Raw genomic sequence first — 49,676 nt, 5'->3', positions numbered from 1 at the left:
CTTAGGCGGAGCGGTAGCGGAAGTATTGGCCTCAGAAACCGATCGTTGTCCACAATATATGATGGGTGTACAGGATACGTTTGGACAAAGCGGTACCCCAGCTGAATTGTTGGATCATTATGGCTTGAATGCCAAACATATTGCTCAATTCGTCAAAGATTTATGCAAGTAGAGCTGAAAGAAGCACAAACCAATTTGGAATCTTTGATTCAAAGATCCCATCAAGAAGAGATCGAGATCACCAAAAATGGAAAGGTGATTGGTCGGTTGTGTCCGCCCAAGGTTAAATCGAGTGTAGCATCCATTCTATCGGGTGATGCTGAAGGCATGGATTGGTTAGCTTTAGCGGATCAAAATTTAGATGATTTTTTATAGGAAGCATGGTCAAACATGCTTCTTTTTTTTATAAAGCTCCGATATACTAGAACTAGAAAGAAGCATCGATCCTAGGAAAGGAGAAATTCATGCAAAAAGAATATCGAAGTGTTGTCTTTGATTCAGACAATAAGCAATTTGAAATCAAAGATGGAACCGTTGGAAACTATCCTTTTGCGGATGTGAAGAAATGTTCGATATTAAATGAAGAGGCAAAATATCGAGGAAAGACGGCACCTTTCTTTCATCAGATTTTAGGTGGAACGGCATTCTTTACAATGATGGGAGAACCAAATTTCTATGTGGGTTTACGTATCATCACAAAATCGGATGAGACGTTAGCTATCTATGTATCTATAAAACCCGTCTACTTTAATACCGATGCCTATTTTGCGGATCGTACGGAAGCAGAAAAGATCCAAAAAGTCTTTCAAGCAATTATCAAAAAATATAATGAATGATCGATGCGGTTGAAAAAGAGCTTGTTTCATTGGGAAACAGGCTTTTTGTTTCTGTGGATTGTAAATAAAAGGTTGATAAAGTCAACTTTTTCAATGATACTAAAAACAACCAAAGTGGCATTCAATGATATACATGTTATAATGCAACTATGAAAACAATGTTCTATATTGTCCGACATGGACAGACGTTATTTAATGTCAAAGAGTTGATACAAGGATGGTCGGATTCGCCTTTGACCCCTTTGGGCGTACATCAAGCGCAATTGATGGCGGAAAAGATCAGTCCAATTGAGTTTATTTTAGGTGTTTCTAGTACAAGTGAAAGAGCACGTGATACATTATTGACCATTACGCAAGAGCGTTTTCCTGTACTTTTCTACAAAGATCTAAAAGAAATAAGTTTTGGTAGTTTAGAAGGGGGAGATCGTCGGCCTCTATTAGAAAGTCCACGACGGGATTATACTGCATGGGGTGGCGAAAACTTTGATGAAGCAGGTCTGCGTGTGGAACGTCGTTTGATCACTATTGCCAAACATGTAGGCAATCGAAATGTATTGGTGGTCAGTCATGGTACGGTCTTACGAGAGGTGATCCATGATCTGGATCCAAACTATAACGATATCATGCCGAATTGTTCGATGATGAAAATTGCGTGTGAAGATGGACAGTTGTCCTTGGTCAGCTATCCGGAGGTTTTGATATGACAAGATTTTATGTCGTTCGTCATGGCAAGACGTTATTTAATAAGAAATGCTTATATCAAGGGTGGTGTGATAGCCCCTTGCAGCCAGAAGGTATCCAACAAGCCAAGGAAATTGGTGCCAAGTTGATGGACAAGTCTTTTTCGTTGGCACTCTCGTCGACTTCTGAGCGCGCCATGGATACAATGCACTATATCATTGCCAATCGTCCAATTCCATACAAGTATGAAAAGGGCTTACGAGAAGTCTTTTTTGGTAAAAAAGAAGGTGATCCATTTGGCGTATCACGACCGGATCCGGAACAAGATTGGATTGGTTTTGCGTTTTGCGGAGGAGAAAATCGTGACGATGCAAGAGACCGATTCATGCATACATTGGAAAAATATGCGGATCAAGACAATGTATTGGTTGTGAGTCATGGGGCTGTCATTGCTCGTACGATCGAGTATTTACGACCGGATATTGCCAAGGCTCGTCCTCATATTTCTCAGTTGGTTCCCAATTGTTCATTAACGATCTTTGATTATCAAGATAACCAATGGCAATTGGTTCAATTACCACAAAAGGAGGTTTAAATATGCATAAAAAAGACATGGACACGTTGGATCTTTTCAATGAATTGATGTTTCAAAAATTTGCGGTAGATCGTACATCTTTGATTCATCGTATGATGGGACTATCGGTCCCGGCTTATGTGGCGCTATTCTATATTGAAGAAGAAACGCGCCTAGACGATCAAGATAAGGTCTTTGTACGTGATTTATCCAATCATCTGACGATTTCGATGATGGAAACTGCAAAAATCGTGGATGAACTGCAAGAACAAGACTTAGTAGAACGGGCTTATAAAGGCGATGGGTCCGAAGGGACCTATGTGTATTTGACGGAACATGGAAAAGAGGCATGTGACAAACAACGAGCTGCAGTGGTTAAAAAATATAGACATGTCGTGGAACAGTTTGGTAAGGATCGCTTGGTTGAATTGTTACGAATGTTAGAAGATCTCGATAAGATCTTACATGCGGAAGAAGAGGATGAATGATCTTCTTCTTTTTTTGTGTTGACTTTTCTATACGTTGTGTTATTGTATTAGTGTACTAAGTGATTAATACAATAACACAGGAGGTGAAGGCATGAAATGGAAGTTGGACACAGAACGTCCGATTTATCTACAAATTGTTGAACATATAGAAAAGGATATCATGAAAGGAAAATATCCGCCGCATTCGCAATTGCCTTCGGTTCGGGCTTTGGCATTGGAAATTGGTGTCAATCCCAATACGGTGCAACGAGCCATGGCTGAATTGGAACGAAAGGGATTGGTTGTTTCACAACGTACGAATGGTCGATTTATTACGGACGACCAGGAAAGGATCCAACAAATGAAAAGGGAATTTGCGCAAGCAGAAATTCAAATGTTTTTATCACATATGCATGATTTGGGTTTAGATACCAAAGCGGTAATAGAAGCAATCCAGAAAGTTGAGGGAGAGAAAGATGAGTAAAATTGTATGTAATGATCTGACAAAAATATATCCGGGTCATAAGGTGGCTTTGGATCATATCCGTTTCACGTGTGAAAATGGTCGAATCATTGGTTTATTGGGGCCCAATGGTTCAGGGAAGACCACATTGATGAAATTGATGCAAACTTTATTGATGCCAACCAGTGGTTCCATTGAAATTGATGGGTTGGCACCAGGCGTAGAAACCAAGGCTTTTGTTTCCTATTTACCGGATGTAGAATGTTACGATCCAAAGATGAAAGTGAGAGATCTTGTGAATTTCTATGATGACTTTTATATGGATTTTGATCTGGATCGTGCCTTGGAAATGATGAGTGAATTGCATATTGATCAAGATATGCGTATGCAAGCTTTATCGAAGGGAAATAAAGAAAAGGTGGCTTTGATTTTGTGCATGGCTAGAAATGCCAAACTCTATATTTTGGATGAGCCCATTGGCGGTGTCGATCCAGCTACCCGTGATTATATCTTGCATACCATTCTTTCCAATTTTGATACGGAAAACTCATCGCTGTTGATTTCGACGCATTTGATCACTGATGTCGAAAGCATCTTGGATGATGTGATCATGATCAATGAAGGAAAGATCGTAACGGCAAAGAGCGTTGACGCGATTCGCGAAGAACATGGTCAATCGGTCAATGAATATTTCAAGGAGGTCTTCAAATGTTACTAAAAATATTTAAATATGACATGAAAAGTGTCAGTTGGAATTTGGGACTGTTACATCTCTCGTTGTTTGTATTGATCTTGGTGGCCCATTTGTTTGAAAATATCATCCCTTTCTTATCGAATCTCTTATATTTTATTTTTTCGGTGGTATTGATCGTTTCTGCATTCATGGTCCATATCAGTTTTATCAAACGATTCAAAACGAGAACTTTTGAAAAAGAAAGCTATATCTATCATTCCTTGCCTGTAAGTATTGATGGTTTGATGTTGTCGCATACCTTGGGTTATGTGATTTGGGGCTTGATCAATCAAATTGTATTGTTTGTCGTTATCTTATTTACCGGTATGGTCTTTGACCCAAGTTCGATCGATTGGTCCGATTTCCAAATCCTCTTTAACCAGGTACCTGGTCAAGCATGGGTATTGTTGATCATTGGTTTGATCTTAGAGTTTGTTTGGTTTTCTACTTGGGCCCAATTGTCAACGACCATTGCCAATCATTTTCCAAACCATGATCGTTTGGTGTTAGTAATTGAATATATTGTTGGTTTCTTTGTGATGTTGTTTGCATCGATGCGTTTGACCTTATGGTATACCGATCGCATCGATTCGATCGTCAATGCGACCAATGCACAAGTATGGTCCTATGTCTTGCATTTTGGCTGGATCGTATGTGCCGTAGTAGCTATTTTGACTTTGATCAATTACTTTAGCGCTCGTTATTTATTGACCAAACATACGGATATTGTCTAGTAAAGACAGTAAAATTCGCATGGTTTATGCGACAACTCGATCTCAGATCTATGCATTTGCAGTCTGAGTTTATCGAGTTTCCAAGGTTTTCAATTATTTGATGTCTTGTTCATCTAAATCACCACCTATCGACAAGACAATTGTGTCGGCCATGTTTTTCATGGCCTTTTTATGTTAAGGTTGTTTTATGAATAAACAAGAATATATGAGAAGAGCTTATAGCTTGTTACGTTCTTTTTTACAATGTTCCTATGTTGAATTTTGTGAAAAGACAAGTGTCCATATAGAACAAATTGATGAATGGATCTATGTCTTTCTTTTCTATCCCATCGTAAATGGCTTGGAACGAGGAATCTTGTTGGTGTATGATCAAGACCAAGTTATTGCGGATCTTTCTTTTATGCATGGTTCGCTGGATGATGTCCTGAAAAAAGAAAGTGTGTATGATGCCATTACGCTGGATTCCGATTGGTCCAATTTGGAATATTATACATTGTGCCAATATTACTTCCCCGATCTGGACTATCCCTATTGTCAAAGTAAAAAAGAAGAAACCTTTTTTGGTGAAGTCATCTTTTTTACCAATGCCTATGTAACCAAAAGCTATCGACAAAAAGGTATTTTTTTCTCCATGTTGGATATATCGAAAGAAATGGTTTGTCGGCAAATCAAAACCTCTTGTATTTTATATGCCGTTTTTGCCTTGGATCCGGACATTCCTTGTTACGGTCCTGATACCACTCCTGAACCCTATTATTATTCCATGAAAGATGAACCTGCGCGATTGCGCAACAAAAGCATCCTGGAAAAACGTGGGTATATCGGTGTGCGTTTGGAAGATGAAGAAGAAAACGATGGGTCGAAATTGTGGTATGCCCTCTTAAAAGAGCAGGAACAGATTGTAGAAGTGGATGTAGTATAATAACTATATAGGAAGGAAATTGTATGTTAACAGCACTATTGATTTTCATTATCGCATGTATTTTGGCGGGGTTAGCCATCTTTTTGGTAAGCTTGCCCTTTTTGATTATTTTCTCTATTGTCTTTGCTTTGTTTGGCCTCTTTTTTCATTATTGGTGGGTCTGGATCATCCTCATCGTTGTATGGATCCTATTTAGAAAAGAGCAAGATTGATATGGCAACAATTGGTTTATTGGGATTATCCGATCCAGTCAAAGAAGGATCGCTTGATTCTACCATGGCTGCGTTAAAGGCATGGAACCATACGGTCCAGATATCTCCTTTGCTTTTTCAAACAGCCAGTCCGAAACAAAGAGCTTCCGTTTTTAATGAATGGATGACTCAATCTTTTGATTTTATCTTTGATGTATCGGGTGGTGATCTAGCCAATGAGACCCTTCGCTATTTAGATTTGGATACCTATTCAAAAAGTCATGCGATTTTTCATGGCTATAGTGATCTGAGTTGTGTATTGAACGTGTTAGCGATGTATCGACCTTGTGTCTTGTTTCAAATCAAAAACAATCAAAACAAGACCGATCTTAAGAAGTATCTAGCTTTTCAGCCCAATGATCTATGCATCGGTGCAGGGTTAGGGGGCAACATTCGTTGTTTTCTGAAATTGGCAGGAACCAAGTATTTCCCCGATTTGAGTGGTGTTCCATTGTATCTGGAAAGTCGGTCAGGCAATACCTATCGGATTCGTTCTTTCTTTGCGCAATTGGAAGATATGGGCGTGATCGATCAAATAGCTTCTTTGACATTGGGGGAATTTACCCAATTGGAAGCGGAAAATGAGTATGATATCTTACATACGATCACAAAATCCTATGCGATACCAGTGTCTTTTCATGCCCCATTTGGGCATGGATCCCATTCCAAAGCAATTCGATTGGAGGTATAAATTTGGTAAAAATAAAATATTTTTTGTATTATTTTGGACTCAGTGTCCTCTATGATCTGGCCTATTTTTTCATTGCCGCTCATGCGACAAACTATATTCCTTTGGTCTTACTGATTGGTGTTTTGTGGAGTGTAGGCCTTTATAAACTATGTATGGAATTGTGGGATGTTCATCGAAAAATCGAATGGAAAGAAGGCTTGATCGTCATCTTGGTACAATTTATGTTTCAATGTGTGCTTTTGACTTTTCATGTACAAACCAATACGGATGCCGTTGCGATTCTTGTACAAGTTATCTATGGCTTGCTTGTATTATTGTGGATGCCTGTACAAATTGGCGTAAATTATCGATTGGCCAAACAGAAAAACCCCCAAATGCTTGCGTTATGGAAAGGTTGTACGGCTTATTTGATCCTGTTGGTTGGTTTGGATACCCTAACGAAAAATGTCTATGCCTTGACATCCTTGGAAAGTGTGGCTCGATCGATGGCCTTAGCCAATAATACCTGGTTTGGCTGGACCATGGTCACCTGGATGCAAGTGCATTTTTCATCGGCTTTGGGCATGGCCTTGATCGTGATTGGCATCTATTTTGTATTGAGTCTTGTTGAGAGTGGCATTTGGTTATATGTCGTTAACCGAATAGGGAATGATCATGGATCTAAACGTATTAAAACTCACAAGTAGACGCCAAGGATTATTGGCCAAGATGGGAATTGCTTCGGTTGAAGATTTGTTGGAGACATATCCCTTTCGTTATGAAACTATCGAAATCATTCCCTATGATCAATGGCAAGAAAACGATCATGTTTGTTTTGAAGGCTTGATTTGTCAAACGGCTCGTGTGATTCGTTTTGGGAAGAATCGTTCCATGACGAAATTTACAGTTATTTCGTATGATCAAGAAATAGAAGTGACTTTATTCAATCGGCCATGGACGCAACAATTTACCTTTGGCAAAACCATTACGCTCTTTGGTCAATACAAAGGCAAGAACAAATTTACGGCAACCAATTATAATTTTGAACCCTTATCCAAACAAACAGGCATGCACCCTGTCTATACTTTGCCCAAAGAGATGCATCAAAAAGAGTTTCAAAAGATCATGGATGCGGCATTGGCCTATCGTGAGGAAGTCGAAGATGTCATTCCTCATCGTTATCGTGACCAATATCGTTTGTTGGAACATGGCCAAGCTTTGTTGTGGGTACATCATCCTCAAGATCAAAAACATTTGTCGTATGCTTTGCGTACTTTAAAATATGAAGAATTTTTATGTTTCCAATGTGTCATGCAAGCCACACAGAATCAAGTCACAAGTGCTTCAAAAGAGCCAAAGATCTTTGATGCATCTTTGATCGATGCCTGGATCGACAAATTGCCGTTTCCATTGACCAAAGACCAAGAACGTGCCATACGGGATGTATGTGAAGATCTGCATAGTAGTAAAACGATGTTTCGTTTGGTACAAGGAGATGTGGGTTGTGGCAAGACCATCGTGGCCATGGCTGCGATTTATGCCTCCTATCTAGCCGGCTATCAATCGGCTTTCTTAGCTCCTACGGAAATCTTGGCTCGTCAACATTATGAAAAGATGAAAGCTTTGGGCTTTGATGTGCAATTGTATGTATCGGCTCTTTCAGCCAAAGAAAAACAAGTCATTTTAGATGGCATGGCTTCAGGCGAAATGTTGATTTTTGTAGGGACCCATGCTTTGTTCCAAGAACAAGTGCAGTTTGCCAAGTTAGGCCTGGTCATTGCCGATGAGCAACAACGATTTGGTGTACGACAACGCCGATCGATGTTAGAAAAAGGCCAAAATGTAGACTTTTTGATGATGTCAGCGACACCGATTCCACGTACCTATGCTCATTTTATCTATGGCAATATGGATATTTCCAATATCAAGACGATGCCACCCCATCGAAAACCAGTGATCACGACCTATGTCAAAGGCACATCGATGAAACCCATTCTTCCAGATATTTTAGAAGGGTTGGATCAGGGGCGTCAGGGTTATGTGGTCTGTGCCGCCATTGAAGATTCCACGGAAGTATCGATGCGCTCTGCCATCAAGGTCTATGAAGGCATGAAAAAGACCTTAAAAAAGCGACGCATTGGTTTGTTGCATGGGCAAATGAGCAGTGAAGAAAAAGAAGCCATCATGAATCAATTTGTCCAAAAAGAATTGGATGTATTGGTTTCAACCACGGTCATAGAAGTAGGCATCGATGTGCCCGATGCCACGATGATGGTCATCTATGATGCGCATCGCTTTGGGTTGAGTACGCTGCATCAATTGCGTGGGCGTGTAGCTCGTGGAAACAAACAAGGCTATTGTTGGTTGTTGTCGGATTCCAAAGATCCCCAAGCTATTGAACGTTTAAAGAAGTTGGAAACGATCACGGATGGATTTGCGATTACAGAATATGATCTGCGATTACGCGGTCCCGGTGATTTTTTAGGCGTTCGTCAAAGCGGATTACCGAACTTTGTCTTGGGGGATCTGGAAAAAGATAAAGCTATGATGGATGAATGTGTGAAGAATGCCGAGGAGATCCTACGGCTAAAAACGGATCGTCCGATGTTGGATTTTATCGCTAAAGCTATAGCCAATGCCCAATATTTTGATTAAAATAGAGTCATGAATGAAAAAATTCGTAAGAAATTGCTCTATTTTGTGAGTCTGGGGACCATGATTGCCATCTTGACATTGATCGGATATGCTTTTTTCATGCGCCAAGTCGATGTGGATGTGACCCAAAATATGCATTTGGAATATACAGGGGAAAATGGCAAGGCGACGTTGGTCGTGACCAATCCGGCTTCCAATATCAATGAGAGAACACGAACTTTTATGGAGTCTGTAAAATATGAAGCGGATCCGAATACGGATCTGTCCAATGGCGATCAAGTCAAGATCACGGCTACGTATGATAAGGGTTTAGCGCGGCAATACAATTTTCATCCAACCCATACCACAACGACCATCACGGTTTCGGGGTTACCGGATCAATATGCGACAGTATCCAAAATTTCTAAGTCTTATTTAAAGAAGATCTATTCAGCGGCTGATAAATATATTGAAGAGCATGAACAAGATATATTCCGAATCGAATTAAATCAGGATAATGCGAATGTCACTTTGCGTTCCAATCAAACGGTCTACCGGGCGTTCTTAAAATCAAAGAAAAAGGGAAATAGTGATCGTATCTTAGAGATGCATAATTTACGATATCGCGTTGCCAATACGGACTATACCATTTATTATATTGTAATCGTACCGAGCGTGAATGACTCGAAAGAAGTTGTCACCGAAGATATTTATGGAGAAGAGGCAACGATGTCGGAAGAAGAAATCAAAAATAAACAATTCAGTGAATATGTTTCACGCGTATATGGTTCTGGTTATACCATAGAGGAGATCAAATAATGCCACAGCGAATCATTTATTTAGTCGATACCGAAAATGTCGGATCATCTTGGAAGATCTTATTAGAAAAGAAAACGAAAAATGATAAGATTTATTTATTTTATACGGAGAATTCTCCACATATTTCTTATGCGGATATGTTGGAAATCGTAAAGTATCCGAATGCGTTTGAAGCGATTCCTTGTTGTACGGGTAAGAATGCTTTAGATTTTCAATTGGCTTCGTATTTGGGTTTCTTGGTCAAGAGTGCACCGAAAACGCAATATTGTATTTTTTCTAAAGATACGGGATATGATGCCTTGGTTTCTTTTTGGAGCGAAAAAGGCTATAGTGTTCAGCGATTGGATGCCGTTTCTTTTGAGCAACAAAAGAAAGCGGAAACCAAAAAGAAGACACAAACTTCGCTTACGTCCATGGATGATCAAGATGCCAAAATTGTCCGGGACATTTTAGCCCGGAATCATGAGGAGTTATTGGATATCCACAATGAATTGGTACAGACCTTTGGCATGAAAAAGGGAAGTGTCATGTACAAGCAGTTAAAGCCAGAAATTAAACTGGCTGCCCAACAAGACAAACAAAATGAAGTCTGCCACTAAATAGTGGCTTTTTTTACAGTGAGGAATGATAAAAATGCGAATTCTACAAATTCAAGCACATGTATATAAAGAAAAAGAAAAAAATTTGGATGCATTGGAAGCAAAAATCAATGAATATAAGGATCAGAAGATGGATTTGGTAACGATTGGGGAAATGTTTGATTGTCCGTATCAAACAGATCGTTTTCCTCTCTATGCTGAAACAGAGCAAGAGGCGACATGGTCGCGATTGTCTTCGATTGCCGCCAAGTTTGGCGTGTATTTATCAGCAGGTTCGGTTCCGGAAAAAGATGATAAGGGACATATATACAATACGGCCTATGTATTTGATCGACAGGGGCGACAAATTGCGAAACATCGAAAGGTCCACTTTTTCGATGTGGATATCGATGGGGGTCAACACTTTCATGAATCCGACACCTTGACAGCCGGGAATGAATGTACGACCTTTGATACCGAATTTGGCAAGATGGGTCTTTGTATTTGTTTTGATTGTCGCTTTCCAGAATTTGTGCGACTCATGGCTTTGGAAGGAGCCAAAGTCATTTTGGTTCCAGCTGCCTTTAATATGAGTACTGGCCCAGCTCATTGGGAATTGATGCTGCGTTCTCGTGGCATGGACAATCAATGTTTTGTGGTGGCTACATCCGATGCCAGAGATGAAAAGGCAAGCTATGTATCTTGGGGCCATTCGATGGTCGTATCGCCTTGGGGAAGCATCGTCAGTGAAATGGATGAGAAAGTATGTGCCAAAGTGATTGATATCGATTTGCGTGAAGTAGAAAATATTCGTCGACAATTGCCTTTGATGACGGCTCGAAGAGAAGATGTCTACGAATTGAAAAAGCGGGTGAAACAATGAAAAAGATATTGACTTATCGCAACAGTTTGATTGCTTGCGTCGTGAGTGGTTTACTCGGTCTTGTGACTTGTTTTGTCGGGGTCTATTTCTTATCAACATTAAGTGCCGCACCAACCGTGAGTGCCATGGGCACGGTATCCAATTATTTGTGGCTGGTCAAAGGCAATATCCTCTGTCTTTTGGTTCTATCCATTTTTTGGATCATTCATTTGGTTTTCAATCATAAAAAGCCAATCAAGGAATGGATACCGATTCTTTTCACATGGATTTGTTTTGTTGCATCCATATTAGCTTGGCCAACCTTGAATCAAGTTCATCAGGTATTGCTTCATCCAACCATGTTGAATTTATTAAGCATCATGGATCTGAAACAAGCCAAGATGAATCACATGATCATTTTATTGGTCATTGGTATCTTTGGCATGTTGGTCAATGGCATGCTTTCAATGATCTATTTAATGCAGATTCATAATAAGACCCAATCATAGATCATAAATACCAGAGGAATGGTGACTACAGATAGGATCGTTGTGAGGATAATGCCTTCGGAACAAAGTTGGGTGGGCCATCCTTTTTCAGCCAATACGATGAGGGGAAGATTGGCTATGGGCATACCAAACATCAATAAGGATACAACTTGAAGATCTTGCGGAACATGGGCCATCATCATGAATATACCGGCGATGAGCGGAAGAATGACCATCTTGACAAAGGTAAAGCCATACATTTTTCCATCCAAAAACATTTTTTTGAGATCCTTTTCTTGAGCCAGAGTCATGCCTGTGATCATTAAAGGCAAGGCAATGGAGACTTCCCCTAAATAATTGAGGGTTTGTGCACATACGTAAGGTAGACGAATGTTGCCTAGAAAAAGGACCAAGGCACAAATGGAAGAAAGCGTGCCAATATTAAAGATTTGTTTGTAGGAATGGGAACTGTCTTTGATCAAGGATAAGCCATAGGTATAAAACAACACATTGAAAACCAAGCCAAAGCAGGCAACGTAAATCACGTATTCGGGGCCTAGAAGGCCGCGTACAACAGGAATGCCAATAAAACCGACATTGGGAAAGTCGATCATGAATTGCCAGATGACGCTTTCATGGGAATCTTTGATCCTACATGTAAAGAGTTTTCCGAGCAGAATAAAACTGCCATACATCAGGATCGCAATCCCAAAGGTATAGGCAATATAGGTCAGATTTCCGGATGCATCACTGGATAAGACACTGGAAATGCTCAAGGCGGGATTAAAGACATTGACGACAAGCCACGATAGCAACTGTTGTTGGGGTTGATCGATCTGTTTGATCTTTTGGGTAATGGCACCCACCAACATTAGAAGCAAGATGACCATCATTTGTTCAAAAACTAAGATCGTAGACATAGGTATTCTCTCTTTATAAGTATAAACATTCTCAAGCTATAAAAAAAGAACTATGTAGACACATAGTTCAGGCATGTCGTTCCAAGGGAAAGGTCATACAATGAAGGCCACCGCCACCTTTTAAGATTTCAGTAATATCCAATTCAATGGTTTCTAAACCAAGGGCGCACATTTTTTGGTTGACTTCCACATTTTGTTTCAACGTCAATACTTTGCCATTGCCTAAGGCTTGTAGGTTACCAAAGTGTTTAAATACACCTTCTTGCGGAATGGGTATCAGGGTAAAGTTGCGTTTTTTTAACATGTTGATGAAAAATTCAGGGAGTGCTTCTTCACAGACCACAGCTACTTTTTCGGCAACAATATTAAAGCACATATCCAGATGCAGATTGCGACGCGCACAAGGAACGCCGACCATGGTATAACCAAGCTCTTCGACTTGTCGTTTCACATTTTCAAAGCCATCTCGATCGGTTCGGGCAATGATGCCATGGGCAATGGTATAGTCATCCAACATCCAGAAATCACCACCTTCAAAAGCACCACTTGTACAACGTGCAATAACCGGAATGCCTAATTCTTTCATTTTCTTTTCATATTCGGCTGTTTCTGCTTGTCGACAAGGTTCGCGAAACGATCCCATGATATAGCCTTCTTTGACACAACCGCCAAAATCACGGGCAAAGACTTCATAATGAAGACCGGGTTTAGGATCCATCAATTCGACTTTCACACCGTTTTTTTCATAGGCATCTATCAACAATTGGTGTTCGGCCATACATTTTTCTTTATTGACCGTTTCTTTTTCATCGAGCCATTTTTCTGTGATCACATTAATGGGTTCAAATTCATGATACGTTGGTGGACACAATAGCACTCGTTTGAGTGGATCCGTGCCGTTACATACAAATTCTTTCATATCGTACCTCCTTGATAGCTTTATCATAGGGCGATAGTTTTTGAAATACATTAGTAGCGAGAACAATATCTTTTGTGCATGAAATACAAAATGTGCTATAGTACGTCCATGAATAGAAGGTGATTGTATGATTTGTGGTGATATTTTAGAAATAGAAGATCTCAAAGAACTCGAATTGGTAGCTGGCCAAAAGGGGTTATATCGGCATGTGCGATGGTTATATTTTGCGGATTCCATGCGTGTGGTCAATGATACCTTTTATGAAGATCCGGAAAAATATAGCCATTGGATCCAAGGTGGTGAGTTGATGGTCATCACGAATGAAGATATCATTCAGAACGATGAATTTGTGAGTAAGTTGGTCTACAATTCAGAGGAAAAGTGTGCATCGGGCATCATTATTCAAAAAGATAAAACAACGCCTTTTTTGATGAATCTAGCCAATGAAAAAAACATTCCGTTGTTTGAATTGCCATGGACCATTCGTTTGATTGATTTGTCACAAATTATCAGTACGCGAATCGTCAATGAAAAAAATATTTATACGTCATTGGAATCTCTTCTGTCCAGTATTTTATATGGCAACTATTCCAGTGAAGAAGATGTGATCAAGATGGGTTTGATTTATCATTTTGATTTTGGTCGAGAATGTGTATTGGCACGGATCGAAATTCGGGATCGCGAAAATGAGGAATATATCAAGAATTTGATTCGGAATGCGTTTGATAATCAAGGCATTCGTTATGTCATTGTCTTACCAGAACCCGATGGATTATTGGTCTTATTTCCTTCGGATACACTCGATCAAAAACAAATTCAATCCATTTTTGTTTCGATTGGAATGTCATATTGGAACAAAGAAAAGGTTCGTATCCAAGTAGGAATCAGTTTACGAAAGAATGGAATCTTGCAATACAAAGAAGCACGCAATGAAGCCCTTTTAGCGGTGAAATTTGCGGATGATCAACATCAATATGTACAATGGTATCGCAATCTTGGTATCTATAAAGTGCTAGGGTGTATTTCCCAAACGGAACCGCTGTACGCCTTTTATCAAGAAATCCTAGGGAAACTGGAGGTGTCGGATTCAGTTTCCCATGGCAATTTGTGTGAAACATTGAAAGTATATATGGATTGTAACTGTAATGCGTTGGATGCCAGTAAACGACTGTATATTCATCGAAATACGATGCGCTATCGACTGAATAAAATTGAAGAAATCTTAGATATTTCTTTGAATGATATACATACTTTATTTCTATTGAATACGGCTTTTGAAATCAAACATTTTTTAACAGCGATAAAATCTTGATTGTGCATGGTGCATAAAAACAGTTATGCATGTAAACATTGAGAGATGGTGAGGAACATACTAATATCTAGACATAGCAACGGAGCTAACCGAACGAGTTAGTTCCGTTTTTTGTTTGGAGGGATTGTATGTTAGCGATGACGGGTGGTCTTGGAAAACGGATGGAATTAAAACATGTCACTAAACGATATGGTAAAAACGAAGTAGTCAAAGATGTAAATCTAACGATAGAGAAGGGCGATTTTGTGACGATTCTTGGTCCTTCTGGAGCAGGTAAGAGTACGGTCTTAAAAATGATTTCTGGTTTTGAAGATATCAGTGAAGGCCAGATCTTAGTGGATGGAAAAGATATAGTTGATCGAGAAGCCAACCAACGGAATTTTGGCATGTTGTTTCAAAATTATGCATTGTTCCCACATATGACGGTGGAAGAAAATATTGCCTATCCATTAAAGATTCGCAAGATCGAAGCCAATCAACGAAAAGAAATGGTGGAAAACATCTTGGAAGTTGTTAATTTGAAAGGTTACAACAAGCGATATCCAAAAGAACTTTCAGGAGGTCAGCAACAACGAGTAGCCATGGCTCGAACAATCGTGTTCAATCCTTTGGTGTTGTTGTTGGATGAGCCAATGGCTGCTCTGGATAAACAATTGCGAAAACAAATGCAACGGGAAATTCGTAAGATCCATCAAGACTTGGGTTTGACAACGATTTCGGTTACCCACGATCAAGAAGAAGCCTTGACCATGGCCAATAAGATCTGTGTCATGCGTGATGGTCAGATCTGTCAGATATCGACACCAGAAGATTTGTATGAATATCCGAATAGTCGCTTTATTGCGAATTTTATCGGTGAATCAACCATTTTGGATGGACATATTCTTTCCATCGATGATGACCAGGCACGGGTGAAATTAAACGATGGCAAGATCGTACCGGTTCAATTGGGTGAGCGTACTTCTTGGTTCCATGAAGGACAGGACATGTATTTGGTTTTACGTCCAGAGCGATTCCGTATGGTACAAGCGGATTTTAAAGGTATTGTTCTACCAGGTTTCATCAACCAATCGACCTATGTAGGAGATGCCTACTATTTGGAAATTGAATCAGAAGAAGGCTTGATGTTACGGGTACAAACGTATGCACGGGGTAAATATGATTTGCGACGTGGAGCTCCCATCAAGGTGGGATTCTATCCAAAAGATCTGATTCCGGTTGCAGAGTAGGTGGTGGTGATCATGAAAACAATCAAAGAAAATCCTATGCGTTTATTTCTGATTCCACCATTCGTATTCATTCTGTTTTTTATGGTCATTCCCTTGATGGAGGTATTGATTCGGTCAGTATTTGATGAGAGTGGTTTTACCCTTGCTTATTTCCAACGCTTTTTTGCCACTTCTTTATATATGAATGTATTAAAAAATACCTTCACCTTAAGCTTGATCGTATCCGTTCTTAGTTTGGTATTGGGCTATCCCATTGCCTATTCCATCACGAAGGCTTCTCGAAAAGGGAAGATCGTGATCAATACGGTCGTGCAGATCTTATATTGGACCAGTCTTTTAGTGAAGACCTATATTTGGATCATCATGCTTCAACAACATGGTGTTATCAATACCATTCTTATGGGGCTTGGTCTGATTGATCAACCTATTCAATTGTTACATACCTATTTTGGTGTCGTTTGTGGGATGACCTATATTTTTCTTCCTTACATGATTTTTTCACTAACTCCCATCATGCAACAAATCGATACCAATTTGTTGACGGCCTCCGAAAATCTAGGTGCTAGTCGATTTTATACTTTTCGTAAGATTTTCTTGCCATTGAGTGTACCTGGCATCGTAAGTGGTTTTTCCATCGTATTCTTGAATGCTTTGGGCTACTATATCGTACCCGCTTTACTAGGTGGTCAATCCAATACGATGATGTCGCAATTGATCCAGCAAGCCATCAATGTGGAATTGAATTGGAACTTTGCAGCTGCCATTTCGGTGGTATTGATCATCGTGACCATCCTTATCATGCTCATCACTCAAAGGTTGGGTAGAGTGAAAGGAGAATCCAAATGAGAAAGCGAAAATTCAGCATTTCCAATGTATTGACGACCATCACTTTGGTTGTGATCTTGTTGTCAATTTTATTGGTTATTCCGGTATCTTTATCGGCTTCTACCTATATCACATTTCCCATTACCCAATTTTCTTCCCAATGGTATCAGGATTTGTTTTCCGATCCGGAATGGGCATTTGCCTTTCAAAATTCTATCATTATTGCCATTTGTACGACCATTCTTTCTTTGCTTTTCGGTATCATGATTTCACTAGGATTGCGTGAATTATCTAACAAGATCCAAACGATCTTTTATGAATGTTTTCGTTTACCGCAATCGGTACCCATTATTGTTACAGCGATTTCCATGTACGCTCTATTATCTCGCCTGCATTTGAATGGTACGTACTTGGGATTGATCATTTGTCATACGATGGTAGCTATTCCATTTGTCGTTAGTGCTTTAATGGCCGGACTATCAAAGATTGGTGATCAATATGAAATGGCAGCCCGTAATTTAGGGGCAGGACGACTACAAGCTTTTAAAGATATTGTTTTACCAATGTTGATGCCATCGATTGGTTCGGCTGCGCTCTTTGCGTTTATGACCTCGTTTGATGAGATAGCGATCACTCTATTTGTGGTTGATCCATCGGTCATGACCATTCCAATGAAAATGTACAATGGCATCAACCAACAGATCAAGCCGACACTAGCGGCATTATCGGCTTTGATCATCGTTGTGGTTGCACTTGGATTCATCCTATATGGATGTATTCAATTGTATATAGATAAAAAGTCGGAGAGGAGGATCTAATTATGGCGACTTTTGTAAACAATGCATATGGAAAATTAAAGAAGGTGTTGCTTTGTCCAGCTGATTATTATCGTATTGAACCTATTAATGGGATTTCAAGAAAATGGATGGAACAAGGCTATGAAATGGATTATGAATTGTGTAAAAAACAACATAAAGCATTGATTCAATCGTATGAAGACAATGGCGTAGAAGTTGAATTGATCGATCCGAAAGAAGGATTGACCTATCAAATCTTTGCCCGTGACTTTGGCATTTGTTTAAAAGAAGGCTATGTATTAGGTCATTTTAAAGAACCGGTACGACAACCGGAAACAGCTCTCTATGAAAAGAAATTAAAAGAACTGGGTGTTCCTTGTATTGCCCGTTGTACTGCAGGTTGTTTTGAAGGGGGCGACTTTTGTTTCTTAGATGAAAATACCTTATTAATGGGGGTAATCGATCGTACCGATCCGGCTGGCTTTGATAGTGTCAAAGCCCAATTATCCGATTTAGGCTATGAAATGACACCTATCTATGTGGATCGTAAATATCTTCATATTGATATCATCATCAATATCATTGCGAAAGATACAGTTATTATTTGTCCTGATTTGTTGCCCGATGGTATTGTTCAACGATTTAAACGACGGAATTTCAAGATGATTGAAATTACGAAAGAAGAAGTACTGGCTTATGCGGCCAATATTCAAGGATTGGGGGATGGCAAAGTCATTTCCGCCAATACCAATACCAAGACCAATCAGCGGATGCGTGAATTCGGTTTGGAAGTCATTGAAGTGGATATCAGTGAGATCGTAAAAGGTGGTGGGGGCATTCACTGCATGACTTTCCCCTTGATTCGTGAAGCAGAATAGGAGAGATGTGAGATGAATAAATTATGGAAAAGAGGATTGACTGTTTTAGCAGCTGGTGCTATGAGTGTTTCGGTAGCAGCTTGTGGCAATACTTCAGCAAATTCGGGAAAAGAAAACTTAGTGATCTGTACGTGGGGTGGTGCTTTGGAAGATGGAATTAAAGCCGCTGCCAAAGGGTTTGAAAAGAAATATAACTGCAAGATCACGTGGGATAGTTATACCGATTATTCTAAGATCCAAACCATGGTCAATAACGACAATGTCACATGGGATGTAGCAACTTTAGATTCCTATTGGACCTATGCAGGGGCTAAATATTTAGAGGATATTGATTATGATATTGTCGATAAAACAGGCATTGAAGATTACACTTCGAAGAAAGGGGTAGGGGCATATACGTTTGCGACAGTCATTGCGTATAATACATCAAAATACAATAGTCAAACAAGTCCGCAAACTTGGGCAGATTTCTTCAATACGGATAAATATCCAGGTAAGCGAACCTTCTATAAGAATCCCATCCATTTATTTGAAGAAGCATTGTTGGCTGATGGGGTAGCTCCAGAAGATCTGTATCCAATTGATATTGATCGTGCTTTGAATAAACTAGATACAGTCAAAGATAGTGTCAGTGTATGGTGGGAATCGGGTTCTGAACCCGCCCAATTGTTATCGTCCAATGAAGTAGATCTCGCTTCAGCATGGTCCGGTCGTATTCAAGATGCAAAAGATGAAGGGGAAGCAGTTGACTACAACTACAATCAAGCCTTATGTATTACGGATAACTGGGGCATTATCAAAGGTACGAAACATAAAAAATTAGCGAATGAATTTATCAACTATGTTACGCGTCCAAAAGCACAGGCTCGTTTTGCGAAGACCGTATCGTATGGTCCTGTCAATCAAGGGGCTTATCAATATTTGGATGATGCAACCATTCGTAAGATTCCTTCGAGTGATTACTACAAAGATCAAGTGGTATGGTTTAATCCTGAATGGTGGGCCAAAAACTATGATAAAGCCAATGAAAAATTCCAGAACTGGTTACTGGAGGATTGATCATGATCACGTGTAGTTTAGAACGAATGACAAATTTGATCGATACATTTTCAAAGTTTGGGGCTACCGGACATGGAGGCATTACGCGATTCTCCTTGTCCAAAGAAGCTATCCAAGCCAGAGATGAATTTGTCAAACGAATGAAAGCGATTGGCGCGCAAATCGAAACGGATGATATTGCCAATGTCTATGCAACCTTACCAGGTAGTGATCCCAATGCTAAACGGATCGTGATGGGATCGCATGTGGATTCGGTCATGAACGGAGGCAATTACGATGGAATTTTAGGTGTCATGAGTGCGATGGAAGTGTTGACAACCATCCAGAAAGAGCAGATTCCGCATATCCATCCGATCACAGCGATGATCTGGACCAATGAAGAAGGTTCTCTCTATCCGCCTTGTATGATGTCGAGTGGCATTGTCTGTTATGATTATTTACCCGAGAATGTGCGTTCCAAATATAAAGAAGAAAATATGATGGCTTCCAAAGGCGATACGATGACCTTCCAACAAGCCATTGAACAGTCGGGTTATAAAGGGGATAAGAAAAATCGAATCACTCCAAATACATACCAATATATGTTTGAAACACATATTGAGCAGGGCCCCATCTTAGAAGACCATCATAAAGATATTGGAGTCGTGGATTGTGTATTGGGCATGTTCAACTATCGTTTGAAGTTTTATGGTCAAACGACCCATGCAGGAACCTTTCCCATGCCTAAGCGTAAAGATTCGTTTTTAGCAGCAAGTCATGCACTGATTGAATTACATAAACGCATTGATTCATTAGGTTATAAAGATCTTGTCTATACCACGGGTGAAGTATCTTGTCATCCCAATTTACATACATGCGTACCGGATTATTTTGATTTCTGTATCGATGTCCGTCATGAAAAGAAAGAAGTCCGAGATGCTGTATTGAAGATCGTCAAACGTTTTGAAGATGAGATGTGGGATGGTTGTATCTGCAAGGTTGAAAAAGCATGGGAACGAGAAACGGTATATTTTGATAAGCAATTGATTGATTATGTGGAAGAATCCGCAAAAGAATTGCATACAAACTATCAAAGAATCCATTCGGGTGCGGGACATGATGCCCAGTTTGCCGCATATATGCTTCCCACCACAATGATATTTGTACAATCCAAAGATGGCTTATCCCATTGTGAACAAGAATATTCTTCTCCAGAACAATGTACCCAAGGTGCTTCTGTCATGTTGCATGCTGTATTAAAAGCTGATCAGACATAAATATATCTTACGCTTTTCTACATTCCCTCCTTCTAAAAGCGTAGAGCCCTCATGAATCATAAATGAGGGCTTTTTTACAAGTTAATCATCATTTTGGTTTACAATAAATAAAAGGGAGATCAGCATATGGCAAAAAATACCAAAAAACAAACAGATAAGCTTCTTGAGGCAGCGAAGGAAGCCAAACAAATTTCTCGTGATCCAAATGTTCCAGGCTATACAAACATGGATGATCTGAAGAAAGCACTTGAGGAATAAATGAAAATTCATTAAACGATATGAACTCAGTATAGCTAAGGATTTTTTGATGCGTGTGCATGTAAAGTATGTTTTAGAACATACCGATATCATTTCATTGTGATTTGACCAATGAAAATGCACATTTGATTGGTCAAGAAGAATTGGGATGGAAGAAGTAGCCATCGAAAACAATAAGTTGTTTGGCTGTGGAGTGGATGCATGTATTCGTGAACCCATCGAATGAAATGTACATAATTGAAAGCGTTCAAGTAAAATCGTAAATATGCCCCCATCACGATACATGGGGGCTTTTTTGATGGCTTTGTACCACTTGTGCAATGGTTTGATAATCCAATTCTGAAAACGGATAGGCTTGTAGATATTCGGATTCAAGAAAGAGATGCTTGATGGTTTCAACCATTTTTTTATCCATTGAGATGTCTTGGTTTTCTCGAAGCAATATGTTGTTTTTGGTTTCAAACAAAATACAGTTACAATGAAAAATAAAATCCAAGACAAAGCGATTGCTCAATGGGATTGCTTGTTTTTTGGCTACTTTTTTACATAACTTATAAAAAATTTCGTTAGTTTCAAAGATGTTGATGCCCGGAATAACTTTGTTTTGAATCAACAAACCAGGATTGTCGGTTCTTTCGGCATATTGATTGAGATCACATTGAGATAAATATTTTTTGGCGTCATTTTGTTCCATCAATAAATTGGGAGTGATGTTGAGCACATTGGTGTTGTTTTTCAGTACTTGATCAACGGTCTTAAACAACATGAAAAAACTATCGATTTCGGTGCAATGGGTCAACGTATTGGAATAGATAAAGAAGCGATTCCCGATTTTGGAGCGATAGTCTTTATCTGTGAATAAAATAATACCTTCGCCTTTATCGTATTCGATCACTTGATCAAAGATGGTTTCAATCTGATCATCGATACTGATTTGCGAATGGTCAGGAAATAGCGTAAAGGCCTGGATGATATTTTTTTGAAAATACAAATTTAAAATATTTTTGTATTGTTGGATCAAATAGCCATATCTTGAAATGAAGATGATGGGCAAGTTTACATTGGTGGATAATTGATCGGCACATTGCAAAATGGATAACAAGCGAGTGGATTGTTTGTCCGATAATGAAAATCCCTGATTTTTTAAGGCATTGGAAATACGCGTGAATAGGCTTTTTTTATAATCCATTTTTATTGGTGTTGGCTCTTTTTCTTTGGTACGTAAAATTTCGATGATCTGATAAGCTGTATAGTTCATCAATGGGATTTGTTTTGCCAGTAGATGTTTACTTAAAATTTTGCGTACGGCATACAAAGCCGAATTGTACTTCACATCGTTGTATTCGATCGCTCCTTGATAGGTCATAAAATCATAGTAATACTTTTGGACAATGGTTGGTTTCCACCGATCCGATTGGATATCAATGGAAGGCGTGGATGACAGTTGGATTTGGTCATAGGGTACATTGGGTGTGATCACAAACATATCCGGTAAGGAAAGGGTATCCAATATGTGGGAACGAGTTGTATATTGGAAAAAATCATTCAAAATTTGGGCGTCTAAAAGAATATTATTCGAATTGGCATTTTTATTGGCTTGCAGAAGAGCATAGGAAACCAATTGAATGATGGTTGTTTTTAATTGACCAATGTCCATGATGTTTTCATAAAGAACTTCTAAAAAAGGCTTTGTCATTTGGATAGTTCGTGATATACGCTGGGCCTCGTTTTGAATAAAGAGGGTGACCAAATCGAGAAATTCAATGACAGGACGATCTTTGATCGAAGAGAACTTTAAATAAAACGGCGTATAGCGAAGGAAGGGGATGGTTTCCATATCGTTGGTGCATAAAAAAGCGAGGATGGGTTTTTGTTGGGCATGAATATATTCAATTTCAAAGCGTTGAATGGTTTTCTTTAAGACCAATTCAGTGAGTTCTTTATCGCTGGATACGATCGCAAATGTAGTTTCTTGATTGGTTTTAAATTCGTGAATATAGGCATCCATATGCAGATAGAAATCAGCAATATCAAAATAGTGAATGTCTTTTGGATGAGGGATCATGGAAAGTTTGGCGTATCGCTGATGGACTTCTTCTAAAAAATATTTTTTTCCTGTTCCAGGATTGCCTTGAAGAATGATGATTTTTAGGATGTCGCCGGGAAGATAAAAAATACTCATGATGCGATTGATGTTTTCGTATAAGGAGCCATTTTTATTGGCACCAACCATATGAAAGGATTTCGCAAAGCTTTCATTGGTGGATTGGTTTTGAAATCGTAAATAGTCCGCCAGGGTCTTATCTTTTTCAATGGTAGTTGGAATGTTAGAAAACGGAAAATGCGTTTGGATCGAATCTTTGGAAATAAATTTAACAGGACGTCCACTGAGTTTGATAAGCTTGCCTTCACGAAATAATTCATTGAGGATTCGGGATACATTGGTACGATCTTGGAACAAGGACTTGGATAGAATGACAGCAGTGCAGCGTTCAAAATCATAGCGATTTTCAGCAATATTTTTTTCGGTTTCTTCGTGGATCAATTGAAAAATGGTATCTTTGTTGGTCATATTTTTTTCCTTTTCGCGTGATATTTTTTGAAAATATGTTACACATAATCAATTATTTATAAAATTTAGAATCACACTCTTTTGATTTTATTATACACGAAAATAAATAAATGGTGAAAATAAAGCGTTTAATAAGACTATAAATAGTGTATCACACTAAAAATACACAAAAATGAAGTGTTTTTTTCTTTCTTCGCTTTTTTTGTTATAGTGAACGTGGTTAAAGTGTACACCGACCACAGAATAAAAGCGGAAGGATGATTTGAACGTGACAGATATTATATTAGCTACACATGGCTCATTGGCCAATGGATTAAAAGAAGCAGCTGAAACCATCATGGGTCCAATTGATCATATGGCTTGCTTTCATTTAACCATGGATAAGAGCATCGATGCATTTACTGAAGAGATCCTGCAGGCCCTCGATAAGTCGGAAGAAAATGTCATCGTATTTACGGATTTATTGGGCGCGAGTCCTTTTAATGCAACAGCCCGAGGAATCAGTGAATTCTCAAATAAAAATATCGTTTGTATCACAGGTGTCAATTTGCCCATGGTATTGGAATGTGTGATGAAAAGAGACGAATGGGATGCGTATCCATTGAGCGAATATTTGCTTACGTTAGGGAAAGATGGCATTACGGATCTTTCTTACAAAAAAGTGAATGAGGTGAATCATGAGTAATATTGTTTTAGCAAGAATTGATGATCGATTAATCCATGGCCAAGTCATGACGGCATGGGTGTCGTATGTTGGTGGTAAAGAAATAGTAATCGTAGATGATAAAGTGGCTAAGGATCCTTTCTTAAGTACGGTCATTGCGGGTGCAGCCCCAAAAAATTTAACGGTACAGACATTGACTGTGGATCAAGCAGCGGAATATTTATTGAAAAATCGAAGTGCAGAAAATGTGATCTTACTAGCGAAAAGTCCAGAAACGTATTTGGATCTGATCAATAAAGGCGTCGATATTTCTGAAATCAATCTGGGTGGCATGGGTTCCAAACAAGAACGAAAAAAATTATATAAAAATATTGCCGTGAGTGATTCGGAGCGCGATACATTCAAGGAATTATTAGTAAAAGGAGTTCATGTTTATATCCAGGTGGTTCCAAATATGGAATCTGTAGAATTAAAAAAACTTATTTAAATTAGGAGGAAAGAGAGATGAATATTACTATTGTTCAAGCTATTTTGATTGGTTTGATTTACTACTTAGGTGCGAATGGTACGCCTTGGTTTACCGTAAACTTAGGTTGGGCTTTCCGTCGACCTATGATGCAAGGTCTAGCAGTTGGTTTGGTTCTTGGTGATCCTGTGAAAGGATTGATTGTTGGTGCGGCTATTAACGTCACGTATTTGGCTCAAATTACTGCAGGTGGTGCACAAACGATGGATGAAGGTTTGGCTGGTACTGTAGGTACAGCCATTGCGATCTTATCGAATACATCGGCAGCGGTGGCCGTTAGTTTGGCTGTTCCTATTTCACTATTAGGCAACTTGATCTGGATGATCTATATGACTGGCGATATTTTTATTGTCCATCGTGTGGATAAGATTGCCGAAACTGGCGATGTCAAAAAAATTATTTTCTGGAATATTGTGCCAAGTCAGATTTTTAAGGTGATCTTATATACGGTACCCGTTGCGGTTGCCGTTTATAGTGGTACGGGTGCGATCACGAGTATTTTGAATAGTTTACAAGGAACACCGGTGATCGATTGTTTGACCACAGTGGGTACGATTTTGCCGGCATTAGGTATTGCGATGAACTTTAAGGCCATCATTTCAACGATGGGAAATAAAGCGTATTTGTATTTCTTATTGGGATTCCTCATGTTGTCTTACTTCAAATTGCCATTGTTGGTCATTGGTATGTTGGCTGTGATTTTAGCGATGTTGACCAAAACCGCTTCGGAACAAGCAGAATAAGGAGATCCGAATATGAGTGAAAATAATGTAGTGAAAAATGAAAAGAAATTAACAAAAAAAGATATTTTTAAATCCTATCTGATTTGGACATTCTTCAGTCATAGTACCTATAACTATGAACGTATGCAAGCAACAGGTGTATTACATGCTCTCGCTCCTTGTTTGGAAAAGCTATATGGCAAAGATACGCCAGAAATGAAAGAGGCTTGCAAACGTCATATGGAATTCTTCAATACCGAGCCAAACCTAGGCGGTTGTATTTTGGGTATGACCTTGGCTATGGAAGAACAAAAAGCCAATGGACAAGATATTGATCCAGAAATGATCTCTAGTGTAAAAACTGGTTTGATGGGTCCATTAGCGGGTGTTGGTGATACGATTTGGCAAGGTACATTATCACCAATTGCGCTGGGTATTTTATTAGGCATGGCCCAAACCGGAAATTTCGTGGCTCCTATTCTTTATGTGGTCATCATTGCTGTTGTCTTATTTGGTGAAGGATATTGGTCATACATGAAGGGCTACTACAGTGGTCGTGAAGGAATCACCAAGATCATTAGTAGTGGTTTGATCAAAACGGTCACCGAAAAAGCAACCATTGTTGGTTCAACGGTATTGGGTGGTTTGGCCGCTTCGTATGTAACAGTTAAATCTGGCTTGGTCTTGAAATTGAGCAGTGGAACATTCAATCTACAAACGGATGTATTTGATACCATCTTCTTAAATCTATTACCACTTTGTGTCACATTATTGACTGTTTGGATGTTGCGTAAAAAGATCAATGTCAATTGGATCTTGGTCATCTTGATTTGTATTGGTGTTGTAGGCACATTAATTGGATTCTTCTAAGTCGTATGCGAATTATTTTGAATGCCGATGATTTTGGGAAAACGCATGAATCCAATTTGGGTGTGGTCTATGCGATGCAAAATGGATTTTGTTCACAAACATCGGTCATGATCAATTCCAATTATTTGGATGAAGCTATTGATCTAGCGCAAAAATATGATTTTATGGACAAAGTTGGTTTGCATATCAATCTGTTTGAGGGAACGCCTCTAAGTAAGCGAATTCGTTCCTTAAAACACTATGCTCGTTATGATATGTTTGATTATCGGCCTGATTTTACGCGTAAATATTTTGCACGTGAAGTCGATATCATTCAGGAAGAATTGGAAGCACAGATCCAAAAGTATTTGGCGTCGGGATTTACTTCTATGAATATCGATTCCCATCATTGTGCCTTTTATGATATGTCCGTGTTAGAAGCGTTATTACCTTTATTAAAAAAGTATCAATTTCAATCGATGCGTTTTATTGGGAATAGCTATTTTAATGGATCCGCTTTTCGTGATCATTATGGACATCGATGGCTTCAGAAATTTGGGGATCTACAAATTAAACATCCTGATTATTCGAGTAGTGTGGCCACATATACCAAAAATTTAAAGAATAAGGAATCCATATTGTTGGAATCCAATGCAGCGGAAGTGTATGTCCATCCTGTATTGATTGGTCATCGTTTGATTGATGATTATACCGGTGGACGACATATTCCGGAAAGTTTCCAAGCATGTGGATTGGATCAAGAAATTTTTATTACTTCAAAGGAGATATGAATATGAAAAAAGCAGAAACAACATTGCGAATGGCAAAAACAGGCGTAATGGCTGTAGTTCGAGTCAATACCGTAGAGAGAGGACTCGAAATTGCCCAAGGATGCATTGATGGTGGAGTAGACGTAATGGAAATTAGCTACACCAATGCCAATGCAGGGGATGTGATCCAAAGTATCAAAGCCAAATATGGTAGTCGCGTTTGTGTGGGGGCAGGAACGGTCTTAGATGCAACAACCGCTCGTTTGGCCATTATGAATGGAGCCGAATTTATGGTGGCACCCAATTATGAACCAGAAGTCATGGAAATTGCGAATTTATATCAGGTTCCCTATGGGCCGGGTTGTACCACATATTCAGAAAGCTTGAATGCGTTAAAGGCTGGTGCTGCCTTTATCAAAGCTTTCCCAATTTCTAATTATTATGGGCCGAACCTAGCGAAGGCATTTAAAGTACCTTGTCCACAATTGCCTGTATTAGCGAGTGGTGGTGTAAATTTGAAGAATGCGAAAGATTGGATCAAAAATGGCGCTGAAGTACTTGGCGTTGGTGGCTTGTTGACCAAAGGTGAAGCTTCCCAGATCAAAGAAAATGCACAAGCACTGATTCGTTTGGTCAATGAAGCACGAGACGAGATGGTTCAGGCATGAAAGTACTGATTACGCCTCGTGGCTATGCTCGATATGGAGCCAAAGCCCAAAAACATTTGGAATCGTTAGGCTTGGAATTGGATATCAATGATACGGGATCTCCTCTATCATCGGATGTATTCAAAGCAAAAGCAAAAGAGGCCGACGCGATCATTGTTGGTGTAGACCAGATTGATGCGGATTTGATTGATGCATGTCCCCATTTAAAGATCATCGTAAAATTTGGTGTGGGAACAGACAATATTGATGTGGCGTATTGTCAACAAAAAGGCATTCAGGTAGAGCGTTGTATTGGGACAAATGCGAATGCGGTTGCCGAATATACCATAGGCATGTTGTTTAATTGTGCCCGAATGCTTTCAACAAATGTTTCGGATGTCAAAAAAGGGGAATGGAAAAAACCGACAGGTGTAGAACTATCTAATAAAATGATTGGAATCATTGGCTTTGGTCATATTGGCAAATTGGTAGCGAATATGGCAAATGGCATTGGCATGCATGTACAAGTGTATGATGCATTTCCTATTCCTTCAGAAGCATTGGAACTATGCAAGGCCAAACAATGTACATTATCAGAACTCCTCCAAACTTCCGATTTTATTACTATTCATGTCCCTTTAACGAAAGAGACGACCGGTTTAATAGGTATGCAAGAATTGAAAACAATGAAAGAAACCGCAATCCTTGTCAATGCATCTCGTGGCGGAATCGTTAAGGATAAGGATGCATTGGAAGCCCTCAAACATAAGGAAATAAAGGCCTATGCAGCGGATGTATTTGAAGATGAACCACCTACAAAGGAAGGTTGGCAACAAGAATTACTCGCATTGGATTCGTTCTATTTAACGGCGCATATTGGTTCTCGATCTCAAGAATCTGAAATCAATACTGTGAATCGGGCAACCGATATTTTATATAACTTTTTCTCTTCTCTACAATAATAGATAAAGATGCAGATGATTCTATCATTTCATCTGCATTTTTTAGTTCATAGTGGTCTTCCATATACGTTTCAATAGGAAGATTATTGTTGATTCTTAGGAATATTTTCATAAATAGAGTTATACAATATATTAATTTCAGTATCGGTAAATTCCAATCCTGAAAGCTTTGGCTGTATGGATAAGGATTGTTTGATGATGTGAGAAACATCTTCATCGGTTGTTTCAACTTTCGTGTATTGCCGATTGGAATTTATCGTTTTATCGATCATACAGTTTGCGTGGAAAAGGAAATCCACGATGATACGGTTATTCAATTCAAATTGAACATTTTGGGCAATAAATAATAAACATTTGTAGAAAATTTCATTGGTTTTCGTAACATCGATAGATGGAAATAAACTGCTAAAAAAGGTCAAATCGGTATCTCTATCTTTTTTTTGATTTAACGTGCTTTTGAGTAAATAAGAATTGATCTTATTTTGATTCATCAAGTAGCCACTGCTGCTAAAAAATGTATCATAGTTGGTAATTTGCGAAGCCGTATATAAGGCAAATGCCGATACCGCAGAAAAGGAAAACAATTGTATTTTCAACTTTAATACAAGCTGACTGTCCAACAAAGTAAGCGGGTAGGAATCTACAAATAAAGTCATCCCTTTTCCTCGGTTGATCATTTCAATTAGGTGAGCGATATGATTTCGGAAATCTTTTAAAGATCGTGTTTCCCATTGTTCCGTATAATCAATGGAATAAAAGCGATGAGAATGGGAATATTCATTAAATTTATCGGCATAGTTCTCACTTGTGTTGTTGTGGTGGCAAATGATCAATGATGGCACTTTAGTATCATTGACAATTTCCAATGCTTGTTCAATGATGCTTTGAATCAAAAATTTTTCAGTTTCCATGATCTTAAAGTGATTTTTCATCTGCACGTAATATTGCACGACATTGGACATATTTTGAGTAGATCGGGAGATCTTCAGCTTATTATTTACTTTATACTTTAAGATCGATATCCGATTATCGACAAATTCCTGAAGGATCTGGCAAGTGAGCTTTAGGATATTTGGATCTTTGGCTAAAGGACTATCTTTTAATTTTTCTTCAAAAATATTGTCAAAAGAATCAAATTGGAAATCATTCAAAGAGGATGTACATTTGATGAACATTTCAAACACATCAAAATCTTGATCGATGGATTCACTGAGATACAATTGATCTGATTTACTGAAATATGTATCTTGGAAAGATTGAATAGAAGTATTCGGAGAAATATCGATTATTTCTGGTAAATTGGACATCAATTGTTTGGTTGGCTCGGAATAATTATTGATAGGGCGAAAATGATGGCTTAAATGTTGTGAGTTTAAATCGATGGTCTCTTCATTATTCTCAGAATAATATAAGTTTTTAGCTAAGAACTTATATGTTTCTTGATAGAGCTCCTGACAATTTAGGTTGTAATCATAGTCGATAAATTTAGCGACTTGATCCGTGTGTAAGATTAATGCATGATTGGTTTCTTTGGCAAATTGAATGATCAAAGAAAGAAAGAGCAAAAAGATTTCTTTTTTTGGTCGTTCTTTTAAGTTGGGAATTTTTACCTTGGTAGGTATGATCAAGTTAGAGGTATTAAGAATCACACTTGGGTATACAGCTAAGAAAACCAATGGTTGATTCAATTTATGATTTTTATATTTCAATGATATATCATGGACAAATGTCGTGATGTAGTCAATCGTATTTTCGTTGATGTCATCAATATAAATGATTGGGAAAGCTTCTACATGCATTTGATTGATGATTGAATTTTTATCGTTTTTTAAATAATGAGCACTACAAAAATAGATGGATTGTGCTTGTTTGAAAATATTTTGTTGGTGGGCAATGGCAAATAAAGACTGCACAATAAATTTCTTTCCCGTTCCTTTTTCACCGACAATTTCAAGAATCGTTACATTTTTTGATGGCGGTAGGAAAAAGTAAGGAGCCAGACGTTGAATCGCAAAATAGAGCGAACCATCATTTTCCATGCCTACGATTTGAGATAATTGATTGCTGTTTACCACATTGGAAGTGTGGATGTAATTGGTGATGGAATCCGTTTTTAAGATGATTTTTGGTAATTTTATAGATGGATAGTATTTTAGGACAACTTCTCGGGATATATAAAGAGTTGGTCTGCCTTCGATCTTGATCAATTGATTTAATGTAAATAATTTGTTTAAAATTCTTGATACATTCGAACGATCAATAGACAGATCCAGTGCAATGGAATAGGCGCTGCAGTCATCAAAAGTAAATGTATTGTCTTCAATATGAGTAGTCGTGTATTTTTCGACTACTTTTTTTATTTGTTCTTGGCGAGTTGATTTATCCATGAGGTCCTCCTTATTGATATAAGCGCTTACAATTTGTTGAAAAAAATCGGTATTTTTTCGTGTGATTTTTTATGAATTCTTTCTTTGTAGCTTGATCAAATGTGTAACTTCATTGTAGCACAAAGTGTATATATTTGTGATTTAATGTGTATAAAATAAAAAATATGCTTTATATAAAGTGAAATAAAATGTTACACATTAAAAAATCCATGAATTTGACCATGTAAAATATCCATGTTAAAAGTAAATTGCGCAAAGCAAATGGCTTGAGCCCAAATCGATACGAAGTGAGGTGAATAATTTGCTAAAAGAAAAAATTGCGATCGTCAATGTGAACAGTTATGGTCGAGATTTTCCCGAGTATATTCAATATCTGGAATCCGAAATTGGTCCTGTTCAGAAGTTTAGTTTTGATCAGGATGTATCTTCCAAAGAATTAGCGAACCAATTACGTGGATATCAATACATCATATTAGGAACGCATCCAACTTTGAAAGCTAAGTTTTTTGATTTGGATCCAGATGTCAAATTGGTGGCCCGACATGGTCTTGGCTACAACAATATTGATCTGGAAGCAGCCAGAAAACATGGTGTATATGTCACCAAGGAAGCCAAGATCACTGAGCAGGATGCAGTCGCAGAAATTACGATTGCATTGTTGCATGCCGTAGCACGGAACATCTGTGTGGCCAATCGCATGGTCCATGAACAGGAGTGGGGCGTACATCGTGAACGATTGATGGGTGTACAACTTCGAAACAAAGTCACAGGAATCATTGGCTATGGCAACATCGGTCAAAGAGTGGGGGACATCATGAAACAGGGGTATAACAATCAAATTCTTGTCTTTGATCCATTCTTGCCAAAAAAAGTGGCCCAAGAGAAAAATGTGACTCTATGTGATTTAAAGTATGTTTTAGAACATGCCGATATCATTTCATTGCATTGTAATTTAACCAATGAAAATGAACATTTGATTGGCAAAGAAGAATTGGGATGGATGAAACCATCTGCAATCTTGCTCAATTGTGCCCGAGGAGCATTGGTGGATGAAGCAGCTGTGGCCCAAGCCATCGAAAATAAAGAATTGTATGGGTATGGTGCGGATGCATGCATCCGAGAACCCATCGAACCGACGAATCCTCTCTTGAAATTGGATCGCGTGGTATTGTCTCCGCATGTCGGTGTGTATAACTTAGAGTGCACTAAGGGAATGAATCAAAAAGTGTATGAAGATATTTTAAATGTACACAATGGAAAGCGTCCGAGCGAGATCGTAAATGGATTGTAGGTGATAAAGAATGATACGAGATGAAGTAATTCAAGCTATTGAAGAAAATAAAATTATTGCGATTACTCGAGGAATTTATGATGAAGAATTGAGAAAATTAGCAAAAGCACTGGTTGATGGAGGCATTCGTTGTTTCGAAATCACATTTGATCAAACAGATCCTCATACAGCAGAAACCATCACACGTAATATCAAAATGTTAAAGGAACAGTTTGGCGATGTTTTGAAATTAGGTGTTGGAACGGTTCTGACAACCGAGCAGGTACACATTGCCAAAGAAGCAGGAGCTGAATTTATTGTTTCGCCTAATTTCAATGAAGCTGTTGTGAAAGAAACATTGGATGTGGGCTTGGTATCTATGCCAGGGGCTATGACGCCTTCGGAAATTTGTGCGGCGGATGAAGCAGGAGCCGACTTTATCAAGTTATTTCCAGCAGGAACATTAGGCATCAAGTATTGCAAAGATATTTATGCACCTCTTCATCATGTGAAATACATTGCAACAGTCAGTGTTACAGAAGAAACATTTAAACAATATTTGGATTTAGGATTTGCAGGAGCTGGTATCTCTTCGCGTTTGGTCGACAAAAAATTACGCGAAGAAGGCAATTATGCTGAATTGACAAGAAGAGCGCAAAGATTTGTAGAAATAGCAAGTAAATATTAATAGGAGAACATATGGACAATTTAAAACTAACTAGAATTGATTTTCGTTTAATTCATGGACAGGTAATGACACGTTGGGTCAAGAAATATGATATTGAATCCATTGTTGTCATCGATGATCGTTCGGCAAAAAGCCCGATCATGAAGAAAATTTTATTAAATGCGGCACCACATGGTGTAAAAGTTGAAGTTTTAACTGCGGATGATGCAGGAAAACGTTGGAAGGAAGAAAGTTTTCCAACAAATAATTTATTGATTTTGTTTAAAACACCTGCAGGAGCTGCCAAAGCTTATGCTGCCGGTGTGAAATACCCATCATTACAAGTTGGTGGAATTGAAGGAGCGGGAAACAAGGTGAACATTTGCCGAAATATTGTGATGTCACAAGAAGATGTAGATGCCTTGAAACCGATGTATGAAGATGGTGTAGATATTTTCTGTCAGCCAATTCCGGAAGATAACAAAGTACCATTTAAAACAGCTCTTGAAAAATTCCAGTAACTATGAATTTGGGGAAGGATTCAAAAATTGAATCGAAATTGCTTACCAGTATTAAAGGAGGAGAGAACAAATGGTACAAGCATTATTAATGGCCTTATTGGCATTGCTTAACGGTACACAAGGACCTACGTTTTGGTACTTCTTCCGTGAACCAGTAATGGCCGGTTTCTGGGTAGGATTAATTTATGGTGATCCTGTACAAGGAACAATGATTGGTGCAACAATCAACATTTCCTATCTAGGTTGGATTTCTGCAGGTGGTGCAAATGCCTCAGACTTATATTGGGCCGGATTACTTGGAACGTTCGTTGCTATCAAAGGTGGTATGGATATTAACCAGTCGGTAGCGTTTGCGGTTCCTATTGGATTATTAGGTAACTACATGCATGTTGCTTATATGACACTTGCTTCGATTTGGCCAGTTCGTATGGACAAATTAGCAGAAAAAGGCGATTGGAAAGGCATTCGTCGTTTACAGGTATTAGGTGGACCTTGCATCGTATTGTTGGTTCGTGTATTGCCAGTATTCTTGATTGCATGGTTTGGTAGTGACTTCATTAAAACGATGATTGCAAGCTTACCAGTATGGTCGATGAATGGTTTGGCAGCCGTTGGTAAGATTTTGCCTGCATTAGGTATGTCCATGTTGTTGAAGTTTATGTGGAAAAAAGAATTGGCAATTTTCTTCATTTTAGGTTTATCCATTGCTGCATATACGCAAATGACTGATTTGTTGTTGTATGCAATCATTGGAGTATGTTTCGCTGTCTTATTGATCAAGTTAGGATTTGGTGAAACAAAGGAGGCTGAATAGGTATGGCTAAATTAACACAAAAAGATGTCAAAAGTGCAATGCATTGGTGGTGGGTCACTTCCCACATGACCTATAACTATCAGCGTCTACAAGCTGGATCTCTAGCCGGTATGATGGGACCAATCCTTGATAAATTATATGATGGAAATAAAGAAAAAGTTTCTGAAGGTTTGGTTCGTCATATGCAATATTTTAATACAGAACCTCGTTGGGGAGCTGTATTGCCAGGAATGGTCGTTGCATTGGAAGAAGGTATTGCCAATGAGGCTGGAGATGATGTGGATGCATCCATGGTCACAGAATTAAAGACCGCATTGATGGGGCCATTAGCTGGTATTGGTGATACGATCTGGGCCGGATTGATCAAACCAGTCATTCTTAGTATCGTCTTAGCATGGGCTGCACAAGGATATATTTGGGGTGCATGGGTATATGGTATCGGTGTAACATTGTTAGACTTCGCCGTTACATATGCCATGTTCAATCAAGGATATAAGTTGGGTGTCAACTCGATCGATAAGTTCTTAGAAGGTGGATTCATTGCGAAAGTAACGACCTTCTTGGGTATTGTTGGTTTGTTCTGCTTGGGTGCAATGATCGTAAAATACGTGACAATTGGTGCTGTATTAACGGTAACGTTGAGTACCGGTAAATTGCAAATTGGCGATATTTTAAATAAGATCTTCCCTTGTATCATACCTTTAGCGTTTACCTTATTAGCTTATCGATTACAAGTAAAAGGTAAGAGCATCACTACTGTATTATTGGTTTTATTTGTCATCGGATTCATTGGTGGAGCCGTTGGATTCTTAGGATAATTCATGTAAACGGGGAAGCCATTCACTTCCCCATTTCGTTATAAGGAAGGAATATATGGTAAATATTTTAATCGTTACACATGGGCCGTTAGCGCAGGCTTTTAAAGAAAGTTCCCGGATGTTTTTTGGCGATGCAGCCGATGCATTGGAAACAATTGGTTTAGCTGTAGGTGAAAGTCCTGAGCAATTAAAAGATGAAATCATTGAAAAGATCGATGCGATGGATACGGGTGATGGAGTTTTGATTTTTGTCGATATTTTTGCAGGTTCACCATTCAATATGGTTGCTTTGGCTATCGATGAAAAAAAAGAAAGCCATCAATTGGAGTGCTTTACAGGGGTAAATATGCCTATCGTGATGGAAGCCTTATCAAGTGCATCGACCATGAAAATGAGTGACTTGAAACAACATTTGAAATCAATATCTAAAGATACGATCGTTGATCTTCGTGCATCCTTAGATATTTAAATATGAAAGGGGCATCCTATGGTATTTGGCATTCAAACAGATATTTTTGAGGATACAAAGTCAAGAAAAATATTTCATATTAAATCCACAAATAAAAATTACTTATTGCAAGATGGCTTGGATTTCAAAGTTCGATTATTACGCATGAACATTGTGGATTCCATATCCTTTGTGTTCTTGTTTAATCTTCTATTTCATCTTCCGATGATATTGAATATTGTCTTTGTGGCTGTGATCTACTTTGCTTATTTATTCTATTTTAATTATAAGATCATGCCTAATTTACAAGAAGCAAAAAAGGTAGAGCGAAAACAACAAATCGTTTCAATCAAAAAAGAAACACCATTTCCTATCGTGGCTATTGGATATTTGTTGATTGGCATGGGATTGATTTATTGTCTTCTCACCCATCAAGTCACTTCCGAAATGATGATCTTAGTTTGTGGCGCAACGATCGTCTCGCTTTCCATGGGGATGTACTATTTGCTCCGTTATGCAAGGTGATGGGCAATGAAGTCAAAAGCATTATTGATCGAAGACAAAAAGAAGCTTTGCTATCGCTCCATTGATATACCTGAAGTTGGTGATTATGAAGTTTTATTTCATACACAAGCTGTTTCTTTGTGTACAGTCGATCGAAGAACATATCTAGGAACTCGAAAACATCCATTTCCTTTTCTAGGAGGGCATGAATGTAGTGGAATCATCGAAAAAGTGGGACGTGGCGTTGTCGAGGTCCAACCAGGTGATCATGCCATCTTTACCTCGGCTTATTGTATGCAATGTCAGTTAGACCGTGAAGGAAAAGGAACACAATGCAAAAATAAGCAAAAAATGCCCCAACGAGCCAATTTACATGGGGGGAATGATCATGGGTGGTGGCCTCAGTGAATACATTGTCATTCCTGCTTGGCAAATCATCAAGATTCCCTTTGATCTGGATTTCAATGCAGGGGCATTGACCGAGCCTTTGGCCTGTACTGTACACAGTATCAAAAAGGCCAATATTCAGTTTGGTGAAACTGTCGTGATCATTGGCTTGGGCATCATGGGCTATTTTCATTTGAAATTGGCCTTGATGAGAGGAGCAAGAGTCATTGTTTCCGAGACAGATCAAAAAAGACAAGAACGAGCACGTGAACAAGGCGCATGGATGGTGATCGATCCTACGAAAGAAAATTTGATCGAGAAAGTACGATTGATAACCAATGGGCTTGGCGCGGATGTGGTCATTAATACGATTCCTAGTCAAGGTATCTGGCAAGATGCCATCGATGTATTAGCACCTTATGGTCGTTTGATCGCCTATAGTTCACAAGATGCAAAAGATAAGATCGGAATCGATTTTGGCATGATCCATAGCAAGGAAATCCAGATCATTGGAACGTTAAATCCAACACTGACGGATAATGAAGAAGCTGTGAAATTAATTGCTTATGGCTTGATCGACATGAAATCAGTTATTGATGCATCCTATCCTTTTGATCAAGGAATTGAAGCGTTTCAAAAGGCAATAGCACCTGGTATGTATCGTGTCGTCATCAGATATTGAATGAGATAGGAGCGATAGATGTTAGTGAATATGAAAGCCATGCTGGAAAAAGCAATGAAAGAAAACTATGCCGTACCAGCATGTAACGTAGACAATGAACATAATTTGAGGGCTGCAATACAAGCTGCAGAAGAAACGAACTCTCCTTTAATACTAAATGTAACGCCCGTAGCTAACCCAGATATCATGTATTTTGGTCGTATCGCAACCGATTTGATTCGTCAATCTAAAAGTTCGATTGCACTAAACCTGGATCATGGGAAAACCTTTGAAGCTTGTATTGCAGGATTGCGGGCGGGCTTTACAAATATCATGATTGATCGATCTACTTTACCATTGGATGAAAATATCGAACAAGTCAAAGAAATGGTAAAAATTGTTCATTCGCAAGGATGTACGGTAGAAGCGGAACTAGGACATGTAGGTTTTGGTCAAGAAGAAAAGGATGATCAATCTGTATTGACAAGAGTGGATGAAGCCATCGAGTTTGTAGAGCGTACCCAAGTTGATGCATTGGCAGTTGCGATTGGTACGGCTCATGGCGTGTATCAAGGTGAACCACACATTCAATTTGATTTATTACATGAATTGCGAAGAGCTATACCGATTCCCTTGGTCTTACATGGTGGTAGTGGGACCGGAGATCAAAATCTAAAACGATGTGCTCATGAAGGCATCAATAAAATAAATTTATCTAATGATTTGAAACGATCCGCTATCGCAAATTTAATTTGCCGGGATTTGTCGGGAAATGAAGTATATAACTTATATCCATTACTAGCAGAGGGGTTCAAGAATAAAATTGAATACTATATTAAACTCTTTGGATGTTCACAAAAGTAAGGTATCGTTTTGCTTTTTTGATCTCGATGGCACATTGTTGGATTCCAATAAATGCATTTCCCATCGAACTTTACATATATTGATCCAAGGTAAAAAAGCTGGCTTGCATTTTGGGATAGCCACGGGACGGGCTTTAAGTTCGGTATACCCTTTGATCAAAAAATATCAATTACAAGCCATATTGGATGTGATCATCGCCAACAGTGGAGCTGATCTCTTATTGTTACCAACGATGAAGCACATAAAAAATGGCTATGTGTCCTTTGATCAAGTCAAAATGATCATTACGTCATTTTCTGCTTTGGAAGATATCAACATTGCTTTTCATAATCCAGGATCTTTGTTTGTGACCAAACAAACTCCATTGATGAAGCAAATTAGTCAAAACAATCAGGAACAAATGGTTTTATTATCCAATGCACAAAAAAAATGGGAAGAACCTGCCCGTGTGATGTTGGAATTTCATCGGCCAGAAACATTGCAAACCATTCTTTCTATGCCAATGCAGAATTTGAAGGGGTATTGGACCGAAAAAAATATTTATGAATTTTTGAATGAAAAAGTATCCAAAGCCAAAGCTATTCAAATGTATGTACGATCCAATGGATCCAATTTAGAACACGTCATGGTATTTGGCGATGGCGATAACGATGCAGAAATGTTAGAAGCATCCTCGTTGGGGATTGCAATGAAGAATGCGAGCAAACAGGCAAAACGAGTTGCCGATATTATTTTGGAACATACAAATGATGAAGATGGAATTTATTATTTTTTGAAAGAATTTATAGAGTAAAAAAAACAGGAGGAAAAACAAATGGGATTACCAGAAACAACATTAAGAATTAAGAAAACCGGAATTTTTGCGGTTGTACGTGTAGAAACAATTGAACGTGGATTAGAAATTGCGAAGGGTTGTCATGATGGTGGCGTCGATGTCATGGAAATCAGTTATACCAATGCGAATGCAGGTGATGTCATTAAGGCCATCAAAGAAAAATACGGAGATGAAATGTGCATTGGTGCAGGTACGGTATTGGATCCAGCCACAGCGCGAATGGCTATCATGAATGGTGCGGAATTCATGGTTGCACCAAATTTTGATGCCCAAGTCCAAGAAATTTGTAATTTATATCAAGTACCTTATGGTCCAGGTTGTACAACCTATTCCGAGGCATTAACAGCGTTAAAAGCAGGAGCTAGCTTTATCAAGGCTTTCCCAATTTCGAATTATTATGGTCCAAGTCTGGCAAAAGTGTTTAAAGTACCATGTCCACAACTTCCTATCTTGGCCAGTGGCGGGGTAAATCCGGAAAATGTGAAAGAATGGGTCGCTAATGGTGCAGAAGCATTAGGTGTTGGTGGCTTGTTGTCTAAGGGAACAAGTGAAGACATTGCCGCAAATGCCAAAAAATTACGTGATGCATTCGAGCAAGCGAAGGCAGGAAAATAATATGGCAACGATTTTGATCACGCCGCGAGGCTATGCAAAATATGGAGCTGCCTATAAAAAACAATTAGAATCGGCTGGCTATGAAGTCGATTGGAATGATACAGGAAAGCCGTTTCCTCGGGAAGTATTTGTAGAAAAGGCAAAGCAAGCAACCGGAATCATCGTTGGTGTTGATTCTTTAGATCGAGATTTATTGCTGCAATGTAAAAATTTAAGATCAATCGTTAAATTTGGTGTGGGTTTGGATAATATTGATTTACCAACTTGTGATGAAATGGGAATCAAAGTAGGGCGTTGTATCGGTACAAACTCGAATGCTGTGGCTGAATTGACAGTGGGTATGATGTTTGCGGCGGCCCGCGATTTAGTTGGAAATGTCATTCATGTAAAAAATCGAGAATGGGTCAAACCAACAGGTTTTGAATTAAAAGGAAAGAATATTGGCATCATTGGATTTGGCAATATCGGTAAAAATGTAGCACGAATGGCAAAGGGAATCGGCATGCATATTTATGCCTATGATATATTTGAGATTCCACAACAAGTATTGGATCAATATGAAGCCAAACAAACGACGGTAGATGAAATATTGACGACGTGTGATTTTATCACTATTCATACACCATTAACAGATGAAACGAGAAATATGATTTCGACGGAAGAATTCAAAAAAATGAAAGATACGGCGGTATTGATCAATGCGGCTCGTGGTGGCATCGTGAATGAAAAAGCTATTTATGAAGCTTTAAAAAATCATGAAGTTCATGCAGTATGTTCGGATGTATTTACTAGTGAGCCCCCTCAACAAGAAGCGTGGATCGATGAGTTATTGGCAATGGATCAATTTATCTTAACGGCTCATATTGCATCCCGTTCACAAGAAGCAGAGATGAATACAGTCGTTCGAGCAACCGAAGTGATGTTAGATCAATTGAAATAGGAGGGATGCAAATGAAGGTAATTATCTTAGGTGCTGGACGAATTGGTCGAGGATTTGTGACACAGATCATGCTTTTGAATCATGTTCAAATTACCTATTTTGATGTCATGGATCCAATGGTCAAACAGTTAAATGAGATCGGATCGTATACCATTCATGTATTGGGCCATCCGGAAAAAGATATCGTCAATACGAATGTAACCGCGTATAGTGCAAATGATATTGAAAAATTGGCTGAAATTTGGGCTGAAGCCGATTTTGTTTTTACCGCATGTGGTGGAAAGAATATGCCATCGGTCGGAAAAACATTGGGCAAAGCATATAAAGCAATGCTACATAATGGGAAAGGTCATGTGACAAATATCATCACTTGTGAAAATTGGATCGAACCAGCATGTGATTTGAAACAAGCGTTGGAAGCAGAATTGGATGAAGATGAAAAAGCAACATTTGAAAAGAATGTGGGTGTTGCTGAAGCCGTCATCCTTTGTACAGGGACAGGTGCACCGGATCCAAGTTTACTTACAAATCCTTTGGATACTTGGATCCAAAACTTCCCTTATTTACCGATGGATAAAGCTGCTATCAAGGGAGAATTACCAAATTGGGAATATGTAGATTTTGTGGATCAGTTTGGCAATTTGTTGACGCAAAAGCTCTATACCAATAACACAAGTTGTGGGTCGATTGCGTATTTAGGCTATTTACTAGGTGAAAAATATTTAGCGGTTGCAGCCAATAGCCCAGAAATAGCACCAATCTTAGATGAAATCTATGATGAGATCAATCAAGCGTTGATTAAAGGAATGGGTATCGATGAAGAAAGTCAATTGGCTTTTTCAAAGCGAGCAAAAGCCAAGTATACCGATTTAGATATTGTTGATCCAATCACGCGAATTGCACGAGATCCATTACGAAAACTAAAGCCCAATGATCGTTTGATTGGCCCAAGCAAAATTGCGTTATCGGTTGGTGTAGAACCCAAAGCAATCGCGCTTTGTACAGCGGCGGCCTTATTCTATGATAATCCCGAAGATGAATCGGCAGTAGAGCTACAAAAAATGCGCATGCAAAATGGAATTGGATATATCTTGGAAAACGTTTGTGGATTGAAGCCGGATGAAAAATTATACACCATGATCATTGATGGCATTCATGAACTCCAAAAACGTGGATGGTTAAAAGAGGAAGTGAATCTATGAAAAAAGCAGTTGTGATTGGTGCTGGACAAACCGGTCGTGGTTATTTGCCGCGTTTTATGTTTGAAAATGGCAATTATGAAATTACTTTAGTGGACAAAAATAAAGAATTGATTCAATTGCTGCAAGAAGATCAAGCGTATTGTATTCATTTTTATTCGAAAGATCGCAAACCACTTTATATCCATGGTATTCATGCGTATTTATCAGATTCAGAAGAAGCTATCCAAGCTATCTACGAAGCTGATTATGTTTTCACTTCAGTTGGTGAACAAAATTTAGGTGATGTAGCCAGACAACTAAAAGCTGGATTGGCAGGTAAAGAAAAGAAAACGATCATCATGACGGCAGAAAATGGAATCAATCCGGGTCGTGTGTTAAAACAACATATGCAAGAAGAAGGCATAACAGCAGAATATGTGATTTCGATGACGGCTGTCTTCTGCTCAACCGTAAAATTGGATAAGACCCGTTTGGATATTTTATCAATGAATGAATATTACTTTCCATTTGATGCCGATGCCATTGATACGATGGATTTTGAAGGGGCCATTCCCATTCATGATTTTGAGAAATTCTTAAAGCGTAAAATTTATACTTATAACGCATTAGCAGGCTTGATTTCCTATTGTGGTTATGTGAAGGGATTTGAAGTGTATGGCGATGCGGCCAATGATCCAGACATTGCCAAAACAATGGATCGTTTACTAGAAGATCTGAATCCTTCTTTACAAGATTATTTCCAAATCACCAAAGAAGATGAAGAAGAATTTGCTCAACGGGCAATGCGGAAAATGAAGAATCGGGATATTCTTGATTTTAATATAAAGAATGGACGTGCGCCGAAACGTAAGTTGGGTCCAACAGAACGCATCATGTCGCCAATGAAAATTTTGATGGATCATCATCGCGATTATCGAATCATGGAATTTGTTGCTGCGGCTGCATTGGTCTATTGGCAAGAAAGACAAGGATTGAATAATGAACCGATGTTAGAGAAAAGCCCAATCGAAACGTTCTGTGAATTGAATGATTTGGATATGGATTCAAAGATTGCGCAAGATGTGCAATATTATTATGAACAAATCATGAAAAATCGTGATCACGTGCAAGTCTTAGACATTATCGATTCAAAGCCTGAGTGAGACAATCTGTAACAGAAAGAGGACGATATATGAGTCAATTATTATGTCCGAGCATGATGTGTGCGGATCTTCAAAACTTACAGCATGAAGTGCATCAATTGGATCAAGCAGGTGTAGACATCTTTCATTGTGATATCATGGATGGCAGTTTTGTTCCTAATTTTGCATTGGGATTGAGTGATGTTCAGGCTATTCGCAAATCGACCGATGCATTGGTGGATGTGCATTTGATGATCGAAGATCCAGCAGATAAGATCGATTGGTTTTTAGATGCAGGAGCTGATTTGATCTATATTCATCCAGAATCCGAAAGATACGTTGTGAAAACTTTGGCACATATTAAAGATCGAGGAAAAATGGCTGGCATAGCTATCAATCCGGACACCAGTATTGAGACAATCAAAGAGATGATTTATTTGTGTGATTATGTGTTAGTGATGACGGTAAATCCAGGATTTGCCGGTCAAAAATTTCAAAAATTTACCATTCATAAAATAAATAAATTGGTAGAAATGAAGAAAGAGTTTGGTTTTAAAATTGTTGTTGATGGTGCATGTTCGCCTGAAGTGATCTTGCATCTGTTAAAAATGGGTGTGGATGGTTTTGTTCTGGGTACTAGTGCTTTATTTGGAAAGCCTGGTACTTATCAACAAATCGTAGCATCATTACGTAAAACCATGCAGGAACTTCCCAATGAAAAATAACGCCATGCTCATTCATGAAAAAGACAATGTCATTGTAGTTTTGGAAGCTATTGAAAAGAATCAAAACATCGTTTACACAAATTCGAGGGGAAAACAGGTCATGCTTTCTCCTCTTCAGTCTATTCCTATTTATCATAAAGTTGCGATTTGTCCAATCCATAAAAATGAGGTTGTCCTAAAATATGGGGAAAAAATTGGTTGGGCAATGCGGGATATCGCAAAAGGGGAATGGGTCCACACACATAATTTAAGTAGTATAGCTAATGAGCTGGAAAGAAAGGCCGATACAGTATGAAATTATTTGGCTATCATCGAGCAGATGGAACCATAGGCATTCGCAATCATGTTTTGATTTTGCCAACGAGTGTATGTGCATCGGATGTGGCGAGCCAAATGGCGGAAAAAGTTGATGGAACGACGGCAATTCATAATCAGTTGGGATGTTCACAAAATGCGTATGATCAAGCATGTACGCTTCGGACTTTAGCTGGTTTGGTTGCCAATCCAAATGTATATGGCGCAATTCTCATCTCATTAGGGTGTGAAAATTGTCAGATGGACCTAATGATCGATGCCATTCGAAAAAGAACCAATAAACCACTTGAAACATTCATTATTCAAAAGTGTGGAGGAGTTGCTTCGGTACTTGATCAAGCCATTCCTAAGGCACAAGCAATGGTTCAAGCTAGCTTAGCAGTACCTAGAATGCCGATTCTTTTATCGGATCTTATACTTGGTACGGAATGCGGAGGTTCCGATCCCACCAGTGGATTGGTAGCAAATCCATTGATTGGCAGGATGTCAGATCATATTGTTGATCATGGTGGAACGTCCATCTTATGCGAAACAACCGAGTTTATTGGTGCCGAACATATTTTGATGAAACAGGCAAAAGATCCTGTTGTTGCGCAAAAGATCAAAGATATTATCTTGCCTTATGAAGAAAGTCAGTTGGCGGTTGGCGAAAATGTAAGAAAAAGAAATCCATCGCCAGGCAATAAAGCTAGTGGGATCACGACGTTGGAGGAGAAATCTTTGGGATGCATCCAAAAGGCAGGCCATCGCGTGATTGAAGATGTATTGGATTATGCACGACCCATTGAACAAAAAGGATTGGTCATCATGGATACGCCGGGTAATGATCCCATCAGCATGATGGGAATGGCAGCAGGTGGATGTCAGATCATCCTATTTTCAACGGGATTGGGAACACCACTTGGCAATCCAATTGTACCGGTCATTAAAATATCAGCTAATCCGCACGTGTCTCATTTTATGAAGGAACATATTGATTTGGATGCCAGTGATGTAATCAATGGAAAGATGACCTTAGCAAATGATTTCCTCACTTTACGGTCTTTATTTTATGAAACGGTAAATGGGAAACGCACGAAAGCAGAGAAAACAAATTGTAATGAGATAGCGATAGCACGTGTGAATAAATATGTGTTTAAGGGAAAAATAAAAGAATACTATTATTGATTCTTAGGTGGATGGATAGATGAATACAACGAATTTTCTTATTTTGTTATTGATCATTGGCGGCTTGGTCGTTGCGAAATCAATGATGAAAAGTCAGGTCAATCGTAAAATTTATCAGAGTTTACAAAATAATGATGAAGCATCGTATATGAAAACTTTAGATAGCTTTCCCTGTAAAATGTCCTATCCGGCCTTTGATAGAGAATTTATGAGATTGACTTTCTACATGAAAAAGAATGAATTAGAAAAAGTACATGATCAAGTTTCCTTCATACAAAATGGAATGAATATCAATGATTCGCAAAAGATGGCCATGTATCGGCAAACTTTTTATTATTATATCAAGCGTGCAAGCTATAAAGATAGCAAGAAGATATTAGAGCAGGCCAAACAATTAGACAAATATCCCAATGTGATTCATGCAATGGAAATTTCATACGATGTCTTTGTAGAAAAGAAAGCCAATCATATCGAGGAAATTAAGAAGAAGTTGGACAACATGCAAGAATCATCTGAAGGAAGAAGTAATTTGGAGTTGATGCTTGGTTTACAATATGCCTATCAGGGAAATCAAGAAGAAGCAAAAGATTATTTTCAGAAAGCATTGGATCACAATGCAGATGTGGCATTGGAACAAGTCATTCATGATGCCATGGGGAAATATATAAAGTAATGTGTGTTTGTACAATGAATCAAAAAACAAGTTATACCGATTGGATCAAGAGGAAATCAAAGAGTAAAATCTTTGGTTCCTTTTTTTGTGGGCTAGATGTGCTTTATTTAATTGGCAAAAGCCTACAGCAGGAAGTAATTGCCAAATGTAGTGAATCGTAAGGCATTGGCATAAAACTAATGATGGAAGGAAGTGGTGTAGAGACCACGAACAAGACACGAAATCTTTTGTGTATATCAATTAGTTCAATTTAGCGTTTTTCTTTTGACTCGGCTTTGAACTTTATGAGAAAAGAAGTAATTCATATAATGACAATAGAAGGAAACGAAAATTAAAAACGAGGACAAAATGATTTGGGATAATTTAAAACAAGAATTGATTTTTATCGATCTAGATGTTGACGATAGAGAAGATGTATTTAAAACAGTTGGTGGAAAATTGACTGAATTAGGTTATACAAAAGATACATATGTTGGAGCGTTGGGCGAACGCGAAAAAGTATTTCCTACGGGTTTAGATGTCGGTGGTATTGGTGTAGCGATTCCGCACACTGACCAAGTACATGTAAATAAAACAGCATTGGCAGTAGCAAAGTTGAAACATCCGGTCATGTTTCATCAAATGGCAACGAATCCAAAAGATAATGTTATGGTTCCGGTTACTTTTGTTATCATGCTAGCGGTTAATGGAAGCAATTATATGGAATTTTTGCAACACGTCATTATGTTGATTCAAGATCAGGATGTTTTGAAAAAACTCGTTAATGCAACTAATGCAAAAGAAATCGTTGAAACAATCAAGAAGAAGGAGGAAACATTATGAGGAAATTTACGATATTATCGGCTTGTGGTACGGGAGTTGCGACGTCTACCGTAGCAGCTAACAAATGTAAAACTTTACTAAAAGAAAGAGGAATCCCTCAGGTAGATGTGATTGAATGCAAAGCAACAGAAATTGTTGCAAAAGCCGATATTATTCATCCTGATTGCATCATTCATACTGCCGAAATTCCAGTTCAAAAGTTAAAAGGAACCAAAACATTCCGTGCGTTGCAATTTATTACTGGCATAGGAGCTGAACAATTAGCCGATGAAATAGCAGATTATTTGAAAACATTAGCATAGAAATAAGGAAAAATAGGAGAGAAAAACCTTTATGGCTGTACTTAATTATATTTTAGGCATGGGATCATCCGTTGTCATGCCAATCATCATTACTATTCTTGGATTGATATTAGGTGAAAAATTCTCAAAAGCATTTCGTGCAGGTTTGACCATTGGTATTGGATTTATTGGTATTAATTTAGTTGTTGGTTTGATGGGACAATATATTACACCGGCGACACAAGCAATGGTTGAACGTTTTGGTTTAAATCTTGAAGTTATTGATGTTGGCTGGCCGGTAAGTTCATCCATTGCATTTGCGACAAATATTGTACCATTCGTATTTATTACTTGCTTTGTTATCAACATTATTATGTTGGCATTTAACTGGACCAAGACATTAGATATCGATATTTGGAATTATTGGCATTTTATTCTAACAGGATCTTTAATTCAATACATGACAGGAAGTATGATTTGGGGAATTATTGGATCGGGTATCACATTTATTATCATTGTTAAATTTGCCGATATGACAGCTCCTTTGGTTCAAGATTATTTTGGCCTTCCTGGTATTTCATTACCACACACAGAAACTGTCAGTTGGGCACCTATCTTTATCTTATTGGATAAAGTGTATGATAAAATTCCTGGACTTCGCAGTGTTAATTTAGATGGTGAAGCAATTTCCGAAAAATTAGGATTCTTAGGTGAACCAATGATTTTAGGAGTCATCTTAGGTGCGGCAATTGGCGTTATGGCAGGTGAAGATCTTGCTGGCGTTGTCACAATTGCTGTAAATATGGCAGCTGTAATGTTTATTTTACCTCGTATGGTATCTATTTTGATGGAAGGTTTAATGCCTTTGAGTGAAGACGCTAAGAACTTTATGAACAAGAGGTTTCCAGGAAAAGAAGTATACATTGGTCTGGATGCTGCAGTTGCAACGGGATCGCCGATGGTCATCTCTAGTGCATTGATCATGATACCAATCACTTTATTATTGAGCTTTATCTTACCTGGTAACAAAGTAATGCCATTGGTTGATTTCTCGACAATACCATTCTTCATGATTTGGCCTGTTGTTGCATCAAAAGGAAATTTATTACGTGCATTGATTTCAGGTACATTAATGATGATTTGTATTTTGTATATTGCTACCGATTTAGCACCAACAGTTACATCAATTGCTAAGTCTGTCGATTTTGCATTCCCAGAAGGAGCAAAATATGTATCTTCATTGGATATTGGAGCTCACTTAGTACCATATATTATTGCTAAAGTTATCAGCATATTTGCTTAATTAGAGGATGACGAATTGATATGCTACTAGAACAAGAAAGAAAACATGTAATTGAAATTGCACTCACAATTCAACGAGAAAAATTAATTCCATTAACATTTGGAAATTTTAGTTTAAGAGACCCTGAAACTGGATATATCTGTATCACACCAAGCGGTATGCCATATGAAACATTACATCCTTCAGACATTGTAGTGGTTGATATAGACAATAACATTGTGGATGGAGAAAGAAAACCATCTATTGAAGCACCGATGCATACAGCAATTTATCGGAAACGTCCGGATGTAAATGGTATTATCCATACACATTCAACATTCTGTACAGCGTGGGCCTGTCGGGATATCGATGGTATGCCATGTATTACTTCAGAAGCTGCTGATTTAGTTGGTGGAAAAGTAAAAGTTGCAGATTTCTGTTTGCCAGGCTCACAAGAACTAGCAGATGTTACATCAGAGGCGATTGGACAAGATAGAGCCGTTTTGATGGGAAATCACGGAGCTATTTGTGTTGATAGTGATATTGATAAAGCTTTAAAAGACGCCATTGTTTTGGAAGAAAGTGCGAAAGTTGCTTATTATGCATTCCAAATGGGTGATGTAAATATTTTAGAAGATCAGATTGCAGAATATATGCGTAAAGATACCGAAAAGAACTATGGTCAACAATAATTAGGAGGGAAAAATAATGCAAGGAAAAATGAAAGCGCAAATGTTTTATGCACCAGGAGACGTACGATTTGAAGAAACAGACATTCCTCAAATTGGGGATGATGAAATCCTTGTTAAAGTTAGAGCTGCTTTGACTTGCGGAACAGATTTGAAGACATATCGTCGTGGTCATCCAACCATCATTCAACATACACCATCCACATTTGGACATGAATTTGCCAGTGATGTTGTTGAAGTAGGCAAGAATGTCACAAAATTCAAAGTAGGTGATCGGGTAGTTGGTGTAAATACAGCTCCATGCTTTGAATGTGAAAACTGTAAAAATAAACAATATAGTTTATGTGAACATCTACAATATTTGAATGGAGCATTTTCTCAGTATGTTGCTGTACCATCGCATATCTTGAAATATAACTTCTTTAAAATTCCAGATGGATTGCCATATGAATATGCTGCTTTGTTGGAACCATTGGCCTGTGCGGTTCATGGATTTGATTCCATCCCTGCCAAAGTAGGTGATTATGTTGTTGTAATTGGGGCTGGTCCTATTGGATTGATGTTCATGGATCTTTTGAACTTGCATGGATGCCGCGTTATCGCAGCCGACTTGTCTGAACATCGATTGGAATTGTCGAAGAATTTTGGTACAATTGCACAAATTAATGCAGGCGCACCGGATTATGTTGAACAAGTAAGAAAACTAACAGAAGGAAAAGGACCGCAAATCGTTGTAGAAGCAACCGGATTCCCAGAAGCATGGGAAAAAGCATTTGAAATGGCTCGTCCAG

60 protein-coding genes are annotated in these 49,676 nt (G+C 38.5%); 56 read left to right on the top strand and 4 right to left on the bottom strand.

Going from position 1 to position 49,676, the window contains the following annotated elements:
* Positions 1–162 precede the first annotated feature (162 nt).
* The 17 genes from SOS22_RS04605 to SOS22_RS04525 all read left to right on the top strand — a co-directional run bounded on the left by SOS22_RS04605 (position 163) and on the right by SOS22_RS04525 (position 11,733).
* Positions 163–375 carry a type II toxin-antitoxin system Phd/YefM family antitoxin gene (locus SOS22_RS04605; protein WP_320324817.1) on the top strand — a complete coding sequence of 71 codons (213 nt, stop codon included), beginning with the start codon at positions 163–165 and terminating at the stop codon, positions 373–375.
* Positions 376–464: 89 nt separating this feature from the next.
* On the top strand, positions 465–836 hold the full coding sequence (locus tag SOS22_RS04600; RefSeq protein WP_320324816.1) for a hypothetical protein: 372 nt from the start codon (positions 465–467) through the stop codon (positions 834–836).
* 149 nt (positions 837–985) lie between these two features.
* Positions 986–1,540 (top strand): histidine phosphatase family protein, encoded by a 555-nt coding sequence (locus SOS22_RS04595; RefSeq protein ID WP_320324815.1) that lies wholly within the window; start codon positions 986–988, stop codon positions 1,538–1,540.
* Positions 1,537–2,112: a histidine phosphatase family protein gene (locus SOS22_RS04590; protein WP_320596478.1), complete on the top strand. Its 576-nt coding sequence runs from the start codon at positions 1,537–1,539 to the stop codon at positions 2,110–2,112. Before SOS22_RS04595 ends, SOS22_RS04590 begins: the two co-directional genes overlap by 4 nt.
* Before the next feature lie 2 nt (positions 2,113–2,114).
* The gene (locus SOS22_RS04585; protein ID WP_320324813.1) at positions 2,115–2,579 is read left to right on the top strand and encodes a MarR family winged helix-turn-helix transcriptional regulator; all 465 of its coding nucleotides are present in this window, start codon (positions 2,115–2,117) and stop codon (positions 2,577–2,579) included.
* Between the two features lie 91 nt (positions 2,580–2,670).
* The gene (locus SOS22_RS04580; RefSeq protein WP_320596477.1) at positions 2,671–3,042 is read left to right on the top strand and encodes a GntR family transcriptional regulator; all 372 of its coding nucleotides are present in this window, start codon (positions 2,671–2,673) and stop codon (positions 3,040–3,042) included.
* The gene (locus SOS22_RS04575; protein WP_320596476.1) at positions 3,035–3,739 is read left to right on the top strand and encodes an ABC transporter ATP-binding protein; all 705 of its coding nucleotides are present in this window, start codon (positions 3,035–3,037) and stop codon (positions 3,737–3,739) included. The genes SOS22_RS04580 and SOS22_RS04575 overlap by 8 nt, the downstream gene beginning before the upstream one ends.
* Positions 3,730–4,488 (top strand): hypothetical protein, encoded by a 759-nt coding sequence (locus tag SOS22_RS04570; RefSeq protein WP_320596475.1) that lies wholly within the window; start codon positions 3,730–3,732, stop codon positions 4,486–4,488. Before SOS22_RS04575 ends, SOS22_RS04570 begins: the two co-directional genes overlap by 10 nt.
* Positions 4,489–4,675: 187 nt before the next feature.
* A complete protein-coding gene (locus SOS22_RS04565; protein ID WP_320596474.1) occupies positions 4,676–5,410 on the top strand; it encodes a hypothetical protein in 735 nt (244 codons plus the stop codon).
* A 23-nt stretch (positions 5,411–5,433) separates the two neighbouring features.
* Positions 5,434–5,622 (top strand): hypothetical protein, encoded by a 189-nt coding sequence (locus SOS22_RS04560; RefSeq protein ID WP_277633448.1) that lies wholly within the window; start codon positions 5,434–5,436, stop codon positions 5,620–5,622.
* 1 nt (position 5,623) lies between these two features.
* Positions 5,624–6,352: an LD-carboxypeptidase gene (locus SOS22_RS04555; RefSeq protein ID WP_320596473.1), complete on the top strand. Its 729-nt coding sequence runs from the start codon at positions 5,624–5,626 to the stop codon at positions 6,350–6,352.
* Positions 6,353–6,354: 2 nt separating this feature from the next.
* Positions 6,355–7,038, top strand: a complete 684-nt coding sequence (locus SOS22_RS04550) for a hypothetical protein (RefSeq protein WP_320324806.1) — start codon at positions 6,355–6,357, stop codon at positions 7,036–7,038.
* On the top strand, positions 7,007–8,986 hold the full coding sequence (recG, locus tag SOS22_RS04545) for an ATP-dependent DNA helicase RecG (protein WP_320596472.1): 1,980 nt from the start codon (positions 7,007–7,009) through the stop codon (positions 8,984–8,986). Before SOS22_RS04550 ends, recG begins: the two co-directional genes overlap by 32 nt.
* Positions 8,987–8,995: 9 nt before the next feature.
* Positions 8,996–9,784, top strand: a complete 789-nt coding sequence (locus SOS22_RS04540) for a hypothetical protein (protein WP_320596471.1) — start codon at positions 8,996–8,998, stop codon at positions 9,782–9,784.
* On the top strand, positions 9,784–10,383 hold the full coding sequence (locus SOS22_RS04535) for a PIN domain-containing protein (RefSeq protein WP_320596470.1): 600 nt from the start codon (positions 9,784–9,786) through the stop codon (positions 10,381–10,383). Before SOS22_RS04540 ends, SOS22_RS04535 begins: the two co-directional genes overlap by 1 nt.
* A gap of 34 nt (positions 10,384–10,417) precedes the next feature.
* Entirely contained in the window at positions 10,418–11,245 is an 828-nt protein-coding gene (locus SOS22_RS04530) for a carbon-nitrogen hydrolase family protein (RefSeq protein ID WP_320596469.1), read from the top strand.
* On the top strand, positions 11,242–11,733 hold the full coding sequence (locus SOS22_RS04525; protein ID WP_320596468.1) for a hypothetical protein: 492 nt from the start codon (positions 11,242–11,244) through the stop codon (positions 11,731–11,733). Before SOS22_RS04530 ends, SOS22_RS04525 begins: the two co-directional genes overlap by 4 nt.
* Here SOS22_RS04525 and SOS22_RS04520 read toward each other — a convergent pair.
* Positions 11,712–12,632 (bottom strand): AEC family transporter, encoded by a 921-nt coding sequence (locus SOS22_RS04520; protein ID WP_320324800.1) that lies wholly within the window; start codon positions 12,630–12,632, stop codon positions 11,712–11,714. The genes SOS22_RS04525 and SOS22_RS04520 overlap by 22 nt on opposite strands.
* A gap of 67 nt (positions 12,633–12,699) precedes the next feature.
* Positions 12,700–13,551, bottom strand: coding sequence for a dimethylarginine dimethylaminohydrolase family protein (locus SOS22_RS04515; protein ID WP_320596467.1), 852 nt, complete (start codon positions 13,549–13,551; stop codon positions 12,700–12,702).
* 127 nt (positions 13,552–13,678) lie between these two features.
* Here SOS22_RS04515 and SOS22_RS04510 point away from each other — a divergent pair, with 127 nt between their 5' ends.
* The 8 genes from SOS22_RS04510 (at position 13,679) to SOS22_RS04475 (ending at position 21,165) form a co-directional block, all read left to right on the top strand.
* Entirely contained in the window at positions 13,679–14,863 is a 1,185-nt protein-coding gene (locus tag SOS22_RS04510; protein ID WP_320596466.1) for a PucR family transcriptional regulator, read from the top strand.
* 128 nt (positions 14,864–14,991) lie between these two features.
* Positions 14,992–16,092, top strand: a complete 1,101-nt coding sequence (locus tag SOS22_RS04505; RefSeq protein ID WP_320324796.1) for an ABC transporter ATP-binding protein — start codon at positions 14,992–14,994, stop codon at positions 16,090–16,092.
* 12 nt (positions 16,093–16,104) lie between these two features.
* Positions 16,105–16,938 (top strand): ABC transporter permease, encoded by an 834-nt coding sequence (locus SOS22_RS04500; protein WP_320324795.1) that lies wholly within the window; start codon positions 16,105–16,107, stop codon positions 16,936–16,938.
* Complete coding sequence (locus SOS22_RS04495) at positions 16,935–17,735, top strand: ABC transporter permease (RefSeq protein ID WP_320324794.1); 801 nt, start codon at positions 16,935–16,937, stop codon at positions 17,733–17,735. The genes SOS22_RS04500 and SOS22_RS04495 overlap by 4 nt, the downstream gene beginning before the upstream one ends.
* Positions 17,736–17,737: 2 nt before the next feature.
* The gene (locus SOS22_RS04490) at positions 17,738–18,592 is read left to right on the top strand and encodes a dimethylarginine dimethylaminohydrolase family protein (RefSeq protein WP_320596465.1); all 855 of its coding nucleotides are present in this window, start codon (positions 17,738–17,740) and stop codon (positions 18,590–18,592) included.
* Between the two features lie 12 nt (positions 18,593–18,604).
* The gene (locus SOS22_RS04485; RefSeq protein ID WP_320596464.1) at positions 18,605–19,651 is read left to right on the top strand and encodes a polyamine ABC transporter substrate-binding protein; all 1,047 of its coding nucleotides are present in this window, start codon (positions 18,605–18,607) and stop codon (positions 19,649–19,651) included.
* A 2-nt stretch (positions 19,652–19,653) separates the two neighbouring features.
* Entirely contained in the window at positions 19,654–20,907 is a 1,254-nt protein-coding gene (locus tag SOS22_RS04480; protein ID WP_320324791.1) for a Zn-dependent hydrolase, read from the top strand.
* Between the two features lie 126 nt (positions 20,908–21,033).
* The gene (locus SOS22_RS04475; RefSeq protein ID WP_320596463.1) at positions 21,034–21,165 is read left to right on the top strand and encodes a hypothetical protein; all 132 of its coding nucleotides are present in this window, start codon (positions 21,034–21,036) and stop codon (positions 21,163–21,165) included.
* Positions 21,166–21,439: 274 nt separating this feature from the next.
* Here SOS22_RS04475 and SOS22_RS04470 read toward each other — a convergent pair whose 3' ends face one another.
* A complete protein-coding gene (locus SOS22_RS04470; RefSeq protein WP_320596462.1) occupies positions 21,440–23,737 on the bottom strand; it encodes a hypothetical protein in 2,298 nt (765 codons plus the stop codon).
* Between the two features lie 268 nt (positions 23,738–24,005).
* On the opposite strand from SOS22_RS04470, the gene SOS22_RS04465 reads away from it, so the two are divergent.
* Genes SOS22_RS04465 through SOS22_RS04435 form a run of 7 tightly spaced genes read left to right on the top strand, consistent with a single transcriptional unit; the run spans position 24,006 to position 28,877 of the window.
* On the top strand, positions 24,006–24,422 hold the full coding sequence (locus SOS22_RS04465; RefSeq protein ID WP_320596461.1) for a PTS sugar transporter subunit IIA: 417 nt from the start codon (positions 24,006–24,008) through the stop codon (positions 24,420–24,422).
* Positions 24,415–24,888: a PTS sugar transporter subunit IIB gene (locus tag SOS22_RS04460; protein ID WP_320596460.1), complete on the top strand. Its 474-nt coding sequence runs from the start codon at positions 24,415–24,417 to the stop codon at positions 24,886–24,888. Before SOS22_RS04465 ends, SOS22_RS04460 begins: the two co-directional genes overlap by 8 nt.
* Before the next feature lie 17 nt (positions 24,889–24,905).
* The gene (locus tag SOS22_RS04455; RefSeq protein ID WP_320596459.1) at positions 24,906–25,670 is read left to right on the top strand and encodes a PTS sugar transporter subunit IIC; all 765 of its coding nucleotides are present in this window, start codon (positions 24,906–24,908) and stop codon (positions 25,668–25,670) included.
* A gap of 12 nt (positions 25,671–25,682) precedes the next feature.
* Complete coding sequence (locus SOS22_RS04450; protein WP_320596458.1) at positions 25,683–26,519, top strand: PTS system mannose/fructose/sorbose family transporter subunit IID; 837 nt, start codon at positions 25,683–25,685, stop codon at positions 26,517–26,519.
* A 5-nt stretch (positions 26,520–26,524) separates the two neighbouring features.
* The gene (locus SOS22_RS04445) at positions 26,525–27,289 is read left to right on the top strand and encodes a ChbG/HpnK family deacetylase (protein ID WP_320596457.1); all 765 of its coding nucleotides are present in this window, start codon (positions 26,525–26,527) and stop codon (positions 27,287–27,289) included.
* A gap of 2 nt (positions 27,290–27,291) precedes the next feature.
* Positions 27,292–27,936, top strand: a complete 645-nt coding sequence (locus SOS22_RS04440; protein WP_320596456.1) for a ketohydroxyglutarate aldolase — start codon at positions 27,292–27,294, stop codon at positions 27,934–27,936.
* The gene (locus tag SOS22_RS04435; RefSeq protein ID WP_320596455.1) at positions 27,933–28,877 is read left to right on the top strand and encodes a phosphoglycerate dehydrogenase; all 945 of its coding nucleotides are present in this window, start codon (positions 27,933–27,935) and stop codon (positions 28,875–28,877) included. Before SOS22_RS04440 ends, SOS22_RS04435 begins: the two co-directional genes overlap by 4 nt.
* 83 nt (positions 28,878–28,960) lie before the next feature.
* Here the strand turns inward: SOS22_RS04435 and SOS22_RS04430 are convergent, their stop codons facing one another.
* A complete protein-coding gene (locus SOS22_RS04430) occupies positions 28,961–31,264 on the bottom strand; it encodes a hypothetical protein (RefSeq protein WP_320596454.1) in 2,304 nt (767 codons plus the stop codon).
* A 301-nt stretch (positions 31,265–31,565) separates the two neighbouring features.
* Here SOS22_RS04430 and SOS22_RS04425 point away from each other — a divergent pair, with 301 nt between their 5' ends.
* From SOS22_RS04425 to SOS22_RS04310, 24 genes are all read left to right on the top strand, one after another.
* Positions 31,566–32,555 (top strand): NAD(P)-dependent oxidoreductase, encoded by a 990-nt coding sequence (locus tag SOS22_RS04425; RefSeq protein WP_320596453.1) that lies wholly within the window; start codon positions 31,566–31,568, stop codon positions 32,553–32,555.
* Positions 32,556–32,565: 10 nt separating this feature from the next.
* On the top strand, positions 32,566–33,222 hold the full coding sequence (locus SOS22_RS04420) for a bifunctional 4-hydroxy-2-oxoglutarate aldolase/2-dehydro-3-deoxy-phosphogluconate aldolase (RefSeq protein WP_320596452.1): 657 nt from the start codon (positions 32,566–32,568) through the stop codon (positions 33,220–33,222).
* Positions 33,223–33,233: 11 nt separating this feature from the next.
* Positions 33,234–33,722: a PTS sugar transporter subunit IIB gene (locus tag SOS22_RS04415; protein WP_320596451.1), complete on the top strand. Its 489-nt coding sequence runs from the start codon at positions 33,234–33,236 to the stop codon at positions 33,720–33,722.
* Between the two features lie 70 nt (positions 33,723–33,792).
* Positions 33,793–34,536, top strand: coding sequence for a PTS sugar transporter subunit IIC (locus SOS22_RS04410; protein WP_320596450.1), 744 nt, complete (start codon positions 33,793–33,795; stop codon positions 34,534–34,536).
* A gap of 2 nt (positions 34,537–34,538) precedes the next feature.
* On the top strand, positions 34,539–35,354 hold the full coding sequence (locus tag SOS22_RS04405) for a PTS system mannose/fructose/sorbose family transporter subunit IID (protein WP_320596449.1): 816 nt from the start codon (positions 34,539–34,541) through the stop codon (positions 35,352–35,354).
* Between the two features lie 55 nt (positions 35,355–35,409).
* Positions 35,410–35,823 (top strand): PTS sugar transporter subunit IIA, encoded by a 414-nt coding sequence (locus SOS22_RS04400; RefSeq protein ID WP_320596448.1) that lies wholly within the window; start codon positions 35,410–35,412, stop codon positions 35,821–35,823.
* Positions 35,824–36,027: 204 nt separating this feature from the next.
* The gene (locus tag SOS22_RS04395) at positions 36,028–36,327 is read left to right on the top strand and encodes a hypothetical protein (protein WP_320596447.1); all 300 of its coding nucleotides are present in this window, start codon (positions 36,028–36,030) and stop codon (positions 36,325–36,327) included.
* 6 nt (positions 36,328–36,333) lie between these two features.
* The gene (locus tag SOS22_RS04390) at positions 36,334–36,714 is read left to right on the top strand and encodes an alcohol dehydrogenase catalytic domain-containing protein (protein ID WP_320596446.1); all 381 of its coding nucleotides are present in this window, start codon (positions 36,334–36,336) and stop codon (positions 36,712–36,714) included.
* Complete coding sequence (locus SOS22_RS04385; protein WP_320596445.1) at positions 36,695–37,375, top strand: zinc-dependent alcohol dehydrogenase; 681 nt, start codon at positions 36,695–36,697, stop codon at positions 37,373–37,375. The genes SOS22_RS04390 and SOS22_RS04385 overlap by 20 nt, the downstream gene beginning before the upstream one ends.
* 18 nt (positions 37,376–37,393) lie before the next feature.
* Positions 37,394–38,218, top strand: a complete 825-nt coding sequence (locus SOS22_RS04380) for a class II fructose-bisphosphate aldolase (RefSeq protein ID WP_320596444.1) — start codon at positions 37,394–37,396, stop codon at positions 38,216–38,218.
* Positions 38,199–39,011 (top strand): Cof-type HAD-IIB family hydrolase, encoded by an 813-nt coding sequence (locus tag SOS22_RS04375; protein WP_320596443.1) that lies wholly within the window; start codon positions 38,199–38,201, stop codon positions 39,009–39,011. Before SOS22_RS04380 ends, SOS22_RS04375 begins: the two co-directional genes overlap by 20 nt.
* Before the next feature lie 21 nt (positions 39,012–39,032).
* Positions 39,033–39,668 (top strand): ketohydroxyglutarate aldolase, encoded by a 636-nt coding sequence (locus SOS22_RS04370; RefSeq protein ID WP_317313563.1) that lies wholly within the window; start codon positions 39,033–39,035, stop codon positions 39,666–39,668.
* A 1-nt stretch (position 39,669) separates the two neighbouring features.
* Positions 39,670–40,608, top strand: coding sequence for a phosphoglycerate dehydrogenase (locus tag SOS22_RS04365; protein WP_320596442.1), 939 nt, complete (start codon positions 39,670–39,672; stop codon positions 40,606–40,608).
* Positions 40,609–40,619: 11 nt separating this feature from the next.
* Entirely contained in the window at positions 40,620–41,810 is a 1,191-nt protein-coding gene (locus SOS22_RS04360) for a mannitol dehydrogenase (protein WP_320596441.1), read from the top strand.
* A complete protein-coding gene (locus tag SOS22_RS04355; RefSeq protein WP_320596440.1) occupies positions 41,807–42,952 on the top strand; it encodes a mannitol dehydrogenase in 1,146 nt (381 codons plus the stop codon). Before SOS22_RS04360 ends, SOS22_RS04355 begins: the two co-directional genes overlap by 4 nt.
* A 29-nt stretch (positions 42,953–42,981) precedes the next feature.
* Positions 42,982–43,656 carry a ribulose-phosphate 3-epimerase gene (gene rpe, locus SOS22_RS04350; protein WP_320596439.1) on the top strand — a complete coding sequence of 225 codons (675 nt, stop codon included), beginning with the start codon at positions 42,982–42,984 and terminating at the stop codon, positions 43,654–43,656.
* The gene (locus SOS22_RS04345) at positions 43,646–43,951 is read left to right on the top strand and encodes a UxaA family hydrolase (RefSeq protein WP_320596438.1); all 306 of its coding nucleotides are present in this window, start codon (positions 43,646–43,648) and stop codon (positions 43,949–43,951) included. The genes rpe and SOS22_RS04345 overlap by 11 nt, the downstream gene beginning before the upstream one ends.
* Positions 43,948–45,138, top strand: coding sequence for a UxaA family hydrolase (locus SOS22_RS04340; RefSeq protein ID WP_320596437.1), 1,191 nt, complete (start codon positions 43,948–43,950; stop codon positions 45,136–45,138). The genes SOS22_RS04345 and SOS22_RS04340 overlap by 4 nt, the downstream gene beginning before the upstream one ends.
* A gap of 19 nt (positions 45,139–45,157) precedes the next feature.
* Positions 45,158–45,811 (top strand): hypothetical protein, encoded by a 654-nt coding sequence (locus tag SOS22_RS04335; RefSeq protein WP_320596436.1) that lies wholly within the window; start codon positions 45,158–45,160, stop codon positions 45,809–45,811.
* 348 nt (positions 45,812–46,159) lie between these two features.
* The gene (locus SOS22_RS04330; protein ID WP_320596435.1) at positions 46,160–46,633 is read left to right on the top strand and encodes a PTS sugar transporter subunit IIA; all 474 of its coding nucleotides are present in this window, start codon (positions 46,160–46,162) and stop codon (positions 46,631–46,633) included.
* Positions 46,630–46,935 carry a hypothetical protein gene (locus SOS22_RS04325; protein ID WP_320596434.1) on the top strand — a complete coding sequence of 102 codons (306 nt, stop codon included), beginning with the start codon at positions 46,630–46,632 and terminating at the stop codon, positions 46,933–46,935. The genes SOS22_RS04330 and SOS22_RS04325 overlap by 4 nt, the downstream gene beginning before the upstream one ends.
* A gap of 31 nt (positions 46,936–46,966) precedes the next feature.
* Positions 46,967–48,217 carry a PTS galactitol transporter subunit IIC gene (locus SOS22_RS04320; protein WP_320596433.1) on the top strand — a complete coding sequence of 417 codons (1,251 nt, stop codon included), beginning with the start codon at positions 46,967–46,969 and terminating at the stop codon, positions 48,215–48,217.
* 20 nt (positions 48,218–48,237) lie between these two features.
* Complete coding sequence (locus SOS22_RS04315; RefSeq protein WP_320596432.1) at positions 48,238–48,888, top strand: class II aldolase/adducin family protein; 651 nt, start codon at positions 48,238–48,240, stop codon at positions 48,886–48,888.
* A gap of 16 nt (positions 48,889–48,904) precedes the next feature.
* Positions 48,905–49,676 (top strand): zinc-dependent alcohol dehydrogenase (locus tag SOS22_RS04310; RefSeq protein ID WP_320596431.1); only part of this gene is annotated, 772 nt, incomplete at its 3' end.

This window comes from Absicoccus sp. (assembly GCF_034090965.1).
GTDB classification, from domain to species: Bacteria; Bacillota_I; Bacilli_A; order Erysipelotrichales; family Erysipelotrichaceae; genus Absicoccus; species Absicoccus intestinalis.
The sequence above is the reverse complement of the archived record's forward strand: the minus strand, read 5'-3'. Positions and strand labels throughout refer to the sequence as shown.

What these genes read in the sequence shown, in the direction of transcription:
- SOS22_RS04335 (WP_320596436.1), top strand. Translation starts at nt 45,158, where the DNA reads ATGAATACAACGAATTTTCTTATTTTGTTATTGATCATTGGCGGCTTG.
- SOS22_RS04575 (WP_320596476.1), top strand. Translation starts at nt 3,035, where the DNA reads ATGAGTAAAATTGTATGTAATGATCTGACAAAAATATATCCGGGTCAT.
- SOS22_RS04585 (WP_320324813.1), top strand. Translation starts at nt 2,115, where the DNA reads ATGCATAAAAAAGACATGGACACGTTGGATCTTTTCAATGAATTGATG.
- SOS22_RS04490 (WP_320596465.1), top strand. Translation starts at nt 17,738, where the DNA reads ATGGCGACTTTTGTAAACAATGCATATGGAAAATTAAAGAAGGTGTTG.
- SOS22_RS04385 (WP_320596445.1), top strand. Translation starts at nt 36,695, where the DNA reads ATGGGTGGTGGCCTCAGTGAATACATTGTCATTCCTGCTTGGCAAATC.
- SOS22_RS04510 (WP_320596466.1), top strand. Translation starts at nt 13,679, where the DNA reads ATGATTTGTGGTGATATTTTAGAAATAGAAGATCTCAAAGAACTCGAA.
- SOS22_RS04405 (WP_320596449.1), top strand. Translation starts at nt 34,539, where the DNA reads ATGGCTAAATTAACACAAAAAGATGTCAAAAGTGCAATGCATTGGTGG.
- recG (WP_320596472.1), top strand. Translation starts at nt 7,007, where the DNA reads ATGGATCTAAACGTATTAAAACTCACAAGTAGACGCCAAGGATTATTG.
- SOS22_RS04570 (WP_320596475.1), top strand. Translation starts at nt 3,730, where the DNA reads ATGTTACTAAAAATATTTAAATATGACATGAAAAGTGTCAGTTGGAAT.
- SOS22_RS04435 (WP_320596455.1), top strand. Translation starts at nt 27,933, where the DNA reads ATGAAAGTACTGATTACGCCTCGTGGCTATGCTCGATATGGAGCCAAA.
- SOS22_RS04460 (WP_320596460.1), top strand. Translation starts at nt 24,415, where the DNA reads ATGAGTAATATTGTTTTAGCAAGAATTGATGATCGATTAATCCATGGC.
- SOS22_RS04345 (WP_320596438.1), top strand. Translation starts at nt 43,646, where the DNA reads ATGAAAAATAACGCCATGCTCATTCATGAAAAAGACAATGTCATTGTA.
- SOS22_RS04330 (WP_320596435.1), top strand. Translation starts at nt 46,160, where the DNA reads ATGATTTGGGATAATTTAAAACAAGAATTGATTTTTATCGATCTAGAT.
- SOS22_RS04445 (WP_320596457.1), top strand. Translation starts at nt 26,525, where the DNA reads ATGCGAATTATTTTGAATGCCGATGATTTTGGGAAAACGCATGAATCC.
- SOS22_RS04440 (WP_320596456.1), top strand. Translation starts at nt 27,292, where the DNA reads ATGAAAAAAGCAGAAACAACATTGCGAATGGCAAAAACAGGCGTAATG.
- SOS22_RS04505 (WP_320324796.1), top strand. Translation starts at nt 14,992, where the DNA reads ATGTTAGCGATGACGGGTGGTCTTGGAAAACGGATGGAATTAAAACAT.
- SOS22_RS04325 (WP_320596434.1), top strand. Translation starts at nt 46,630, where the DNA reads ATGAGGAAATTTACGATATTATCGGCTTGTGGTACGGGAGTTGCGACG.
- SOS22_RS04560 (WP_277633448.1), top strand. Translation starts at nt 5,434, where the DNA reads ATGTTAACAGCACTATTGATTTTCATTATCGCATGTATTTTGGCGGGG.
- rpe (WP_320596439.1), top strand. Translation starts at nt 42,982, where the DNA reads ATGAGTCAATTATTATGTCCGAGCATGATGTGTGCGGATCTTCAAAAC.
- SOS22_RS04365 (WP_320596442.1), top strand. Translation starts at nt 39,670, where the DNA reads ATGGCAACGATTTTGATCACGCCGCGAGGCTATGCAAAATATGGAGCT.
- SOS22_RS04485 (WP_320596464.1), top strand. Translation starts at nt 18,605, where the DNA reads ATGAATAAATTATGGAAAAGAGGATTGACTGTTTTAGCAGCTGGTGCT.
- SOS22_RS04565 (WP_320596474.1), top strand. Translation starts at nt 4,676, where the DNA reads ATGAATAAACAAGAATATATGAGAAGAGCTTATAGCTTGTTACGTTCT.
- SOS22_RS04370 (WP_317313563.1), top strand. Translation starts at nt 39,033, where the DNA reads ATGGGATTACCAGAAACAACATTAAGAATTAAGAAAACCGGAATTTTT.
- SOS22_RS04520 (WP_320324800.1), bottom strand. Translation starts at nt 12,632, where the DNA reads ATGTCTACGATCTTAGTTTTTGAACAAATGATGGTCATCTTGCTTCTA.
- SOS22_RS04380 (WP_320596444.1), top strand. Translation starts at nt 37,394, where the DNA reads ATGTTAGTGAATATGAAAGCCATGCTGGAAAAAGCAATGAAAGAAAAC.
- SOS22_RS04415 (WP_320596451.1), top strand. Translation starts at nt 33,234, where the DNA reads ATGGACAATTTAAAACTAACTAGAATTGATTTTCGTTTAATTCATGGA.
- SOS22_RS04395 (WP_320596447.1), top strand. Translation starts at nt 36,028, where the DNA reads ATGATATTGAATATTGTCTTTGTGGCTGTGATCTACTTTGCTTATTTA.
- SOS22_RS04420 (WP_320596452.1), top strand. Translation starts at nt 32,566, where the DNA reads ATGATACGAGATGAAGTAATTCAAGCTATTGAAGAAAATAAAATTATT.
- SOS22_RS04430 (WP_320596454.1), bottom strand. Translation starts at nt 31,264, where the DNA reads ATGGATAAATCAACTCGCCAAGAACAAATAAAAAAAGTAGTCGAAAAA.
- SOS22_RS04355 (WP_320596440.1), top strand. Translation starts at nt 41,807, where the DNA reads ATGAAAAAAGCAGTTGTGATTGGTGCTGGACAAACCGGTCGTGGTTAT.
- SOS22_RS04340 (WP_320596437.1), top strand. Translation starts at nt 43,948, where the DNA reads ATGAAATTATTTGGCTATCATCGAGCAGATGGAACCATAGGCATTCGC.
- SOS22_RS04320 (WP_320596433.1), top strand. Translation starts at nt 46,967, where the DNA reads ATGGCTGTACTTAATTATATTTTAGGCATGGGATCATCCGTTGTCATG.
- SOS22_RS04535 (WP_320596470.1), top strand. Translation starts at nt 9,784, where the DNA reads ATGCCACAGCGAATCATTTATTTAGTCGATACCGAAAATGTCGGATCA.
- SOS22_RS04525 (WP_320596468.1), top strand. Translation starts at nt 11,242, where the DNA reads ATGAAAAAGATATTGACTTATCGCAACAGTTTGATTGCTTGCGTCGTG.
- SOS22_RS04530 (WP_320596469.1), top strand. Translation starts at nt 10,418, where the DNA reads ATGCGAATTCTACAAATTCAAGCACATGTATATAAAGAAAAAGAAAAA.
- SOS22_RS04600 (WP_320324816.1), top strand. Translation starts at nt 465, where the DNA reads ATGCAAAAAGAATATCGAAGTGTTGTCTTTGATTCAGACAATAAGCAA.
- SOS22_RS04480 (WP_320324791.1), top strand. Translation starts at nt 19,654, where the DNA reads ATGATCACGTGTAGTTTAGAACGAATGACAAATTTGATCGATACATTT.
- SOS22_RS04470 (WP_320596462.1), bottom strand. Translation starts at nt 23,737, where the DNA reads ATGACCAACAAAGATACCATTTTTCAATTGATCCACGAAGAAACCGAA.
- SOS22_RS04580 (WP_320596477.1), top strand. Translation starts at nt 2,671, where the DNA reads ATGAAATGGAAGTTGGACACAGAACGTCCGATTTATCTACAAATTGTT.
- SOS22_RS04555 (WP_320596473.1), top strand. Translation starts at nt 5,624, where the DNA reads ATGGCAACAATTGGTTTATTGGGATTATCCGATCCAGTCAAAGAAGGA.
- SOS22_RS04400 (WP_320596448.1), top strand. Translation starts at nt 35,410, where the DNA reads ATGGTAAATATTTTAATCGTTACACATGGGCCGTTAGCGCAGGCTTTT.
- SOS22_RS04360 (WP_320596441.1), top strand. Translation starts at nt 40,620, where the DNA reads ATGAAGGTAATTATCTTAGGTGCTGGACGAATTGGTCGAGGATTTGTG.
- SOS22_RS04450 (WP_320596458.1), top strand. Translation starts at nt 25,683, where the DNA reads ATGAGTGAAAATAATGTAGTGAAAAATGAAAAGAAATTAACAAAAAAA.
- SOS22_RS04390 (WP_320596446.1), top strand. Translation starts at nt 36,334, where the DNA reads ATGAAGTCAAAAGCATTATTGATCGAAGACAAAAAGAAGCTTTGCTAT.
- SOS22_RS04605 (WP_320324817.1), top strand. Translation starts at nt 163, where the DNA reads ATGCAAGTAGAGCTGAAAGAAGCACAAACCAATTTGGAATCTTTGATT.
- SOS22_RS04315 (WP_320596432.1), top strand. Translation starts at nt 48,238, where the DNA reads ATGCTACTAGAACAAGAAAGAAAACATGTAATTGAAATTGCACTCACA.
- SOS22_RS04595 (WP_320324815.1), top strand. Translation starts at nt 986, where the DNA reads ATGAAAACAATGTTCTATATTGTCCGACATGGACAGACGTTATTTAAT.
- SOS22_RS04590 (WP_320596478.1), top strand. Translation starts at nt 1,537, where the DNA reads ATGACAAGATTTTATGTCGTTCGTCATGGCAAGACGTTATTTAATAAG.
- SOS22_RS04540 (WP_320596471.1), top strand. Translation starts at nt 8,996, where the DNA reads ATGAATGAAAAAATTCGTAAGAAATTGCTCTATTTTGTGAGTCTGGGG.
- SOS22_RS04500 (WP_320324795.1), top strand. Translation starts at nt 16,105, where the DNA reads ATGAAAACAATCAAAGAAAATCCTATGCGTTTATTTCTGATTCCACCA.
- SOS22_RS04475 (WP_320596463.1), top strand. Translation starts at nt 21,034, where the DNA reads ATGGCAAAAAATACCAAAAAACAAACAGATAAGCTTCTTGAGGCAGCG.
- SOS22_RS04410 (WP_320596450.1), top strand. Translation starts at nt 33,793, where the DNA reads ATGGTACAAGCATTATTAATGGCCTTATTGGCATTGCTTAACGGTACA.
- SOS22_RS04495 (WP_320324794.1), top strand. Translation starts at nt 16,935, where the DNA reads ATGAGAAAGCGAAAATTCAGCATTTCCAATGTATTGACGACCATCACT.
- SOS22_RS04515 (WP_320596467.1), bottom strand. Translation starts at nt 13,551, where the DNA reads ATGAAAGAATTTGTATGTAACGGCACGGATCCACTCAAACGAGTGCTA.
- SOS22_RS04455 (WP_320596459.1), top strand. Translation starts at nt 24,906, where the DNA reads ATGAATATTACTATTGTTCAAGCTATTTTGATTGGTTTGATTTACTAC.